The organism is Mesorhizobium sp. M0018, assembly GCF_040323955.1.
GTDB lineage: Bacteria > Pseudomonadota > Alphaproteobacteria > Rhizobiales > Rhizobiaceae > Mesorhizobium.
This window is the reverse complement of sequence record NZ_JAMYVL010000008.1, coordinates 1-57,671: the sequence shown is the minus strand read 5'-3', so window position 1 is coordinate 57,671 and position 57,671 is coordinate 1. Positions and strand designations below refer to the sequence as shown.

45 protein-coding genes and 3 pseudogenes (1 of these 48 running past the window's edge) are annotated in these 57,671 nt (G+C 61.0%); 18 read left to right on the top strand and 30 right to left on the bottom strand.

What is annotated here, in order from left to right:
- The 4 genes from NKJ81_RS13280 to NKJ81_RS13265 all read right to left on the bottom strand — a co-directional run.
- Positions 1 to 56, bottom strand: the start of a protein-coding gene (locus NKJ81_RS13280) for an ABC transporter permease (RefSeq protein ID WP_352540707.1). The gene continues 991 nt to the left of window position 1, outside the view; only the first 56 of its 1,047 coding nucleotides appear in the window; the start codon lies at positions 54 to 56; its stop codon lies off the left edge, out of view.
- A gap of 94 nt (positions 57 to 150) precedes the next feature.
- Complete coding sequence (locus tag NKJ81_RS13275) at positions 151 to 1,758, bottom strand: ABC transporter substrate-binding protein (RefSeq protein ID WP_352540706.1); 1,608 nt, start codon at positions 1,756 to 1,758, stop codon at positions 151 to 153.
- A gap of 112 nt (positions 1,759 to 1,870) precedes the next feature.
- Positions 1,871 to 2,224, bottom strand: coding sequence for a Rieske (2Fe-2S) protein (locus NKJ81_RS13270; protein ID WP_352503722.1), 354 nt, complete (start codon positions 2,222 to 2,224; stop codon positions 1,871 to 1,873).
- A gap of 11 nt (positions 2,225 to 2,235) precedes the next feature.
- Positions 2,236 to 3,318, bottom strand: a complete 1,083-nt coding sequence (locus tag NKJ81_RS13265; protein WP_352503721.1) for an amidohydrolase family protein — start codon at positions 3,316 to 3,318, stop codon at positions 2,236 to 2,238.
- 132 nt (positions 3,319 to 3,450) lie between these two features.
- Between NKJ81_RS13265 and NKJ81_RS13260 the strand changes: the two genes are divergently transcribed.
- Together NKJ81_RS13260 and NKJ81_RS13255 are read left to right on the top strand one after the other, a co-directional pair.
- Positions 3,451 to 4,308, top strand: coding sequence for a LysR family transcriptional regulator (locus tag NKJ81_RS13260; protein ID WP_352540705.1), 858 nt, complete (start codon positions 3,451 to 3,453; stop codon positions 4,306 to 4,308).
- Between the two features lie 88 nt (positions 4,309 to 4,396).
- Positions 4,397 to 5,476, top strand: a complete 1,080-nt coding sequence (locus tag NKJ81_RS13255; RefSeq protein WP_352540704.1) for an FAD-binding oxidoreductase — start codon at positions 4,397 to 4,399, stop codon at positions 5,474 to 5,476.
- A gap of 234 nt (positions 5,477 to 5,710) precedes the next feature.
- On the opposite strand, the gene NKJ81_RS13250 is transcribed toward NKJ81_RS13255, so the two are convergent.
- The 4 genes from NKJ81_RS13250 to NKJ81_RS13235 all read right to left on the bottom strand — a co-directional run bounded on the left by NKJ81_RS13250 (position 5,711) and on the right by NKJ81_RS13235 (position 10,403).
- On the bottom strand, positions 5,711 to 6,856 hold the full coding sequence (locus NKJ81_RS13250) for a LacI family DNA-binding transcriptional regulator (protein WP_352540703.1): 1,146 nt from the start codon (positions 6,854 to 6,856) through the stop codon (positions 5,711 to 5,713).
- A gap of 88 nt (positions 6,857 to 6,944) precedes the next feature.
- Positions 6,945 to 8,474: an amino acid ABC transporter permease/ATP-binding protein gene (locus NKJ81_RS13245; protein WP_352540799.1), complete on the bottom strand. Its 1,530-nt coding sequence runs from the start codon at positions 8,472 to 8,474 to the stop codon at positions 6,945 to 6,947.
- Between the two features lie 76 nt (positions 8,475 to 8,550).
- Positions 8,551 to 9,387 carry an ABC transporter substrate-binding protein gene (locus NKJ81_RS13240; RefSeq protein WP_352474451.1) on the bottom strand — a complete coding sequence of 279 codons (837 nt, stop codon included), beginning with the start codon at positions 9,385 to 9,387 and terminating at the stop codon, positions 8,551 to 8,553.
- A gap of 179 nt (positions 9,388 to 9,566) precedes the next feature.
- Positions 9,567 to 10,403 carry a PfkB family carbohydrate kinase gene (locus NKJ81_RS13235; protein WP_352540702.1) on the bottom strand — a complete coding sequence of 279 codons (837 nt, stop codon included), beginning with the start codon at positions 10,401 to 10,403 and terminating at the stop codon, positions 9,567 to 9,569.
- A 103-nt stretch (positions 10,404 to 10,506) separates the two neighbouring features.
- On the opposite strand from NKJ81_RS13235, the gene NKJ81_RS13230 reads away from it, so the two are divergent.
- The 4 genes from NKJ81_RS13230 to NKJ81_RS13215 all read left to right on the top strand — a co-directional run bounded on the left by NKJ81_RS13230 (position 10,507) and on the right by NKJ81_RS13215 (position 13,836).
- Positions 10,507 to 11,508 (top strand): SIS domain-containing protein, encoded by a 1,002-nt coding sequence (locus NKJ81_RS13230; RefSeq protein ID WP_352540701.1) that lies wholly within the window; start codon positions 10,507 to 10,509, stop codon positions 11,506 to 11,508.
- A 64-nt stretch (positions 11,509 to 11,572) separates the two neighbouring features.
- Positions 11,573 to 12,700 (top strand): NAD(P)/FAD-dependent oxidoreductase, encoded by a 1,128-nt coding sequence (locus NKJ81_RS13225; protein ID WP_352540700.1) that lies wholly within the window; start codon positions 11,573 to 11,575, stop codon positions 12,698 to 12,700.
- A 457-nt stretch (positions 12,701 to 13,157) separates the two neighbouring features.
- The gene (locus tag NKJ81_RS13220) at positions 13,158 to 13,400 is read left to right on the top strand and encodes a type II toxin-antitoxin system Phd/YefM family antitoxin (RefSeq protein ID WP_352467423.1); all 243 of its coding nucleotides are present in this window, start codon (positions 13,158 to 13,160) and stop codon (positions 13,398 to 13,400) included.
- On the top strand, positions 13,381 to 13,836 hold the full coding sequence (locus NKJ81_RS13215) for a type II toxin-antitoxin system VapC family toxin (protein WP_352540699.1): 456 nt from the start codon (positions 13,381 to 13,383) through the stop codon (positions 13,834 to 13,836). The genes NKJ81_RS13220 and NKJ81_RS13215 overlap by 20 nt, the downstream gene beginning before the upstream one ends.
- A gap of 141 nt (positions 13,837 to 13,977) precedes the next feature.
- Here the strand turns inward: NKJ81_RS13215 and NKJ81_RS13210 are convergent.
- From NKJ81_RS13210 to NKJ81_RS13180, 7 genes and pseudogenes are all read right to left on the bottom strand, one after another.
- Positions 13,978 to 14,460: pseudogene (locus NKJ81_RS13210) on the bottom strand (TA system VapC family ribonuclease toxin).
- On the bottom strand, positions 14,405 to 14,632 hold the full coding sequence (locus NKJ81_RS13205; RefSeq protein WP_352540698.1) for a CopG family transcriptional regulator: 228 nt from the start codon (positions 14,630 to 14,632) through the stop codon (positions 14,405 to 14,407). Before NKJ81_RS13205 ends, NKJ81_RS13210 begins: the two are co-directional and overlap by 56 nt.
- 131 nt (positions 14,633 to 14,763) lie before the next feature.
- Positions 14,764 to 14,865 (bottom strand): annotated as a pseudogene (locus tag NKJ81_RS13200) (EamA family transporter); the annotation flags it as partial.
- Between the two features lie 101 nt (positions 14,866 to 14,966).
- Positions 14,967 to 15,992, bottom strand: a complete 1,026-nt coding sequence (locus NKJ81_RS13195) for a zinc-binding alcohol dehydrogenase family protein (RefSeq protein ID WP_352540798.1) — start codon at positions 15,990 to 15,992, stop codon at positions 14,967 to 14,969.
- A 94-nt stretch (positions 15,993 to 16,086) separates the two neighbouring features.
- On the bottom strand, positions 16,087 to 17,001 hold the full coding sequence (locus NKJ81_RS13190) for a sugar ABC transporter substrate-binding protein (RefSeq protein WP_352503634.1): 915 nt from the start codon (positions 16,999 to 17,001) through the stop codon (positions 16,087 to 16,089).
- Positions 17,002 to 17,094: 93 nt separating this feature from the next.
- The gene (locus NKJ81_RS13185) at positions 17,095 to 17,880 is read right to left on the bottom strand and encodes an ATP-binding cassette domain-containing protein (RefSeq protein WP_352540697.1); all 786 of its coding nucleotides are present in this window, start codon (positions 17,878 to 17,880) and stop codon (positions 17,095 to 17,097) included.
- Positions 17,877 to 18,833: an ABC transporter permease gene (locus NKJ81_RS13180; protein ID WP_352540696.1), complete on the bottom strand. Its 957-nt coding sequence runs from the start codon at positions 18,831 to 18,833 to the stop codon at positions 17,877 to 17,879. Before NKJ81_RS13180 ends, NKJ81_RS13185 begins: the two co-directional genes overlap by 4 nt.
- Positions 18,834 to 19,095: 262 nt before the next feature.
- Between NKJ81_RS13180 and NKJ81_RS13175 the strand changes: the two genes are divergently transcribed.
- The gene (locus NKJ81_RS13175; RefSeq protein WP_352540797.1) at positions 19,096 to 19,992 is read left to right on the top strand and encodes a GntR family transcriptional regulator; all 897 of its coding nucleotides are present in this window, start codon (positions 19,096 to 19,098) and stop codon (positions 19,990 to 19,992) included.
- Between the two features lie 62 nt (positions 19,993 to 20,054).
- Here the strand turns inward: NKJ81_RS13175 and NKJ81_RS13170 are convergent, their stop codons facing one another.
- Positions 20,055 to 20,648 carry a DJ-1/PfpI family protein gene (locus NKJ81_RS13170; RefSeq protein ID WP_352540695.1) on the bottom strand — a complete coding sequence of 198 codons (594 nt, stop codon included), beginning with the start codon at positions 20,646 to 20,648 and terminating at the stop codon, positions 20,055 to 20,057.
- Between the two features lie 151 nt (positions 20,649 to 20,799).
- On the bottom strand, positions 20,800 to 21,501 hold the full coding sequence (locus NKJ81_RS13165; protein ID WP_352474438.1) for a GntR family transcriptional regulator: 702 nt from the start codon (positions 21,499 to 21,501) through the stop codon (positions 20,800 to 20,802).
- Between the two features lie 323 nt (positions 21,502 to 21,824).
- Between NKJ81_RS13165 and NKJ81_RS13160 the strand changes: the two genes are divergently transcribed.
- The 3 genes from NKJ81_RS13160 to NKJ81_RS13150 are packed head-to-tail and all read left to right on the top strand — an operon-like array spanning position 21,825 to position 25,390.
- Positions 21,825 to 23,051, top strand: coding sequence for an iron-containing alcohol dehydrogenase (locus tag NKJ81_RS13160; RefSeq protein ID WP_352503629.1), 1,227 nt, complete (start codon positions 21,825 to 21,827; stop codon positions 23,049 to 23,051).
- An 18-nt stretch (positions 23,052 to 23,069) separates the two neighbouring features.
- Complete coding sequence (locus tag NKJ81_RS13155) at positions 23,070 to 24,557, top strand: NAD-dependent succinate-semialdehyde dehydrogenase (protein ID WP_352474435.1); 1,488 nt, start codon at positions 23,070 to 23,072, stop codon at positions 24,555 to 24,557.
- 11 nt (positions 24,558 to 24,568) lie between these two features.
- Positions 24,569 to 25,390 carry an alpha/beta hydrolase gene (locus NKJ81_RS13150; RefSeq protein WP_502904285.1) on the top strand — a complete coding sequence of 274 codons (822 nt, stop codon included), beginning with the start codon at positions 24,569 to 24,571 and terminating at the stop codon, positions 25,388 to 25,390.
- On the opposite strand, the gene NKJ81_RS13145 is transcribed toward NKJ81_RS13150, so the two are convergent.
- From NKJ81_RS13145 to NKJ81_RS13120, 6 genes are all read right to left on the bottom strand, one after another.
- Entirely contained in the window at positions 25,391 to 26,140 is a 750-nt protein-coding gene (locus NKJ81_RS13145; RefSeq protein WP_352503627.1) for a ribonuclease activity regulator RraA, read from the bottom strand.
- 22 nt (positions 26,141 to 26,162) lie between these two features.
- On the bottom strand, positions 26,163 to 27,326 hold the full coding sequence (locus NKJ81_RS13140; protein ID WP_352540693.1) for a mandelate racemase/muconate lactonizing enzyme family protein: 1,164 nt from the start codon (positions 27,324 to 27,326) through the stop codon (positions 26,163 to 26,165).
- Positions 27,327 to 27,359: 33 nt separating this feature from the next.
- Entirely contained in the window at positions 27,360 to 28,457 is a 1,098-nt protein-coding gene (locus NKJ81_RS13135) for an ABC transporter ATP-binding protein (protein WP_352540692.1), read from the bottom strand.
- Positions 28,458 to 28,467: 10 nt separating this feature from the next.
- Entirely contained in the window at positions 28,468 to 29,358 is an 891-nt protein-coding gene (locus NKJ81_RS13130; RefSeq protein WP_023679256.1) for a carbohydrate ABC transporter permease, read from the bottom strand.
- Positions 29,358 to 30,314 (bottom strand): carbohydrate ABC transporter permease, encoded by a 957-nt coding sequence (locus tag NKJ81_RS13125; protein WP_352540691.1) that lies wholly within the window; start codon positions 30,312 to 30,314, stop codon positions 29,358 to 29,360. The genes NKJ81_RS13130 and NKJ81_RS13125 overlap by 1 nt, the downstream gene beginning before the upstream one ends.
- A 79-nt stretch (positions 30,315 to 30,393) precedes the next feature.
- Positions 30,394 to 31,872 (bottom strand): ABC transporter substrate-binding protein, encoded by a 1,479-nt coding sequence (locus tag NKJ81_RS13120; protein ID WP_352540690.1) that lies wholly within the window; start codon positions 31,870 to 31,872, stop codon positions 30,394 to 30,396.
- A 209-nt stretch (positions 31,873 to 32,081) separates the two neighbouring features.
- On the opposite strand from NKJ81_RS13120, the gene NKJ81_RS13115 reads away from it, so the two are divergent.
- The 6 genes from NKJ81_RS13115 to NKJ81_RS13090 all read left to right on the top strand — a co-directional run bounded on the left by NKJ81_RS13115 (position 32,082) and on the right by NKJ81_RS13090 (position 38,474).
- Positions 32,082 to 32,792 carry a GntR family transcriptional regulator gene (locus NKJ81_RS13115; RefSeq protein ID WP_352540689.1) on the top strand — a complete coding sequence of 237 codons (711 nt, stop codon included), beginning with the start codon at positions 32,082 to 32,084 and terminating at the stop codon, positions 32,790 to 32,792.
- Positions 32,793 to 32,846: 54 nt separating this feature from the next.
- Positions 32,847 to 34,013 carry a mandelate racemase/muconate lactonizing enzyme family protein gene (locus NKJ81_RS13110; RefSeq protein WP_352540688.1) on the top strand — a complete coding sequence of 389 codons (1,167 nt, stop codon included), beginning with the start codon at positions 32,847 to 32,849 and terminating at the stop codon, positions 34,011 to 34,013.
- A 56-nt stretch (positions 34,014 to 34,069) separates the two neighbouring features.
- The gene (locus tag NKJ81_RS13105) at positions 34,070 to 35,431 is read left to right on the top strand and encodes a mandelate racemase/muconate lactonizing enzyme family protein (protein WP_352540687.1); all 1,362 of its coding nucleotides are present in this window, start codon (positions 34,070 to 34,072) and stop codon (positions 35,429 to 35,431) included.
- A gap of 17 nt (positions 35,432 to 35,448) precedes the next feature.
- Positions 35,449 to 36,648, top strand: coding sequence for a mandelate racemase/muconate lactonizing enzyme family protein (locus NKJ81_RS13100; RefSeq protein ID WP_352540686.1), 1,200 nt, complete (start codon positions 35,449 to 35,451; stop codon positions 36,646 to 36,648).
- Positions 36,649 to 37,265: 617 nt separating this feature from the next.
- Entirely contained in the window at positions 37,266 to 37,934 is a 669-nt protein-coding gene (locus NKJ81_RS13095; RefSeq protein ID WP_352540685.1) for an ankyrin repeat domain-containing protein, read from the top strand.
- A gap of 27 nt (positions 37,935 to 37,961) precedes the next feature.
- Positions 37,962 to 38,474, top strand: a complete 513-nt coding sequence (locus NKJ81_RS13090; protein WP_352540684.1) for a YHS domain-containing (seleno)protein — start codon at positions 37,962 to 37,964, stop codon at positions 38,472 to 38,474.
- A 42-nt stretch (positions 38,475 to 38,516) separates the two neighbouring features.
- Here NKJ81_RS13090 and NKJ81_RS13085 read toward each other — a convergent pair whose 3' ends face one another.
- Positions 38,517 to 40,736, bottom strand: coding sequence for an adenylate/guanylate cyclase domain-containing protein (locus tag NKJ81_RS13085; RefSeq protein ID WP_352540683.1), 2,220 nt, complete (start codon positions 40,734 to 40,736; stop codon positions 38,517 to 38,519).
- Positions 40,737 to 41,029: 293 nt separating this feature from the next.
- Here NKJ81_RS13085 and NKJ81_RS13080 point away from each other — a divergent pair.
- Positions 41,030 to 41,893, top strand: a pseudogene (locus NKJ81_RS13080) (IS110 family RNA-guided transposase); the annotation flags it as partial.
- 111 nt (positions 41,894 to 42,004) lie between these two features.
- Positions 42,005 to 46,519 (top strand): nSTAND1 domain-containing NTPase, encoded by a 4,515-nt coding sequence (locus NKJ81_RS13075; protein ID WP_352540682.1) that lies wholly within the window; start codon positions 42,005 to 42,007, stop codon positions 46,517 to 46,519.
- 674 nt (positions 46,520 to 47,193) lie between these two features.
- On the opposite strand, the gene NKJ81_RS13070 is transcribed toward NKJ81_RS13075, so the two are convergent.
- From NKJ81_RS13070 to NKJ81_RS13045, 6 genes are all read right to left on the bottom strand, one after another.
- Positions 47,194 to 48,327, bottom strand: coding sequence for a substrate-binding protein (locus tag NKJ81_RS13070; RefSeq protein ID WP_352540681.1), 1,134 nt, complete (start codon positions 48,325 to 48,327; stop codon positions 47,194 to 47,196).
- Positions 48,328 to 48,400: 73 nt separating this feature from the next.
- Positions 48,401 to 48,673: a hypothetical protein gene (locus NKJ81_RS13065; protein WP_091581466.1), complete on the bottom strand. Its 273-nt coding sequence runs from the start codon at positions 48,671 to 48,673 to the stop codon at positions 48,401 to 48,403.
- A gap of 90 nt (positions 48,674 to 48,763) precedes the next feature.
- Complete coding sequence (locus NKJ81_RS13060; protein WP_352540680.1) at positions 48,764 to 50,341, bottom strand: HD domain-containing phosphohydrolase; 1,578 nt, start codon at positions 50,339 to 50,341, stop codon at positions 48,764 to 48,766.
- Between the two features lie 311 nt (positions 50,342 to 50,652).
- Complete coding sequence (locus NKJ81_RS13055) at positions 50,653 to 52,239, bottom strand: serine hydrolase (protein WP_352540679.1); 1,587 nt, start codon at positions 52,237 to 52,239, stop codon at positions 50,653 to 50,655.
- 371 nt (positions 52,240 to 52,610) lie between these two features.
- Entirely contained in the window at positions 52,611 to 53,876 is a 1,266-nt protein-coding gene (locus tag NKJ81_RS13050; RefSeq protein WP_502893831.1) for an ABC transporter substrate-binding protein, read from the bottom strand.
- Between the two features lie 97 nt (positions 53,877 to 53,973).
- Positions 53,974 to 57,393, bottom strand: a complete 3,420-nt coding sequence (locus tag NKJ81_RS13045; protein WP_352540677.1) for an adenylate/guanylate cyclase domain-containing protein — start codon at positions 57,391 to 57,393, stop codon at positions 53,974 to 53,976.
- Positions 57,394 to 57,671: the final 278 nt, after the last annotated feature.

The following is a 57,671-nucleotide window of genomic DNA, read 5'->3' as shown; positions in this document are numbered from 1 at the left end:
AGCGTGACCAGGCCGAGGCCAAGGCGCTGCAGAACCGTTCTTGCGACCGGGTTCATTTGCTCGCGTTTCCCGTTGCCGTCGCTGCCCTGCCGGCAGGGCACGCGGCTGCAAGCCGAAGCCCAGTAGCCATCGCGGGTCCGGCCCGCTCTCTCACGCAGTGGCGATCCACCAGCGTTCGGCCATCTTCAGTCCGTCGTTCTCCCAGTTCGGCGCCACTTCGCCATGTGCGAGCTTATTGGATTTGGCGCTGACGAAGTTGTTGAAGACCAGCACGATGCTGCCGCCATCATCATGCGTCAGTTGCTGCATCTCGGCATACATTGCCGCCCGCTTGGCCTCATCCGTCTCGGCGCGCGCCTGGACAAGCAACTCGTTGAAGCGGGGATTTTTCCAGAACGACTCGTTCCAGCTGGAGTCCGCGGCGAAGGCTTGCGTGAACATCCAGTCGGCCGTCGCGCGACCGCTCCAATAAGAAGCGCACCACGGTTTCTTGAGCCAGACATTGTCCCAATAGGCGTCCTCGGCCTCGCGCACGACGTTTACGTCGATACCGCACTGGGCTGCCGTCTCGCGGATCAGCGCAGCCGCGTCCACCGCGCCTGCAAAAGCGGCATCGGCGACCGAGAGGTCCACCTTCAGTTTCTCCATTCCAGCCTTTTTCAGATAGTGCTTGGCTTTCTCCGGATCGAAACTGTGCTGCGGCTGCGGATTCGTGGCGAATTTAATCGCCGGCGCGATCGGGTTGTCATTGGCCACAGTGGCGTGACCGAGAAAGATCTTGTCGACGATCTCCTGACGGTTGATCGCCCACTTTAAGGCCATCCGGACATCCGGATTATCGAACGGCGCCATCGTGACATTCATCGGCAAGGTGTAATGGCCATAGCCGGTGACCTCGACGATCTCCACCTTGGGGTTGCGTTTCAACATGCCGAGGGTCTTAAGGTCGGCGCGGCCAATATAGTCCACCTCCCCCGTCGATAGCGCGGCCATGCGAGCGGCGAGATCGGTGATGGCGATGAACTCCACCTCGTCGAGATAGGGTTTGCCGTTCTTGAAGTAGTTCGGATTGCGCTTGAGTTTGGCCGAAACGCCGGGCTGGAAATTCTCAAGCACGAAAGCGCCGGTGCGAACGCCCGATCCCCAATCCGCCTTGCCGTCCTTGGCCGGCATGATGACCAGATGGTAGTCACTCATGATGTAGGGGAAGTCGGCGTTGCCGCTTTTCAGCGTGAAGACAACCGTTTCGGGGCCATCCGCCTTAATGCTGGCGACGGGCTCAAGCAGCGGCTTCGCCGCCGACTTAGTTTCGTCGCCCATATGATAGCGAAGCGAAGTCACGACATCGTCCGCCGTCACATTCTTGCCGTTGTGGAAGGTTGCGCCCTTGCGAAGCTTGAAGACCCAGGTTTTGGCGCCATCGGACGATTCAAAGCTCTCGGCAAGGTCCGGTTGGACGTTGCCTTTGGCGTCGACCTCGGTGAGGCTGTTGGACATCGAGCCCGAGAACGCTGTCTGTGTGAAGGTGTCCGGGTAGCCGGCCGGATCGATCGAATCCGTCGTCGCGCCATGTGCCATTCCGAGCTTGGCGAAGCCGCCCTGCAGCGGTTCGGCCCGGGCCGTGCTGACGAAGAGCTTATCCGCAGCGGTGACCGTCAGCCCAGCGGCCAGCCCAAGATGAATGAAGTCGCGACGGGAAATCTTGCCGCGACCGATCAGGCTTTGAGCGATAGCAAGCTTGTATCCAGATTCTGACATTTGACTCTCCCATTGCGGATTTTCCGCGTTATTGTTCGTCACGCACCCTGTTAAGAAATCTACCCGTTAGCCGCGATAATCATTTCTGCTACTTTTCAAATCCGTACCTCAATCAGGCCGTCACATAGATGCTGCCCGCCTCGACCGTTACTGGAAATGTGCGCGCGCGAACGGACGGATCGACCAGGGCCGCGCCCGATTTGATATCAAATTCCCAGCCATGCCAGGCGCAGCGCACGATCTCGTTTTGGCGGTGATAGATGAACTGCGCCTCTTCGACCGGTGCAGTTGTTCCACATTGCGGCCCCTCGCAAAGGGGAGCGCCGCGGTGCGGACAAACATTCAGCAGCGCGTGGAATGAATCTCCGATGCGAAAAACGCCGACCGAAAGGCTGCGGATCTTGGCGATGAAGGGAGATCCGGTTTCGATCTCGTCGACTCTACAGATGTATGTCTTCTCGGGCATCGTCTGCTTCCTCAGGCAGCATTCGCCGCTTGCGCGCGCGGGATGCGCTTGTAAACCTCCAGCGCATTCAGCCCCATGATCTTGCTCTTCCAGGCAGGAGGGATTTGCAGCGTGTTGGCATCGTCATAGTCCCAATGCGGATAGTCGGAGGCAAACATCAGCGTATTTTCGCCGTCCATCGCCTCGAGAGTGGACCAGAGATGCTGAATATTTGCGGGCTGCTCCAGCGGCTGCGTGGAAAAGCGGATATTTCGCCGGCAATATTCGGACGGCAGCATTTTCAGCCATGGCGTCTCTTTGCGTAGGGCTTTGTAGTCGGCGTCCAGGCGCCACAATACCGATGGCACCCAGGCGACGCCGCATTCGATGACCACGAAGTAGAGGTCCGGCCATTTTTCGAAGACGCCATGCGCAATCATGCTTGCGACATGCGAAATGGCCGACATGTGCAGGATGGCATGGGTCTCCCAGAAGAATGTCGTCGGGGCCGGAGCAATCGCGGTCGAATTCACGCCACCATGGCCGCCCAGATGAATGGCAAAGGGCAGCCCCACCTCGGCGCAAGCCTCATAAATTGGATGGTAAAACGGATCGCCATAGGGCTTGACGGAGCCTTGCGAAGCGAGAACCTGAACCATGCGCGGGTGATTGCCCAGACGGCGTATCTCGGCGGCCGCGAGCTTCGGATCCTGTGGCGCGACGATGATCGAGCCCATGAAGCGATCGTCCTTCGGCAGCCATTGGTCGATCTGATAGTCATTGTAGGCGCTGACGAGGGCGCTGGCATAATAGGGATTGGCGAGGGTGGAAGCCTCGATCGGCTCATCGCCGGTCAGGATCGCCACATCGACCTTGTACTTGTCGAGGTGTTTTTCCTTCATGATGAGATAGTTGTCGGCTTCTGTTTTCGGACGGACGTCCTTGCGTGAGAAGTCCTGCGGATGAAACCAGGGACGATGGCCATGCGGGAAGGCGCCAACGGGACCTGTCTTCTCGCCTTCAACGAACATGTCCTTCCATAGGCCGGAAAGGTAAGGCTCCAATACAGTCGCGCTCGACCAGTAATTGTGACAATCGCAGTCGACTATGAACACGTTGCTCAGCTCCGTAGCTTCAGCCTGGACGATCTGCGGCCGATTTCACCGCGTGCAGCTTCCGCCTTGAGTATTGTTTGATCAAGCTTATGATCCTGCGCAATATGATCGACTTTTTCGATCGGAGGTCATGTGCAGCTAGATCACATCGAAACTTTTCTCGACATCATCGAGTCGCGAAATTTCAATCGTACCGCCGACCGGCTGGGGTTGACCCAGTCGACGATCAGCACCCGCATCAAGAATCTGGAGAGCGCGATCGGGTCCGAGCTCTTTCTGCGCGGGCGCGCCGGCGCTGAGCCGACAGCCGCCGGGCGGCGGTTCGAAGCCTATGCCAGATCCTTGCTGTCGACGTGGTCGCAAGCTCGACACGATGTGCGAGCGTTCAACCGTTTCGAGGGCACGTTGCGCATCGCCGCACAGGTGGGGATGACCCGTTCGGTCCTGCCGGGATGGGTCGAGACACTGTGCCAGGCGCTTCCAAAATCCTCGATCCATGTCGAGTCGGACTATTCGAACCAGATGGTCAGCGACCTAAGCATGGGAAATCTCGATATTGCCGTGCTTTATGCGCCTCGTTACCTGCCTGAGATCGCCTACGAGCATCTGATGGTCGAGGAATATGTGATGGTTTCGACGGCTGCCAGAACGCTGTCCGATGTCGACCCTGAAACCTACATTCGCCCAGGCTACACCGCGGTGCTGGAAAAGACGCACGCAGAGCTGCTGGCCGAGCTGGCGATCTGTCGGCTTTCGACGGGATCGGAAACTCTGGCGGAGATCATGCTGCGGCGAACGGGCGGCACCTGCTACATGCGCAGCGACGATGCGCGCCGGTTCACGGCCGAGCTCCCATCGTTCCTCGTCGAGGGAGCGCCGACGCTGCACCAGCCAGTCCACACCGCGATCCTTGCGCGCCGCAAACACGAACCCATTATTCGCAAGGGCATCCGAGCTCTCCAGGTGGCTGTAATGTCCCTGGAAGGGTAATCGAAATTACCGATCATAACGGCAGGATTGCGCGGCTGTTCAGCGGGGTTTGAAGTGGCATCTTGGCTCCACTTCAAACCCGAGTTGAATGATGAATGCTTACGCGGCCTTTGCAGCCTCCGGCTTCGCCCCAACAAAGCTTCACCGGCAGTGGGCACAGACCACGCCGCAGCTTGTGCTCTGCCGGCGCGTGATCGACGAGACGCACGATGTGAAAACGTTCGTTCTCACACCCGCTTCAGATCGGATGTTCTGCTTCAGCGCTGGCCAATATGTTGTGGTGCACCTGAGGATCGAGGGGGCCGCGGTGACGCGCTCCTACTCTGTTTCGTCACCACCGACGCGACCGCTCGACCTGCAGATCACCGTGAAACGGACGCCGGGCGGGCTCGTTTCGAATTGGCTCCATGACAATTTGAAGCCGGGCGATGGGATCGAGATCGAAGGGCCGCTCGGCTCGTTCAATCTCGACGATCTGCCGCATGCAAAGTCCCTCTTCCTTTCAGGTGGCAGCGGGATAACTCCCGTCATGTCAATGCTGCGGGCATTTACCGACCGCGCAACAAACCAGGATATCCACTTCATTCATAGTGCGAGAACGCCGGACGACATCATTTTTCGGCTCGAACTGGACGCACTTGCCGCTCGCTTTCCCAATGTTCATGTGACTTGCATTTGCAGTCATGGAGACCCGGCCTGGACGGGTCCAACCGGGCGAATTAACAGTGAGATGCTCCTGACCTTGGTTCCCGATCTCCATAGCCGCACGATTTTTGCCTGTGGGCCGGAGTCCTACATGAAGGCTGCACGCAGCTGCCTCGATGCAATCGGGCTCGCCCTTTCACAGTATCATGAGGAGAGCTTCGGGGGCGGCAACATTTCGCGTTCGCTATCGGATTCAAAGGTTTCGTCTTCGGTCCGCTTCGCCCGCTCCGGCCTTGCATATCACTGCGCGCCCGGAGAGACCCTGCTGGAAGCGGCGCGCCAATGTGGCGTCTATGTCCCAACCGCTTGCCAGCAGGGAGTTTGCGGTACGTGCCGGATCGCCAAGCTGTCTGGCGAAGTCGTCATGGATGACCTAGGCGGACTGACGTTGGAGGACAAATCGGCAGGCTACATCCTGGCGTGCTGCAGCCGCCCACAAGGCGACATTTTGCTTGATCTATAATTGTACCCATCGCGGAACGAAATCGGGCAGCCTTTGCGTTCAACGACCAAGCCATACTACTGCGACCGCAAGTGATTAGGTTTCGGAACCCGGATGGGCTCGCCCGATTTCTGGCGCAGCTCACGCTGGGCATCGCAAGCGACAAAAGTCCTACCCAGCAATACGCTTGAGCTATTATTCAGCCGCTGCATGGGATCGACCTCGACACAAAGAGGCGCGGCAATTCGGCTCCAGCTACACCGTCGCGGCCGGATCAGGGGCGTTGCGGTTGAGATGAACCGCAATCGAATTACGGTTCACCAGGCGAGCCGCGAGGACACGGTGTTCAATCGGTGCGGTGTCGCCAGCCAGCCTCTTCAAGAGAAGCTCGGCTGCCGTCGCCCCGATCAGATGCGCCGGCTGCGCGATGGCTGTGATACCTTGGGCCACGAACTGCATCCAGTCGAGATCGTCGAAGCAAAGCAGCGAAACCTCTCCCGGGATCGCAAGCTTCAGTGCGGATGTCGCCTCCAGAACGCCTGTCGACATCACACCGTCGGCGGTAAACAGGGCGGACGGCGCATTGCGCATTGTCAGCAGATCGAGTGCCTCCTTTCGGGCTGCCTCGCTGGAATAGACCGCCACGCGGCGGATCAACTGTGGATCCGGCGAAATGCCCGCAGCGCGATGGGCTTCGAGATAACCCAACAACCGTTGCCAGCTTGGATGATGGTAGCGAACGTCGGAGCTGGAGAGATCAGCGTTTGTCACAAAGGAACCAACATCATCGCGTTGGTCCGGCCCGAGTTCCGCCAATATTCCGATGCGGCTGTGTCCGGCGGCGATGATCGCCGCTATGCTGCTACGCGTTACAGAAACGTTATCGACCACGACCGAATCGGTTTCCATGCCCGCCACGATGCGGTCGAACTGCACGACGGGACAGCCGGCCGCGACGGCGTCACGAAGATGATCCGGCTTGTCCAAGAAGGTCGATGAGACGACTAAACCATCGACCTGCTTTTCCAACAGCAGCTGCACCGCCTCTCGCTCGAGTTCGGCATTTTCGTCACTATTCGTAACGATAACCCCGAAGCCGCCACGGCGCGCGACGTCCCCTATTCCGCGCAGCACGCTTGCATAGAATGGGCTTTCGATGTCGCCTACGACAACGCCGATAGTCTGGGTCTTACCGGTGATCAGACCTTTGGCCAGGCGATTGGGCCGATAACCCAGCGCAGATGCCGCGGCGCGCACCTTCTCCTGGACCTCAGGGCTGCTGTACCCGTAGTCACCAAGCACACGCCCAGCCGTGGCAGAGCTCACTCCAGCCCGGCGAGCGACTTCGATGATAGTTGCGTTTTTGGATCTTTGAGTCACCCAGCAAGTCCCGCCGACCATGCAACGTCGTGGCGACGAACTAGCGGCAGTTAGGCACGCCCCGCAAGGCCGAACACCGCAGAACCCGCCGCTGCGCACACCATTTGAATCACAGCACCTCCGACAGAAAGCGTCGAAGACGCGGGCTCTGCGGATTGTCGAATAGGTCTTCTGGCCGGCCTGCCTCGACGATCCGCCCCTCGTCCATGAACACGACCTGGTTCGCGACCTTGCGAGCGAAATTCATCTCGTGTGTAACGACCACCATCGTCATCCCGCCCCGCCCGAGGTCGGCCATCAAGTTCAGGACACCTTTGACCAATTCTGGATCGAGGGCGCTGGTGACTTCGTCGAACAGCATAATTTCGGGTTCGAGCGCGAGCGCACGCGCGATGGCCACCCGCTGCTGTTGCCCGCCCGAGAGATTGGCCGGCCGATGGTCCTTGCGCTCCAGCAGTCCGACTTCATTTAGCCTCGCCAAGGCCGCGTCATTAGCCTCCTCGCGCGACATGCGTCTAACTTTGCGCAGCGCCAAGGTGATGTTGGCGAGCGCGCTACGGTCGGGGAACAGATTGAACTGCTGGAAAACCATGCCCACGCGCCGCCGGAGTTGGTCAGGGGTCTGCTTGTAGATGCTTTCGCCGTCGAGCAGAATGTCACCGGCTCGACATTCTACGAGACGGTTGAGGCAGCGCAGCAAGGTCGACTTGCCCGATCCGGACGGACCGATAAGGCAGGTGACGGTCCCGGGCTCCACTTTCAGACTGACGTCATGCAGCACCTGGACGGCGCCGTAGGCCATGTCGATATTCTTGACCTCGATGCCGCCACCCTTGAAGCGTGTGGGCGCTGCTGCAGGCAACGTCGCTGTTCCCGGCACAACGGTTTCGGCAAGCTCGGCGACCTCCTTGAGGCCACTCTGCACGGCGGTTATTCGTTTGCCGACGCGCATGCGCGCGTCGATGTAGTTGACGAGATGGGTCAGCGGCACCGTGATCACGAGATAGAACACTCCGGCCAGCAATAGCGGCGACAAGTTGCCGGTCAGCACAGCCTGGTCCTGGCCGACGCGGAACAGTTCGCGTTCGGAGGCGAGCAGACCAAGGAAATAGACCAGGCTGGAGTCTTTGACATTGCCGATGAACTGGTTGACCAGTGCAGGCAGGACGCGACGGATGCCTTGCGGGATCACCACCAGGCGCATGCCTTGGCCATACGTCATACCGAGAGTGCGCGTGGCGTCGATCTGACCCCGCTCGACGCTCTGAATGCCGGCGCGGAAAATCTCCCCGATGTAGGCTCCGGCGATCAGGCTGAGCGCCAGAATGCCCAGCGGATAAGGCGATGGACCGAACAGATCTCGGCCCAACCGCGCGAAGCCTTGGCCAATGATCAGGATTGTGACAATGGCAGGAAGCCCACGGAAGATATCGGTATAGACTCGGGCAAGGAGTTTCAGCGGCCGGTTCTCTGAAATCCCCATGACTGCGAGGACGATACCGATCAGCGTTCCGAAAAACGTCGAGGCAAGGGCCAGGATCAAAGTGTTCTTGAGGCCGACCATCACCATGTTTGGCAGAACTTCTGCCATCGCCTGGAAATCAAGGAAGCTGCGGGCGAAGGTATCGAACCAGCTCATATCAAGTCCATCTATAACTCGGCCGGGCACCGTTGCTGACGGGCCCGGCCGGAAACGAAAATGAATACGCGCGAATTCACTTCTTGGGCAGATATTGATCCGGCATCGGAGTGCCCGGGAACCATTTCTCATGCAGCCGTTTCCAGGTGCCATCGTCCATGGCCTCGCGCAGCGCCTTGTTGAGCGCCTCGCGGAAGGCATCGTTGCCTTTCTTGACCACGAACCCGGCCGGCGCATCGAAGGACGGCACGTTCATTGTTATCTTCAGGTTCTTATAGCGCTCCACATACTGCTTGGCGGACTCATAGTCAGTGAAATGGCCATCAATCGTCCCGTTATTCAGCGCCGCCACCGCAGTGTTGTTGTCGGGAAATTTGACAATGTCGCCCTTGAGGTTCTTCTCGGCATAGATTTCCTGCAGCGTTCCCTGGATCACGCCGATGCGCTTTCCGGCGGTGCTCTCATTGCTCGTCAGTGCCGGATCCGCCGAAATGATCGACAGATAGCCGGCGAGATAGCCGTCGCCAAAATCCACGGTCTTCTTGCGCTGCGCCGTTGTGCCGATGGCGGCGACAGCGACGTCGAAGCGGCCATTGGCAACGGACGGCAGCAGCGCCGAGAATTCCTGGCCGGTGAAAACGATCTGCTCCTCCTTGAACCCGAGCCGGCGCGCCACATCACGGAAGAGTTCGGCGTCGAAGCCAGTGAAGTTACCGTTGGCGTCGGTGAAGACATAGGGTTTCGCATCGCCCATGGTTCCGACGCTGATCACCGTCGGGTCGATGAGGTTGTAGGGGTTGTCGGCCGCGTTTGCCTGAGTTGACGAGGCCAACGTGCCAAGTCCTGTCAACAGCGCGATCGTCAGCGCCAGACCGGATTTCACAAGTTGGCGCCTGCTCGAATTCGTGTGCATGTCTTCTCCTCTTACGATTGGCCGAACTCGGCCTTGCGATCCCACTCGACGTCTCATCTATCAAAACGCTCTTAGATGGCGTTCGGCCAGGTAGGTGAGAACGTTATCATTTGATCTAGCATTGTCCATTTCTCGCGTCAATTGTTTCGGAGAATTTCTCAGCTAGATGGTTTCCAGTGTTAAGCGCGGGGGATCTCCGGCGTCATCTTTCCTAAGTCGATTGCTGTCGCATGGCCGATCGCCCCGTAGTACTGGCAGGTAGCAGCCGCCGCGTCCGCGGCATGGCCGAGGATGTCTTGAGGCGCCTCCTTCTTAAGCAGGCCGAATAGCGTTCTGGCGATGAAGGTGTCGCCTGCGCCCAGGGTGTCGACGGGTTTGACCAACCGCGCCGGGGTTCGGTAAGAGACGGTGTCGCCGTGAAGCACCGCGCCGGCTCGGCCACGAGTCACAAGAACCCACTTTGAACCACATGCAAGCAATTCGGCCGCGATTGCGGCCAATTCCTTGTCGTCGAGACCGTCACCCGAGACACAAGCCAGATAGCAATAGGGTCCAATCTCGCGTCGATGTCCCGGGTCCCGTCGCGTGGAAAAATCATAAGACAACAGTGACTTGCTTGATACAGCGGCAACCCACGGGTCCAAACCGCTGGACTGGCCGATGTGGACGGCCTGAAAGCCCGAGAGAAAATCCAGATCTTCTTGCGTCGGCGTAAACACCGAAACTCCGAGATCGAAGTCCAGGAAAATCCGATCGGCGTTGCGGTGACCTATGAGGCAGTAAGCGGTCGGTCCCTCGAGACGCCGCAATCGGGTGATGTCCACGCGCTCCGACGCCAGTGCAGTGCAGATAAGGTCCCCTGCCCGGTCTTTGCCGATCGCTCCGACATAGGCCGATCGCCCGCCGAAGCGGCTGACATAAACCGAGACATTGAGGCAATTTCCACCAGGATACATCTCGCCGCGAGCAAGATAACAATCGACCACGTTATCGCCCATCGCGGCAATCTTGACCATTGCAGGACTTTCAGTTTAAAGGGTGTGATAACGTTCGCACAATGGCTGCCCACCTGTCAATTGTGGGCCGGCCCCTAGCTCTGCCAACGAGACGAGGAAGCTCATGATTTCCGCCCTGCCCTCCGACGTGGAACGCGCCCTGACCGCTACGGCGGGCACGCAGTTTTCGCACCTATTCCTCGTGGCGTGCGGCGGTTCGCTCTCGATCATGATGGCAGGCAAATACTTCGTCGACCGTCACAGCGGCACATTCGCCTGCGACATCTACAACGCGGATGAGTTCGTCTGCCGAGACCCGCGACGGTTGGGACCTGACGCGCTCGTTGTCCTTTGCTCGCAGACCGGCACCACCCGCGAAACTGTGCGAGCGGCCAATCATGCAAAGGATCGAGGCGCAACGACAATCGGCATGACGCTCGACCAGATATCGCCCCTCGCGCTGGCGGTCGACCACGCAGTCGCCTACCAGGCCTCCTACACGACGGGCAAAGCAATCGATTCAGCCTGCAGCAACTACGGCGTGCTCTATATGTTGCTCGCCGGCCTGATCGATGCTCGGGAGGATGCCGGGCTAACTGCCGATCTGCTGACGAGCCTGAGCCATCTTCAGCCGGCGATCGAGCGTGCGCACCGGACCTATGCCGACCGGTTTCAGGCCTTCGCCCCCCGTTTCGCGCCGCGCAATGCGATCTACACACTGGCCAGCGGTGCCAGCTATGGTGCGGCCTATTCGTACGCCATCTGCGTGTTGATGGAGATGCAGTGGTACGATTCGCAGGCCATACACGCCAACGAGTTCTTTCACGGCCCATTTGAGGTGGTCGACCGGGACGCTTGCTTCGTGGTCTTAGTGGGTTTGGACGAAACGCGGAGCCTTCCCGAACGTGCCCGAGACTTCCTTTTCAAGTACGGCAGCCGGGAAAACGTCCTGGTGCTCGATGGAGCTGAACTCGACCTCAGTGGTATGTCCGAACACATCAAACCCTATCTCGTGCCCTTGGTCTTCTTCGACACGCTTTGGCGTTTTGCCTACGAGCTGGCCGCCCTGCGCGGCCGGCCAATGCTTGAGGGCCGGCGCTACATGAAGAAGCTCACCGACTATTAGTTCCGCCGCGCTCTGCAGCCATCCAACAACTCCCAGCCCGGCTTCTGCGAAGAAGGATTTCTCCATGACTGCATCACCAAAGCCGCGCCATGTCGTTGTTATCGGCGCGGGCATCTTCGGCATCTCTTCCGCGTTGCACCTTGCTCGTCTTGGCCTTGATGTAACGCTTGTCAACGACGGCGCGCCAGCCAACGGTGCATCCGGCCGTTCACTTTCCTGGCTGAACTCAGCGCGACGTGCGGACACTGCCTACCACCGCTTGAGGCTTGCAGGCATCGACCGTTATCGGACCCTGGCCGCCACAAGGCCGGAAACGGGATCGTGGCTTCGCTTTGACGGCGGCCTCACCTGGGATGCGGATGACGAGACGAACCAGATCGCGTCCGTCTGCCAGTTGGAGCAGGATATTGGTTATGACGCGCTTCTGCTCGGCCCTGCCGAAGTCGGTGCAGTGGTGCCCGGCGTCAACGCGAGCGCAATTACCCCCCGGGGCGCCATCTTCAATCCCGGCGAAGGATGGGTTGACCTGCCGTCTTTGATCAGTCTGCTGCTCAATGAGTTCCGCTCCCGTGGCGGCAAGTTTGTTCGGGACGCTGGACGCGTCCGGATAGATGCCACAGGTGGTCGCGCGCGTGGCGTCGTCACTGCCGACGGTGTGCCGGTAAAGGCGGATGCAGTGGTCCTTGCGGTCGGGCCAGCGACGCCTATCATGCTCGCAGAGATCGGAGTTCGTGTCCCCGACGCCACGCCAATTTCACTTCTCTTGAAGACCAAGCCGATCAAGACCGAGCTCCGTGCCGTGCTGAATACGCCCCGCGTGGCGGTTCGCCCGACGCCGGACGGCGCACTTGTTTTGGATTCGGCGTGGTCGGAGGAAGAAGTCGTGGTCAACTCTGACGGAACCTACACCGTGCACGACAAGACCGTCAAAGGACTGCTCGAGGAGGCTAGTGCGGTGCTCGAGGGCAATCCGCGGCTCCAACTCGCTGCCTATGCAGTTGGCCCGAAGCCCATCCCCGGCGACGGCGAGCCAGTGCTTGGCTGCGTCGACACCGTTGCCGGACTTCACGTCGCCTTCAGCCACAGCGGCGCCACGCTTGGATTGATCGTCGGCGAATTGCTTGCCAAAGAAATCGCCTCTGGCAATCCGCATCCCATGCTTGCAACGTTCCGCCCTAATCGTTTCAGCTGAAAGGGCAATTTGGGGCAAGGCCGAACTCTCCAGATGGGTCGCGGGCCTGGGGAAGAGCCGCGTGATCGGGTTGTCGTGCTACGGCAACAGAGACGTCGAGAGGTCGGCGCTGCGCGTCCAAGCGCGAACGCCCGAAGAAGAATGCCCCGCAAACTATGGTCAGATAGCCACTCGCGATCCACTGGAGTGCGCTAACCGCGACAAGTTGCGCAAGCTTCCGCCCGCAAAATCAGACACTGCGCATAATCAGAAGCCGTTGCTCCAGAACGATTTCACCTTGTCAAGAGACGGCCCGCCTTGCGGCGTGCGAGGGGTCGGCAATGACTTGACCAAGCCTTGACCAAGGGTCAGGATTGCGCCTATCGTCGCGTGCAAGCGCGATTGTCGAGCAATCCACACTCAGCTCGGCAATGAACACGGCTCGCCACGTTGACCCGACGCGCGCAAGGACAGGAAAATGACCATCACGGTGAAAGTTGGCGAGGCCAAAACGCATCTCTCGGAACTGCTTTCAAGGGTAGAAGCCGGCGAGGAGGTGATTATTTCGCGCGGCAACGATCCCATCGCTAAACTGTCGCGGATTCAACGGCGCAACGATGTCGAAGCCGTGATCGAAGAGATCAGCGCTGCCCGCGCCCGCGCCAAGCCCGTGACGCAGGACGAAATTCGGGCCTGGCGCGATGAAGGGCGCCGCGCTTGATGGCGATCATCGTCTGATGCCTTTCGTTGTCGACCTTTCCGTGGCGGCTGCCTGGATTCTTCCTGATGAAGACAGCGAGGCGGCGGCCGCCCTGATGCGACGATTGCCGGGAGCAACGGCGCCTGTCCCTTCCCTGTTCTGGCACGAGGCGCGTAACGTCGTATTGATGGCCGAGCGGCGTGGCCGCATCGCGGCGGGCGAAGCTGCCACCACCATGGCACGGCTGCGCCGATTGCCGCTGGAGGACGCCGGCGGCGGGTCGGACGGCGCAGTGCTGACATTAGCGGCTTCGCACGGGCTCAGCGCCTATGACGCCGCCTATCTGGCGCTGGCAATCGAAACCGAGTTGCCGCTGGCCACCCTCGATCGGAAGCTCGCACTTGCCGCACGCCGCCAGGGAGTCCAAATTCTCGGGCCGCTCGCGAATGGCAATTGACCTCTTCGCTCGACCACCTGCCTATGTTGTTCGACGTGCAGAAGTCTTTGACGCTCTCGATTCCGTGCTGACTCTGGACCTCCGCGACTTTCTCGCCGAAGAAACCCGAGAAGATCGGAGGTAGACCGCACCGAAGAGTCTCTACCTTGTTGGAATCAGATGCAGTGCAGACTTCCCGCCCTTCACGGCCGCCGCTGACAGCTTGCGGTCAAAGCTGGCAAGTTGGCCGCCGCGCGCCTTGGCGAGCGCGAGAAGGTACGTAGCCGTCACCTGCGCCGAGGTCAGGATTTTGGCTGCATCAATGTCGCCGGAGCCAACCAGGCTCACATCGTCGGGCCAGAAGCTGTGCCCGTGCAGGGTCCGCAACTTGGTAACGATTCGCGCAACAACAGCTGGTGAGCCGGGAGAATTGGGATATCTTTGGTTGCCGACGATGCGCAGGACGCCGTTTTCGGTGACGGGACACGTAGCCATGCCGAGTTACCGGTCTCTTCGAACTCCATGCGCGTCGTCATGGGCGACGTGGCCAGGATCTATCAGTGCGATCAGCACATTGACATCGAGCACGTCACGGCAGTTCGTCTCGCAAGGCGTTGACCGTCTCAGGCGTGACGGGAGGTGCATCCGGCCGAGGCGACAGAAGAGGGATCCCGTTGCGCTCGCCGCCGGCTTGAGGCCGGCGCAGCGAGCGCCGGGCGAGATCGGTGATGACCTCGCCGAGGCTGCGATCCTGCTGCCGGGCCATGGCCTTGGCCGCGACCAGGACATCGTCATCGATCGCCAGTGTGGTTCTCATGTTGCCCTGCTTGGTGCGCATCAACATCACGCATCATATAAAATAGCGACGTCGGATACTCAAGCGATGCGAATACCCGGCGGACTTGGCGTGAACGCATTTTGTGCCGGAAGGATCGTCGCTTCACGGCTTCAACCTTTGTATGCGACGAGAACTGCGCCCGCTGCAATCAGTGAAACGCCAAGCCAGTTCGGCAGGGACAATTGTTCACGGAGGAAACCCACTCCGAATACTGTGTCAAGCGCGCCGCTTAGCCTGGCGTCACCGAGCAACTCCCCCTCCCATAATGCAGCATCAGGGCTGCGGTCACATATCTTGATTGTGTTTGCCGACGTCAGCCAGCTCCAGCCACGTCGACAACAGCCTTGATCAGACCGGACTTCTGCTGCGCCCAGATCGCAATATCGCGTGGGCTGTCTCGCAGGGTAGTGCGATGGGTGACGAGTCGGTCGATTGGTATTTTTCCAGCGCGGATCGAGGCAATGACGTGCTGGAAATCGCTACGCGTCGCGTTGCGACTGCCGATCAGCATCATTTCCCGCTTATGGAACTCGGGATCTGAGAAGGTTATGTCGTCCGGCACGACGCTGACCATCACCATGACGCCGCCATGGGCAACATAGGCAAAGGCAGCCTGCATCGAACGGCTGTTTCCCGTGGCGTCGAAGACGACGTCGAAACCTGCTCCCGCAGTTCGCTCCGCTATCGTTTCGACGATCGATCCCTTCGACCTGTCGATCACCAGGAAGCCCAATTGTCTTGCGGCAAAGGCCAGCCGCTCGGCATCGACGTCCATGATGGTCACGTTGAGTTGCGCTATGCGCGCAAAAAGCGCGGTGCCGAGGCCAATCGGCCCGGCGCCGATAACCAAGGCGCGAATGCCGGGCCCCGCCATGGATCTGCGCACCGCGTGAGCACCGATGGCCAGAAACTCGACCGTGGCAGCCTCGACCGGTGACAGGCCGGCCGCTGGTATCAAGTTCTGCGCCGGCACGAGAATCTGCTCGCTCATGGCACCGTCACGGTGCACGCCAAGCACCTCGATCGACATGCAGCAGTTCGGCTTTCCCTGGCGGCAGGCGGCACAATTTCCGCAGGCAAGATAGGGATTGACGAGGATTTGCTCTCCAACCGACAGGTCCACGGGCGCGTTGATTGCCGCGATTGTTCCCGAAACCTCATGGCCCATGACGCGCGGATAGGCGAGATAAGGATGCCTGCCCTCGAAGATGTGGTAGTCGGTTCCACATATCCCGACATAGGCGACATTGATCAGTGCCCAGCCTTCGGGCGGAGTGCCTGGTGCCTGCTGCTCCTCAAACACCAGCCTGCCCGGCTCAGCGCATCGCACGACTTTGATGGTGGGGCCCATGACTATAATTCACCCCCTTGCTAAGCTGGAGTCCGGCAACAGGAAGTGGTCCGGCGGTGCAATCCGCAGGACCGCTGGTGGATCACTCGAAGTCCTTGACGTTCTGCAGCGTCACCAGTCCGGCGCCGGTATCCACATTGGCCTCGACGGGTTCCCCGCGGATGGCCTTGACGACGGTGTCGATGCCAAGCTCACCCATTTTCGCTGGAAATTGAGCTACGCTGGCGTCCTCCGCTCCCGACTTGATCGCTTCGATCTCACCGCAGCACGCGTCGAAGCCGACCACTATGAGGTTGTCGTTGGCAATGCCGGAATTGCTGATCGACTTGACGGCGCCAGGGATCGGCGGACCGCAGGCCGAGTAGATCGCCTTGAGATCGGGATTGGCGGTGAGGATGTCTTCGGTCACTGACGTGCCAAGTTCCAGCGTGCAGTTGGTTGCGCCCTTGCCGACGACATCGACCTTGACGTCGCCCAATCCCTCCATCATGCCCGTGACCCGGTCATCCAGAGCCGGCACCCCGGGAACGCCTTGCAGGATACCGATCTTGTCACCGCTCTTGAGCACCGTTTTAAGATACTCTCCGGCGATCTTGCCGCCGTTGAGGTTGTTGGTCGAGACCAATGCCGTCTGGCCTTTCCAGTTGGGAATGCTGTTGTCGACGAGAACCACCTTGATGCCGGCGGCCACCGCCTTGTCGAGCGCCGGCGCGACCGTCGGGTCGACCGGAGTGATTGCCAGCCCGTTGACGCCCTGCGTGATCATGGATTCGATCAGAGCGATCTGGCCTTCGATGTCGGTAGCTGCCTGGCCCTGGCCGGTGACCAGTTCGATCTCCGGATGAGCGGCCGCGTATTTCTTGGCGGCGTCCTCCATGGTCGAGTAGAACGGCACCGGGAATTTCGTAATCAGGCCAACCTTGATCTTGTCTGCGGCCGAAGCCGGCACGGAAAACGCAACAGCGATCACCAGCCCTGCGAACAGTTTTCGGTTCATTGGCATTGTATTCCTCCCTTGGATTGAGACGCCTCCCGGCGGGAGACGCTTCAGGCATTTGCGGACCTGAAAGGTCCCCAAATTTCGAACGGGTCAGGCTCCAACGATCATGGAAACCAGTTCCTGTTTGTTGCCCTTGGTCGGCACAAGTTCGCCGACCCTGCGGCCCTGGCGAAGCACCACCGCGCGATCGGCGAGCTCGACGACGTGTTCCATGTTATGAGTGATCAGGATGACGGCATTGCCCTGGTCGCGCAGCGCAGCGATCAGATTGAGCACCTGGCGTGATTCACGCAGGCCGAGTGCGGCGGTCGGCTCATCCAGAATGACAACCTTGCGGGCGAACACGGTCGAGCGAGCCACGGCGATCGCTTGCCTTTGACCGCCAGACATCATGGCGACGACGGCATCCAGCCGCGGCAGCGTAACTTTCAGGTTTGCCAGCAGAGCGCGGGTCTCGGCGTCCATCCGGCGCTGCTGCAGAAATCGCAGGCCGCGCGGAAGCCATTGCGGGCCAGCCAGCTCGCGACCGGCAAAGAAGTTCTGTCCCGGCGTCAGATTGTCGAACAGCGCCAGATCCTGATAGACGGTCTCGATGCCGGCGAAGCGCGCATCCGCAGGGGAGCGTATCTGCGTTGGCGCACCGTCCAAAAGGATCGCGCCGGCATCGAGTTGGTGCACCCCGCTGATGCATTTGGTCAGCGTCGATTTACCCGCGCCATTGTCGCCGAGCAGGCCGACGATCTCGCCGCGCCGCACCTCGATGCTGACATCGTCGAGGGCCAGAACCGAACCGAAACGCTTGGTAGCACCGCGTACCGCCAGCACGGGATTGTCCGCCGTGACCGCGTGATCGGCGTTATCCGCAGCGGCGCTCATGACTGCTTTCCGGCTTGCAGGACACGCACACGCCCTTCGAGGTAATTGCGCAGCACGTCGGACTCGACCGCGATCACGATGACCACGCCGATGACGATGAGCTGGAAAAAGACATTGACGTTGAGCAGGTTGAGCGCGTTGCGGATAACGCCGATCATGATGGCGCCGATCAAGGCATGGCCGAGGTGGCCGCGACCGCCAAGAAAGCTGGCGCCGCCAATGATCACCGCCGCGATCGTGTCCAGTTCCAGCAGATTGCCGAACAGCGGCGAACCGGCGTCGGTGCGGCCGGCAAGGATGACGGAACCGATGCCGGCGCACAGCCCTGAGATGACATAGACCGAAACCAGCACCCAGGACACGGGAATGCCCATGCGCAGCGCGGCGTCGGGCCGGCCGCCGACGGCATAAATCCAGCGCCCCCAGACCATGGTTTTAGCCATGACGGAAAGAACCGCGGCAACGCCCGCAACGACGAAAACCGATCCAGGCAGGCCCCAAACCGCCTCGCGGCCAAGCGCATCGATCGAATCCGGCATGCCAGGAATGGCGCGGCCATCGGCCAGTTGCAGGGCCAGCCCCTTGGCGATGCTCAATGTCGCCAGCGTGATGATGAAAGGATGCGGCAGCCGGCCGAAGACGTAGAAGAGCCCGTTGATGGCGCCGACCGCGGCACCGCAGCCAACCATCACGGCGATCACGATGATGGCGGGAGCGCCGGCATGAAAGCTCAGCGCGCCGAAGACGGAGGCCAGTGCAAGGTTCGAGCCGACGGAGAGATCGATGCCGCGTGTCAGGATGACCAGATGCTGGCCCATCGCAACAACCGAGATGACGGCCGTCTGGGCAAGGATGTTGCTGAGATTGCGTCCCGTCAGGAAATAGGGCGACAGAAAGCTGAGGACGGCGATCAGCAGCACCAGGATGACCACCGGACCAGCGCTCAGCAGCATCAGGCCGAGCGCAAGGCCGGGAACGGCTTCTGACTTCCTCGATGCCGGCAACGCTGCCTCGCCGACAGTCGTGCCGGTGTTTCCCGTTTCAGGCAAATTTCCCCTCCCCGCCGCGGCTTGTACGAGCCGCGTCGTCAAAAACTCAATTCGTGTTCAGGTCCTCTTCTTATCGATAAAAAACAACCGGCCAGGCCGGGTCAAGTTGTTTTTTATGGATAAAGTTCATGCTAAAAGGACAAGCTATAGTTCCCAAGGAAATCCGATGAGAACCGACACCGTCTACAAGAAGGCCTTCAATCGAGCTGCGAATATGCTGCGCGACGGGCAACTGGCCGGTGAACTTCCTTCCGAAAATGAGCTTAGACGGCGAATTTGCGTCAGCCGCACAACCGTCAGAAAGGTTTTGCGGGAACTGGTTCACCGCGAACTTATCACCGAACGCCACGGCCTCAGGTCGACGGGCCGCCCGGTCAGCGACAACGATTACTATCCGGACGCCGAAACCACACCTCGCGCCAAGCATGTCGAACAGCAATTCATGGAGTGGATGCTGCGGGGTGACACCAGGCCCGGCACCAGCATCAATGAGCTCGAGCTTGCGCGCCAATTCAGCGTTGCGACCAACGGAATTCGCGAATTCCTGATCCGCTTCAGCCGGTTTGGACTGATCGAGAAACGGCCGAATTCAGGCTGGCTTTTCAAGGGTTTCACCGAAGACTTTGCACTTGAGCTCTTCGAGATCCGGGTGATGTTCGAACTGCGTTCGGCACAACTATTTTCACTACAGCCGCACAGTTCTCCCCTATGGTCGAAACTCGCTGCGCTCAAGATGGCGCATGCCGACCTGCTGGAGCGAATTGAGGGCCGTTTTCATGACTTCTCCGGCCTGGACAACCGGTTTCACCGGCTCATAAACGAGGCATCACCGAACCGCTTCATCGATGATTTCTACGACATCATCACGTTCATTTTTCACTACCACTATCAGTGGAACAAGCAGGACGAAAAGCAGCGCAACCAGGCGGCAATCCTCGAGCATCTCGCCTATATCGATGCGCTCGAAAGCCGCGAATCTGACCGGATTGAGCGGGCCTGCCGAGCGCACCTGGCGTCGGCAAGAGCAACGTTGACGCGTTCGCTTATCGGACTTGTTGAATGATGTAGTCGACCCGCCCTTCAAGGGAACCGACGCATCCTCTGGAACGCGTCGGAAGCAAACGCTTACGCGTGACGGATTTCCGTTCCCAGCACCTTCAAACATTCGCGGATGAACGCTGCAAGGGCCGTCCAGCCCTTTGCCGAAACCATCGTGCCATCCACATATGCCTCCGTTGGAGACAGGTCGATATAGGTGCCGCCCGCAAGCGTCACTTCGGGCTCGCAAGCCGCCAGTGCGCCGACCTTCTTGCCACGCACGACGCCGTCCACCGCAATCAGGATCTGCACGCCGTGGCAGATCGTGAAGATCGGCTTCTTGGTTTCGTGGAAGTGGCGCACCATCGCCTGAACGCGCTTGTCGGTGCGGATGTATTCGGGCCCGCGACCGCCGGCGCAGTAAACAGCGTGGTATTGCTCCATCTGCTTCTCAGCGTCGGAAAAGGTCTTGTTGATCAGCGCATAGTGGCCGAGCTTTTCGGTGTAGGTCTGATCGCCCTCGAAATCGTGCAGCGATGTTTTGATCAGGTCTCCGGCGCTTTTGTCTGGGCACACGACGTGCACGGTGTGGCCCACCGCTTCCATCGCCTGCTGGTAGACGAAGATTTCGTATTCCTCGGTGAATTCACCGGTCAGCATCAGGATCTTTTTGCCTGGCATGGTACTTCCTTTCCTGTGACAACGGCCGGGCGAGACCTGTACTCGCCTGGTAGGTTTGAGTTTCTAGAAGGGTGAATCGGGGAAGTAGTCTTCGTTGGCACTGGCCTGCGTGATGACCGTCAACGGCGGGTATGGGGACATCGGGACAGTCTCAGTCGAACGCCAACAACAAACGGTCGCGGGAATGCTCGATATGGCGACGCATCGCCTGCTCGGCAGCGGCAGGATCGGCCGCAGCGAAAGCGGCCAGGATGGCCTCATGCTCGTCAAGCGCCTCCTCGGTGACGCGCGAATGGAACATCAGGCGGAATATGTGGAAGTGGGTGTGCTGGTGCGCCAATGTCTCGCGCACGAGTTCGTTGTTGGCGAATTCCATGACCTTGTCATGGAAAATGGCATCCTGGCGGGCGAAGTTGGAATACCGCAGGCGCTCGTCCTTGCCCTCACGGCGCGCCATGACGCCGGCCGACTTCTGAAGCTGCGCGAGCTTTACCTCGTCCATGAGCGCGGCTGCCTTGGCTGCGCCATGAGGTTCGAGCAGCAGGCGAAGCTCATAAAGTTCGTCAAACCGCCGTTTCGTGATCTGCGGCGCAGCGCGGTAACCGATCAGATGCGTCTTCAGCACCAGGCCTTCGCCTTCGAGCCGGCCGAGCGCCTCGCGGATCGGCGTGTGGGATACGTTGAATTCCTTGACCAGGCTGTCGACGGTGATGCGCGAGCCCGGCGCAATCTTCAGGGACATGAGTTGCGCAAAGATCGCTTCGTAGACGTCCTCAACCAGGCTGCTGGAGCGCTGGATACGCCCGCCGGCGAGGTTCGCTTCGTCTAGACTGGGTAAGTTCATGGCCTGCATGTTTTGCCTCTTGACACATTGAGTTGCTAACACGATGCTCCGGCCAATGCAATCCTATATCCTATACGATTTTATCGAGGATATCATTTGCGGCAGCTAGGAGACAAAGCAATCGAATTTGCAGTGGCCTTGCTGGAACAGCGTGCCGCCCTGGCAGCCCGTGCTTCCTCACCTGCTGAACGGACCGCCAGCGTTGCGGACGATGGTTCGGCACGTCGATACGCAACCGCGTTGCGAGACGGGTTTTACATCGAACCCGGCCTTGGGGCCGAGTTGAACGCCATCTCGCATTCCAATCCAGACATCATCACAGGATGCAGGTCATGAGCCTTTTCGCTGCCCTAAGGCTGCCACGCGAAATCCTCTTCGGGAAGGGCCAACGCCACGTCATCCCGGTTGTCGCGGCCAGGCTCGGGCGTCGCGCGCTTGTCTGCACCGATGAACGTTTTGCCGCAACGGGCCCGTTCGCAGAGATTGTCGCGGCGCTGCGAGCCGCCTCGATAGACGTACTGGTGCATGACCGTGTGCTGCCCGACGTTCCTCGGGACACCGTTGCCGTCTGCGTCGAGGAAGCACGGAAGTTCGCGCCCGACATGGTGATCGGCATTGGCGGCGGCAGCTGTCTCGACATGGCCAAATGCGCCGCGCTGCTCATCAGTCACGGCGGTCAGCTCCAGGATTACTACGGCGAGTTCAAGGTGCCCGGCCCGACGCTGCCGCTGATCGCGGTGCCGACGACAGCCGGCACCGGCTCTGAGGTCACCCCGGTTGCCGTGATCTCGGATCCGGATCGCACGCTGAAGGTCGGCATCTCAAGCCCGTATCTGATCGCGGCCGCGGCTATCTGCGACCCTGAGTTGACGATGACATGCCCGCCGGGATTGACGGCAATCGCAGGCGCCGATGCGCTGACGCATGCAATCGAGGCCTTCACCGCCGCCAGGCGTGGGACCGATCCCGGCCTTCCGCAGAACCATGTCTTTATCGGCAAAACCGCCTTGACCGATCACTTCGCCCTGCTGGCGATCAAGCTGCTTGGCCGAAGCCTTGAAACGGCATACCGCCGGCCCTCTGACGAGGACGCCCGGGCCGACGTGATGATGGGCGCACTGGCCGCCGGCTGCGCGTTCGGAACGGCCGGCACAGCGGCAGCGCACGCCGTGCAATACCCGGTCGGCGCGATAACCCACACCGCTCACGGATTGGGTGTCGCCACCATGTTGCCGTACGTCATGAAGTACAACAAAACAGCCGCAGCGACCGAGATGGCCGAGATCGCCAACGCGCTCTGCCTCGATGGTAAAGGCCGGACGCCCGACGAGTTGGCCGACGCGACCATTGCCGAAGTCAGCCGGCTGTTTGGGGCAATCGGGATCACCCCCACGTTGGCCGAGCTGGGGCTGCCCGCCGATAAGCTCGATTGGACGGCGGAACAGGCGATCGCTATCGAGCGCCTCATCAAGAACAATCCGCGGCCATTCGATTTGCGGACCATGCGACGTCTGGTCCAGGCCGCCTTTGATGGCGACCTCGCCAGCTGCGTCATGTAAACAATCGGGAATATCGAGATGAACACGTTTTCACAGGTTCTGACTGACGATCAGGGCGTCAGCGACTTCCACACAATCTCGCACCGGCTGTATATTGGCGGCCAATGGCGCCAGTCCGCGGATGGCAGGGTGATTCCGGTCATTGATCCGTCGACCGAGGCTGTCATCGCCGCTGTGCCGGATGCGACCGTGAACGACGCCGCCACTGCCGTTGAAGCCGCTGCCAAGGCAGCCGATGGCTGGCGGACAACGCCGCCGCGAAAGCGTTCCGAGATCCTCAGACGCTGCTTTGAACTGATGACCGAACGATCGGAGGCACTGGCTACTCTCATCGCACTGGAAAACGGCAAGGCCCTGCGGGATGCCCGAGGCGAGATCGCTTACGCGGCGGAATTTTTCCGTTGGAATGCCGAGGAGGCCGTTCGCATTACCGGTGAATTCGGTACTGCGCCTTCCGGCACCAATCGCATTGTGGTCGACTACGAACCCGTCGGCATCTGCATCCTGATCACGCCCTGGAATTTTCCTGCCGCGATGGCGACGCGCAAGATCGCGCCGGCACTTGCCGCGGGATGCACGGTGATCCTGAAGCCAGCCAGTGAGACACCCCTCACCGCCTATGCGCTCGCCGCGCTCTACCAGGACGCGGGCGTTCCACCAGGGGTGGTCAACGTCCTGACAACCTCCAGTCCCGGGCCTTTGACAGCCGCCATGCTGGCCGATCCGCGGGTGCGCAAACTCTCCTTCACCGGTTCGACGGGTGTGGGTCGCGCTCTGCTGGCAGAGGCTGCCAGGCATGTGGTTTCGTGTTCCATGGAGCTGGGCGGCAACGCACCGTTCATTGTGTTCGACGACGCCGATCTCGAAGCGGCGCTCGATGGTGCAATGGTGGCCAAGATGCGCAACGCCGGCGAGGCCTGCACGGCCGCAAACCGCCTCTATGTGCAATCTGGCATCTACGAAGCCTTCTGCGATGGCCTCGAGAAGCGGATGTCGTCGCTCAAGGTCGGCCCTGGCACTGATCCGGACACGGAATGCGGGCCCATGATCACGAAAAAGGCGGTCGAGAAGATAGACCGCCTTGTCGTCGACGCGGTCACACGCGGCGCGCGGGTCATGTGCGGCGGCTCAGTCCTGTCCGGGCGCGGTTTCTTCTATCCTCCGACGGTGCTTCGCGACGTGCCGGGCGACGCAAAGATGGCGCATGAGGAGATATTCGGGCCGGTGGCGCCAATCTCGAGCTTCGAAACGGAGGCCGAGGTCATCGCACGCGCCAATGACACCGAATATGGGCTTGCTGCCTACATTTACACGCGCGATCTGGCGCGCGGCATGCGGGTGGCTTCCCGCATCGAGGCCGGGATGATTGCTCTCAACCGCGGGCTGATGTCTGATCCGGCAGCTCCCTTCGGCGGCGTCAAGCAAAGTGGGCTCGGCCGCGAGGGAGGGCAGCATCACGGCATTGCCGAGTTCATGGAGGCGAAATACCTCGCCGTCAGCATGTGAGCTGAAGAAGAATGCAAGGCGATCCCTTTCGCATCCGCGACCACGTTGCTGATTTTGACCAAATCGTGCAGGACATTGTTGACCGCAGCGAGGTCGCCCGCGCCGCCATTCCGATGGCCGCCGACGTGGCCTACGGACCGGATCCGACCGAGACCATGGACCTGTTCTTTCCCGCGGGCAAAAGAACGGCGCTACCGGTGCACATCTTTGTCCATGGCGGCTACTGGAGAATGTTCTCCAAGCGCGACTATTCATATATGGCGACGACGATTACCCAAGCCGGGGCCATCGCCGTCATCCTCGATTATGCTCTGATGCCCAAGGTCCGAATGGCGAGGATCGTCGACCAGGTGCGCCGCGCCAAGCAGTGGGTCCTGGCCAACATCGCCGATCATGGCGGAAGCCCGGCGGCCCTGACTGTCAGTGGTCATTCGGCAGGAGCCCATCTTGCAACGTTTCTGTTCGAGGGCGAGCATACCCCCTCGAATGTGAGGGCAGCCCTTCTCCTGAGCGGACTCTATGATTTGAAGCCGCTCCAGGATTCCTTTCTCGCCAACGAGATTGGAATAACCGACGAGGAAGTCGCCATGTTCACACCTCTCGCCTGTCGGCATGATGCTCAAACCAAGGCGGCGGTTCTGGTCGGAGCCAACGAGACGCCACCCTTCCATCAGCAAGCCGATCGATTGAAAGCAAGCTTGCTGCGGCAGGGATCGTTGGTAACGTCGCATGCGCTCCCGAACCGCAACCACATGGACAGTGTCAGAGATCTTGGCGTGCCGGGGACCGAGGCTGGCGATTGCCTGGCAAAACTGATCGCCAAGGCCTGCTGACTAACTCGGGTTCTCCAGGCGATTTGTTTTGCGCCACTCCTCGTACTCTCCGCGGGCATCGTCATGCAGCGGATAGTAGCGTTGCAACGGCCCGCCCTCCATGAGCTTCGCTCGCGAAAACTCCTCCCAATCATGATGCTTCTGTGATTCTTCGATCACCTTCGGGGCCATCACGACGGGAAGCACCACCACCCCGTCGTCGTCGGCGACGATGATGTCGCCCGGGATCACCGTGACACCGCCGCAGGCAATCGGAACGTTGACGGCATTGGGATAGATGCTGGTCTGCACATGATAGTTTGGCGTCCAGCCGCGCAGCCATAGGGGCAGGTCGAGCTTTTCGACATTGGGCCGGTCGCGCATGCACCCATCGATGACGATACCGGCCCCGCCCCTGCCCTTGAAATACGTCGACATCATATCGCCGAAGACGCCCGAGCTCATGTCGCCGCGCGCGTCGACCACGACCACATCGCCCTCCTGCGCGTGATAGAGCACGTGCCGGTGCAGCTGTGTCTCCGGATCGGCATATTCTCCTTCGGTGAAGAGGTCCGGCCGCTGCGGCAGGAACTGCAGCGTCAGCGCCGGCCCGACGATCGACTTCCCGTGGTTTTGCGCCACCGGACCGACCATGTGCGGATTGCGGAAACCCATATGGCCAAGCGTGCCGGCAACCGTCGCGGCGCCGATCTCCCTGAGTGCGTCGATCAGGTCCTTAGGCGGCCGCATGATGTCGGAAGTATGTGTCATTGTGGACTCCGATTGAATGGAACTACCAGTTCGCAACAGAACCGTCGCGGCGCTTAAGGTGAGGCGCTTCCCAGAAACGCAAACTCTGCGCCTGGACCGCAACTTCGTTGACCTCGACGCCGAGCCCCGGCAGATCGCCGACCGGGTAATCGGTCCCGTCGAGCCGTGGTTGCACGGGGAAGAAGTCGGAATTGTCGAAGCCCAGCTTTGTTTCGGGCGCCCTGGTCTCGAGCCATGCGAAGTTGGGTACCGCGGCGGCGAGATGCACGGTCGCGGCCGTGCACACTGGGCCAAGCGGATTGTGCGGCATCAGGTCCACATAATGCGCCTCGCTCCAGCCAGCGATTTTCATCGCCTCGGTGAGCCCGCCGACATTGCAAACATCGATCCGGTTGAACTGGTGGATGCCGCGCTCGATGTAGGGCAGGAACTGCCACTTGCTGGCAAATTCCTCGCCTATGGCAAAGGGGATTTCGGTCATCGTGCGCAGCGATTCATAGGCCTCCGGCGTTTCGGCCCGTATCGGCTCCTCGAGGAAATCAAGCACGCCGCGACCGAGCTTGTTGCAGAAGCTCGCGGCCTCTGCCACCGACAGCCGATGATGATAGTCGAGGCCGAGGACCACGTCGCTGCCCAGCGCCTCGCGCGCCTTGTTCAGCATACTTGCGGTAGCGCCGATGGACTCGCGCGGCTCGAAGATGTCCTTGCTGTTTTGCCCGAAGGGGAAGAAGCGGATCGCCTGCCACCCCTGCGCGCGAAGTTCGCGGGCCCGTTCGATGGCAACGTCGCCCTCGGCCTCGTCGCCGGTCGAGGCAAAGGTGGGAATGCGGTCGCGCTGCTTGCCGCCCAGCAGCTCGTAGACCGGCACGCCCAGCGCCTTGCCCTTGATGTCGTGAAGGGCGATGTCGATGGCGGAAATCGCCGCCTGAAGGACTCGCCCGCCTTCGAAGTACTGGCTGCGGTAAATCTCCTGCCAAATCCGCCCGATCTGCATCGGGTCACGGCCGATGAGAAACTCGCGATAGTGCTCGACCGCGCCGGCCACGGCCCTCTCGCGACCGCTCAAGCCGCTCTCGCCCCAGCCGAAGATGCCCAGGTCGGTCTCGACCTTGACGAGCATCTGGTTGCGCGTTCCTACCCACACCGGATAGGGCTTGATCGCGGTGATCTTAAGCTTCTCAGTCATCCACGCCCACGTTTCACGCGCATTCGCCCTATCTCAGTTTGCCTTGAGGGCCATTTCAGTTTCGCCATCGAACAGATGCATCCGCTCCTGGTCGAACTCGAGCCAGATCTGCTCGTCGGGCGCGACGGCAATGTTCGGCGGCACGCTGACGTTGACGATGGCGCCGGACAGGAACGCCTGGACGAAGGTGACGTCGCCGGTCGGTTCCACCGTGTAGGCCTTGGCCGGAATGGAACCAGGGACCGCACTCTTGTGGAGCTTGATCGTCGAGTGACGTGCGCCGAGCACGACTTTCGTGGTCGTCGCTTTCGCCACCTTCTGGGCATTGCGCGGTGAGAGCTCAAGGCGCCAGCCCTCGGCGCCGGTCAACACCGTGTTGCCGTTTGCCATCGAGGCCTCTAACGGAATAAGGCTCATCGCCGGGCTGCCGATGAAGCTGGCCACGAACATGTTCACCGGATGGGCAAAGACCTGCGCCGGTGAATCGTATTGCTGCAGGTAGCCGCCATTCATCACCGCCATCTTGTCAGCCATGGTCACGGCTTCGAGCTGGTCGTGCGTCACATAGATGATCGTCGCCTTGAGGTCCTGGTGGAAACGCTTGATCTCCGACCGCATCTGCACGCGCAGTTTGGCATCGAGGTTAGACAGTGGCTCGTCCATGAGGAACACGGCGGGGTCGCGAACGAGGGCACGGCCAAGGGCCACACGCTGCTGCTGCCCGCCCGACAGTTCGCGCGGCTTGCGCTCGAGCAGGTGCGTCATGTCGAGCACTCGCGCCGCTTCCTTGACCTTCTTGTCGATCTCGTCCCTGGGGAGTTTGCGCATCTGAAGCGGGAACGCCAGGTTCTTGTAGACCGATTTCTGCGGGTAGAGCGCGTAGTTCTGGAACACCATTGCGATGTCCCGGTCCTTGGGGTCGAGGTCGTTGACCACGCGCTCGCCGATGATGATGTCGCCCGCTGTGATCGGGGTCAGCCCAGCGACGAGATTGAGCGTGGTTGTCTTGCCGCAGCCTGAAGGCCCGACGAGCGCAACGAACTCCCCGTCATTGACCGTCAGCGAGACGTGGTTGACAGCTTTGAAGCTGCCATAGCTCTTGACGAGATCTTGGAGGACCACGTGGGCCATCGGCAACTCCCTAGTGCTTGACCGCGCCTTCTGTAAGGGCGCGTACGAAGTATCGTTGCAGGACCAGGAACAGCACCACGACGGGCACGCTCATCATGAAGCTGGCCGCCATCAGGCCCGGAAAGTCCGTCGTATTTTCCGAGAAGAAGCGTTGGATGCCGACCGGCAGGGTCAACTGCTCGTTCTTGGAGAGGAAGGTGTAGGCGTAGATGTACTCGTTCCACGCACCGATGAAGGAATAGATTGCGGTGGCGATGATCCCCGGCGTCGAGAGCGGCATCACGATCATGATGAAGGCCTGGAACCGTGTTGCGCCATCGATGCGCGCCGCCTGCTCAAGCTGCACCGGGATATTGTCGTAAAAGCCCTTGAGCAGCCAGATCGCCAGCGGCAGGCCAAAGGTGAGATAGGTGAGTATCAGTGAGCCATGCGTGTTTATCAGACCGATGGCGCGCATCAGGATGAAGAGTGGCACGAGAAAGATCACCGCCGGGAACATGTTGCGCAGCAGCACGGCAAAGAACAGGAAATTCCGGCCGGGGAAACTGAAGCGCGAAAACGCGTAGGCCGCTGGGACAGCCACGATCACCGAAAGGATTGTCGTGACGGTCGACACGAAAAGGCTGTTCCAGAAGAACCGGAGGAAGTCCTGGCCGACGCTGTTCTGCGGATCGAGCAGTTTCTGGTAGCTGGCGAGGGTAGGTTCGTCCGGCCACCATTGCGGCGGGAATTGCGTCGCCGCGAATCCGGACTTGATCGAGGTGATCAGCATCCAGATCATCGGCAACGCGGTATAAAGCAGCATGAACACGAGGAATATGCGCCCGGCCCACCGCCATCCGTCGACGCGCATACGGCGACGGGTCTGGGCTCGAGGTGCTGTCTCGGCAATCGTGCTCATCAGCTCCCCTCTTTCCGCTCGTTGCCGCTTAACGCACGGACGTAGAAGTAGCCCAGCGTCATCAGGGTGAAGAACAGGAGCACCGAATAGGCCGATGCCACGCCCCAGCGCTGCCGTCCGAAGGCGAGCTCATAAATGTGGGTTATCCAGATATGCGATGCGTTCGACGGCCCGCCGCCGGTCATGATCCAGGGGATGATGAAGGAATTGAAGTTGGCCACCGCGAGCAGCAGCATCGTCACCACCGAGACGTTGCGCAAGTGCGGGAAGGTGACGTGCCAAAAGCGCTGCCATGCATTGGCACCATCAACTTTTGCGGCGCGCAGCAATTGGTCGGGGACTGTCTGCAGGCCGGCCATCATCATGATCATGGCAAACGGAAACTCGCGCCAGATATTGACGACGATCAGGGAGGGCAGCACCGTGCTGACATTGTCGATGAAATTCGGCGGATGGGCGGCCAATCCGAGGCCGACCAGCACCGCGCCGATGATCCCGAAGTCCGAATGGTAGATCCACTTCCAGATGTAGGAGGCGGCGACGGCGCTGATGACCCAAGGGATGATCAGGACGGCGCGCAGGACACCACGGCCGATGAAGTCGCGGTGGAGCGCCAGCGCTGTGGCAAACCCCAGGACAAAGGAGATGAAAGTTGACCCCAGAGTCCAGATCAGTGTGTTCCAGGTGACTTTCCAGAACACCTGACTGGTGAGGATGGTCGTGTAGTTGTCGAAGCCGATGAAGGTCTTGTCGCGGAGTTGCAGGCCAGGCGGTGTCTTAAAGAACGACAGCTCGACCGTGTAGTAGATCGGATAGGCGATGACGATGAGCATCACGGCGATCGCTGGGAGCACGTACGCGTAGTCCGCGCGATGCTCCCAGACCTTCCGCAGCGCGCCGGACCAACCGGGTTGCAATCTTCGGCGAGCCTCGGCCTTGCCGGTCACGATCGTCACTTGTGGCGTGCCCTTTTTCTTCGGAACGCTGCGGCTGCGCCAGCGGCGCAGCCGGTCCAGGTCGTAGGTGTGGCTTGGACTAGAGTCCGCCCATCAGGTCTTTTACCTTCTTGGCCGCGTCGTCCGCTGCCTCGTCGACGGTCATCGCTCCGGTCAGGGCATTCTGCAGCATGTCCGGGATGATGATGTTCATGATCTCGGGGGCCTGCGGCAGAGCTGGGAACGGGATGCCGTATGGCAGCATCGAGGTGGTGACGTCGAGGAACTTGATGTTGTCCAGACGTTCCTTCATCCATTTGGTCTTGAAGCCGTTGAGGTTGCCAGGGTTTGATCCGGCGTAGGCCATCTTCAGCGACCATTCAGGGCTCGTCCACATGCAGATGATAGCTTTCGCGGCCGGCTCGTCTACCTTGCCGCCCTCGACATATTCGGGTTTCAGGATGTGAATGTTCGAGCCGCCGAACACGACGGCGCGCTTGCCGTCGGGACCAGTCGGGATCAGGCCGTAGCGCATGTTGTCGATGACCGTCTGCGCCTTGTCCTTGTCGGTGCCCGTCGCCTTTTTCTGCAGGTCGAGCATGACGTTGTAATCCGACGGGTGCGAGATCATCATGCCGAGCTGGCCAGCGACGAACAGGGGCTGATTATCGGCCTGCTGATTGGTGAGTGCCGAAACCGGAACCGACTTGTCGCGAACATACATGTCGTAGGAGGCTTGCAGCGCTGCCTTGCTTTGCGGGCTATCGAGCTGGACCTGCTCATAGGTCGGGTTCGGCGTCGCTTCGTCGAAGACGCCTCCGCCATATGCCCACAGCTGTGGCATGAAGCGGTACGGCGTATTGCCGGCATTCTTGCGAGCCACGAGACCATATCCGGCAATGCCGAGCTTGTCGTGGATCTGCTTGGAATACTTGACCACGTCGTCCCACGTTGCCGGCGGCTTGTCCGGATCGAGGCCGGCACGCTTGAAGATGTCGGCGTTCCAGATGAACGCCATCGTCTCGTTGTTGGTCGGAATGCCGTAGGTCACGCCCTCCCAGGTCACTGCCTTCATGGCGCCGGGCCAGAAATCCTCGGTCGAATACCCCACATCCTCTGGCTTGAGCGGCTGCAGATAGCCCTTTGAGGCGAACTCGGTACCGCCCAGGATTTGCAGGCGGACCGCCATAGGCGCGGCATTGCCCAGGAGCGCGGTGCGGAACTTGTCGAGAAGGTCGTTATAGGTGAGGGCTTGTTCCTCGAGCTGGATGTTCGGATAGGTTTTGCGGAAGGTCTCGAAGAAATCCTTGTAGTACTGGCGCAGGAGGTCCGGGTCGCCCTCGAACACGCCCTGATACCAGAAAGTCAGTCGCCCCTTGTAGTCGAGCGGGGTGACCTTGGCGCAATCGGCCGCCGTGTCAAAATCCTGTGTGCCCGCAATCGAGCGCACATATTCCGGCGACCACTTGCTCAGGTCGACCGGCGGTGCACCCAGCGCCGATGTAGACGTCAGGGATGCCATCAAAGCAGTGGCGACAGTGCCGCGCAGGATGGCACTGCCGAGCGCAATTCTCGTCATAGGTATCCTCCCTGGTTCTCCCATGCCGCCCTAAAGCGGTCCTTGCTCGTTTCGATCGCGAGGATGCTTCTGCCAGCTCAGTGTATCCTCTCGATCGCTTGGTACGTTTTCAGATCGTGAATTGCCTGTCAACGCGCTGGATCGTACATTGTTTGCGAAAGCCGTGTGTGATATCGGGCAAGGTATGTATTAAATTGGGGAGCCCGGCCTTGGCCGAAACAAGCGATTTCAAAGCGATGCCACCGGTGGGGACCGATCCCATCGGGGCCTCCAGCGAGGGCGCCTCGCTTTATGAATTGATCAGGGAAGATATCATCGAGGGACGGCTCGCTGCCAACGAACGGCTTGTCGTCACCGATCTCGCCCGGCGTCACGGCACTTCGACCAATCCTGTGCGCGAGGCCCTACAGTTGTTGCGCGGCGAAGGGTTTGTCACCTTTATCGCCAACCGCGGGGCGCGCGTGCGACCCATTGATCAGGATTTTGTCCGGGATATCTACGAGATCGGTGTTCTGATCGAGCCAGCCCTGACACGATGGTTTGTGAATATGGCTACCGGCGAGGACATCGCCGAACTCGAACGTCTCCAAGGCCTGATCGAAGAGAACAATTTCGCCGACACATTCAGGCATAGTGAGCTGGATACCGCTTTCCACACCGTGATGTACCAGCGGCACTACAACCGCCACGCAGCCGAGCTTTGGTGGAAGCATCGCGAAGTGCTGCGAGCCGTGAGCCGTCGTTTCAATTTCACGCTGGCGCGACGTGCCGCGATCATGCGCGAGCACCGCGAACTCATCGCGCTTGTGAAGGCGGGAGAGGCCGACAAGGCGGCCGAACTCGTTTCCCGCCATGTCGAGGGTTCGGGCCGGCATATTCTCGAACAGATGCGAGCGCGCAACGCCGCTCGGGCCGGATAGAATGTCCAGTCCAGAACATCGTTAGCTGACCATTTCCAGGCAAAGGTAGTTAAGATGAAAATCACGAGCATTCGGCCGTGGCTGATCAAGTCCGATGCTTCCTACTGGGGAGAGTTCCTGTTCGTCGAAGTGACGACCGACGAGGGAGTGAGTGGATGGGGAGAGATCACCACCACGACAAGGCTCGCCAACCGCGCTCTCTGCACGATCCTGCGGCAGATCGGCGTCGCCGTGACAGGCGAGGATCCCGCGCGTATCGAGCATCTCTGGCACAAGATCTTCCGCAGCTTCACCTACATGGGAAGCCGCGGCGCCGCCGTCGAATGCGTGAGCGCCATCGATATTGCCCTCTGGGACATCCGGGGCAAAGTCCTCGGCAAGCCGATTTACGAGCTGCTTGGCGGGCCGGTACGCGATGAAATCGCGCTCTACACCCATCCCAACCAGGCCAAATTCACCAGCAAGGAGGCTGTGGTCCGCGAAATTCTTGACATTGTCGAGTCCGGACACACTGCGCTCAAGTTCGATCCCTACCCCCACCAGGGCCGCAGCGCCGATGGCCTGCCCCGCGAACAGCGAGACGGCTACCTCGATGGCGGCATGACCCGCAAGGACGAGCGCGAGGCCGCCGAACTCACGGCTCTGATCCGCGAAACGGCAGGACCCGATGTCGACATTCTCATCGATGCGCACGGCCGCTTCGATGTCCCCACCGCCATTCGCCTCTGTCGGAGCCTCGAGGAGTCCGGCCAGATCGACTGGTTTGAGGAGCCCTGCCCGCCCGAGAGCCTTAACGCCCTCAAGCAGATACGTGAGAAGGTCAATACCGCCATCTCGTGGGGCGAGCGCGGCCACACGAAGTGGGATTTCGTGCCGGTACTCGAGAACAGGCTCGCCGACTACATCATGCCCGACGTTACCTGGACCGGCGGCATTACCGAACTCAAGAAGATTTCTGCGCTGTGCGAAGCCTACTACGTGCCGGTCTCGCCACATGACGCCGCGGGACCGATCAACGTGGTTGCGGGAGCGCAGGTGATGATGACCGTTCCCAACTTCTACAAACTCGAAACATCGGAATGGAAACTGGGCAAATACGATCACCTGATCGACAGACCACTCGACATTTCGAACGGCAGCCTCAAGCTGTCGTCGAAGCCTGGTCTCGGTATTGAGATGGACCGCGACTACCTGCAGGCCCACGAGATTGAGCTGGGCTAGCAACACTCTATGCCGGCCCCGGGTGCGAGACGACAAGCCGAAAACGAGGATAAGTCATGGCAAAGACAGGTGGCGCCGACGAAGCGCTCAATCGGGTAAACGCGAACTCCAAGCCATCCCAGCTTCGCATCACCGACATGCGGGTAGCCGAAATCGTCGGCGCGCCGTTCACCTCGACCCTGCTCAAGATTTACACCAACCAGGGCATCGTCGGGCTTGGCGAGGTGCGCGACGGCGCCAGTGCCACCTACGCGCTGATGCTGAAGAGCCGGCTGCTTGGCGAGAACCCTTGCGACATCGACCGCCTGTTTCGCCGGATCAAGCAGTTCGGTGGCCACGGCCGGCAAGGCGGCGGCGTCTCGGCGGTCGAGATCGCGTTGTGGGATCTCGCCGGCAAGGCCTATGGCGTTCCCATCTACCAGATGCTCGGCGGCCGGTTTCGGGAGAAGGTGCGCGTCTATTGCGACACCGACGCTACCGTGCCGAGCGGCACCGAGACCGGCAAGCGCCTCAAGCAGCGCATGGCGCTCGGCTTCACCTTCCTCAAGATGGATCTGGGGCTGATGCAGATCGCGGATGTACCCGGTGCGGTCGTCTCCCCTGCCGGCTCACTTGAAGGGTACCGCATCCATCCCGGCCGCGGCCCGGTCAAGACCATGGAGGAGCGCCGCGCCCGCAATGCCGCTTACGATTTGCATAACGTTCCCCATCCGTTTACCGGCCTCCACTTTTCCGACAAGGGCCTCGACCTGCTTGAACAGTACATTGCCGAGGTTCGCGATGTTATCGGTATGGATATTCCGCTCGCCATTGACCATGTCGGCCACATCTCGCTGCAGAACGGCATTCGGCTCGCCAGGCGGATTGAAAAATACGTGCCGGCCTGGCTCGAGGATGTGATCCCATGGCAGTACACCGAGCAGTTCCGGCAACTGCAGGCCGCCACTACGGTGCCGATCTGCACCGGCGAGGACATCTACCTTAAGGAAGGCTTCGAGCCTCTGCTCAAGAGCGGCGGCCTCTCCATTATCCACCCGGACCTGCTCACCAGCGGGGGCATCCTCGAGACCAAGAAGATCGGCAACATGGCCCAGGACCACGGCGTCGCAATGGCCATCCATATGGCCGAAAGTCCAATCGCCGCAATGGCCGCGGCACATGTCGCGACCGCGACCGAAAACTTCATGGCGCTCGAATACCACTCTGCCGATGTCGACTGGTGGGACGATATCGTCACCGGCGTTCCCAAGCCGCTCGTGAAGGACGGCTTTATCACTGTTCCGGACAAACCTGGCCTGGGGATTGACAACGTCGTCGACGAGGTGATCTCGCAGCATCTGCAGCCGGGTGTCACCGGCATCTGGCAGCCCACGGATCACTGGGATAACGAGTATTCCTGGGACCGTATCTGGAGCTGAGGCGAAAAGAACCGAAGATGAAGATCACTGATCTCCGCTGCGCCGTCATCGGCAGACACCCAATAGTCCGCATCGTTACCGACGAGGGCCTCTATGGCCTTGGCGAAGTCGAGTTCACCAAGACCTATCTCAAGCCTTGGGTGCTGCATTTCCGTGAGGCGCTGATCGGCGAGGACCCTACCGACGTCGAGCGGGTGATGCTGAAGATCCGCCAACGCGGCTCTTTCAAGCCCTATGGCGCGGCGGTAAGCGCTATCGAGCATGCGCTGTGGGACATAGCCGGCAAGGCCGCAGGCGTGCCGGCCTACAAACTGCTCGGCGGCAAGGTGCGCGACAAGGTGCGCGTCTATAACGGCTCGATCCGCCAGAAGCGAACGGGGGACCGGCCGGAGGATTACGCCGCTGACGTGAAATGGATGATGGAGCAGCCGCAGAATTTCTTCATGATCAAGCAGGGGATCTCGTTCCACTCCAACATGAAGGACACCGTCGAGGGCTTCCATTACGGCGTGACGCAGAAGAAGGCTGGCTATCACGGTGCCATGGATCAGGGCGTCATCAGCGAGCGCGGTTTCAACCACATGCTCGACTGCGTGATCGCGATGAAGGAAGTGCTGGGCGACAAGGTCAGCCTGGCGCTCGACTGCGGCCCGGGCTGGATGCTGCCCGATGCGATCAAGTTCGCTCGCGCGGTCGAGAAGTACAATTTGATGTGGCTCGAGGATATGCTGACCGGCGACTATGTGCCGTGGGTCAATCCGCAGGCGTATCGGGAGTTGACCACCTCCACCTCGACGCCAATCCATACCGGCGAGCAGATCTACCTGCGGCACAATTTCAAGGAGCTGATCGAAACGCAGGCGGTGCGCGTCATCGGCCCCGATCCGGCCGATATTGGCGGCATTGCCGAGCTCAAATGGGTCGCCGAGCACGCCTGTATGCACTCGATCCTGATGGCACCGCACGGCACCGCGAACGGCCTTCTCGGCCTCGGCGCGCTGATCAATGTCTGCGCCACCCTGCCCGCCAACTACATCGCGTTCGAATACCCGAGCGCCTCCGACCCCTGGTGGGAGGACCTCGTAATCGGCCTGCCGTCGCAGATCGTGAAGGACAGCATGGTGGACTTGCTGGAAGCGCCGGGGCTGGGCCTCGATATCGACGCCGAAGCAGCCAGGAAGTATCTCCGGGACGAGGATGCAGGCTTCTTCGACTGAACCATCCTTCTTGCGCCACCCTGCACTGCGCGGACTGCTTCACGCAACCTGTCATCCGGAATGACCGTTTCGGGGCCGAAAGCCGTCGGTCCACTTTGGGTAACTACAGGCGCATAAGCGGACATTGCCTGGGTGGCGGCCCCCGGGTTTGACCCATTCCAGACATTCGGCCCCCTTTTCGCGAAGGACGGTCAATTCGACATCGCCTTTTTCTACGGAAACACAGGGTTCTCCCCAAGCGACACTGCCAGCGCGCCCATCAAGAAGCTGACACTAAACTTCGCGCCTACGCACAAGCGCAAGGCTGGTGGGCTGCCCTTTTAAAGGATGAACCTCGTTCCACTCTAAATCGCCGTGATCGGCGTCCTAATGCTCGCCACGCCGTCTGGCGCTTCCGGCAGCACGATATGATCGGCATGGCCGCCTGCCTGCTGATGGCCATTCTAGCGGTCGTGGTGCTGGTGCCCGGATAGCCCGCTGCCGGGGGTGACACAGGGCGCCTCGCGCGACTTCGACTCGCGTATAAGCCGGACACCCTATGGCTCCGCTGCGCCAAATGTATTAGACTGATCTCATATACGTCCATCCGCGGGCGAGCGCGCCCGGAGGGTTAGACGATGACGGTCTACAGGCGATTGTTGCTGGCGAGGGCCTTCCCGATCCGGGTCAGGCTTTTCGAAACCGGTTGGCTTCGGCTTGTCAGTCGGGCTGTGGTCGTTGCTTTCATTTCTTGGTTTGCCGTCGGTGCGGTGACGGCCGGGCCGCTCAACGACGCTGCTCGGGAGGGCGACGCCGGAAAGGTTGCCGAACTCCTGGCACAAGGCGCCAATGTGAACGATCGCGACGAGAGCCGTCAGACCCCGCTGATCGATGCGGCGCTTGCCGGCAAGACCGAGGTCGCCATTGCGTTGATCGGGGCCAAGGCGGACATCGAAGCCCGCAACGATCGCGGCTTCACCGCGCTACATGCGGCAGCCTACTCAGGAAGCCTGGACATCGCAAAATTGCTGCTCGACCACGGGGCCGAGGTCGACGCGTTGAGCACGCACAAGATCACGCCGCTGCATGTGGCAGCAGAAGAGAACCAGACGGCCATCGCGGAGCTGTTGATCTCGCACGGCGCACAGGTCGAGGCAATCCAGGAATACGGGTACACGCCTCTCAGCCGCGCGACATTCTATCAGAGCACCGACGTGATGGTTTTGCTCAAGAAGCACGGCGCAAAATGCCAACCCAAGGAAACGATGGGGTCGTCGTACAAGGTGTGCATCGCCCTCGGCAACTGACATCGAGAAAGGCTACTGGAGGAGAACATGACAGAGAACCGTTCCAGAACGTTTGACAGTTTGCTTTGCGCGGGAGTAGCCGCCGCCTCCCTCCTCCTCTTCGGCACCGGTGGATCCCACGCCGGCGACGGAGTGAACACCGGATACTTCGGCAATGTCGCCATCCTGGGTTATGATCCGGTAGCATATTTCACCGACGGTCGCGCGACGATGGGTTCGCCCAAGATCTCGAGGAAGTGGCTCGGAGCAACGTGGTACTTCGCCAGCGTCCAACACCGGGATGCCTTTGTTTCCGAGCCGGTGCGCTATGCCCCTCAGTTCGGCGGCTTCTGCACCGGGGGAATGTCAGTTAAGGAGGCATCCGCGAACCTTGACCCGGAAGCCTTCCGCATCGTCAATGGCAAGCTCTTCCTGTTCTCCGGAAAGGAGGGCCTGGAGGAAGACTTCGATGCCAACCCGGCGCCTGTCATTGCGAAAGGGGAAGCCGAATGGCCCGCAGTGGAGGCGAAGGAATTCGAGGCTAGAGCGGCGGCCAACTAGCTCCGGCGCGATGTCGTGAGCCCGCAAGTTGAATGGCGCCCGTCACGGAGACACCGAGAAATACCAGACTGTGACGGAGTCCGGCCAAGCGTACTCGTCCTGCGTATCGCTGCTCCCTTGGGGATTGCGATAGACCGGGGCGCAGAACTTGCGGCCGAGCAAGGTCGCGGTGGATTGCGTGCAGAAGAGGTCGCCATCCACGCTGGACGTGCCGGTGATGATGCTGCTTTGCGAGCTCAGTGCGACATCTCCATTTGCGCTCAGCTCCATGACGAAGGCTGCGCCATTGTGTTGATGTCCTACCCATGTCCGATCGCCCGTTAGGGCTCGGATCGCGGCGGCGCCCAGGCGGTCCTCCTCCCGCCCGCGAAAATCGAAGCTCCGCTCGGGAATCCCCGCGGCGCGAAGGGCGCCCAGCCGGTGATCGAGGTCCTCTTGCCGCCGATGGTGGGCGTAAACGACACGATAACCAGCCAGGTTCTGTTCGGGTATCTCTTTCAGGATTGATGCAGCCGCATCGTGCGCCTCGGCCATGCGGCCAAGCCGCGCATTTGCCATGGCCAGCGTTTCGAGACCAAGGTCGCTGCGCTCTCCCGGCTGGACCTTGCTCAGCGCCTGCAAAGCCTTCTCGTACTGATGGTTCATGTAGAGCACGAAGCCGTAATAGTCGAAGACCTGAGCGCGCGGCTTGGGATCGAGCCGCAACACGCGTTCCATCGCTGCCAGCGCCTCCAGGTTCTGTCCTGCGTAGGTCAGCACGATCGCCCGATTGAGCTCCGCCTCCGCGCCGTTCGGGTCCAGCGCGACGGCTTTCTGGACCGACGCGATCGCCTGGTCCCATTCGCCGTCCAGCATCTGCAGGATGCCGAGCACGGCATAGGCGCGCGCAGATTGCGGATTGAGCTCCAGCGCCCGCCCTGCCGCTTCGTAGGAGCGCTGGCGAGCGACGGCGCTGAGCATGAGCACCTGGTAGTCGAAGCCGAGCACGTCCACCGTGGCGCGGGCATAGCCCGAGTAAGCATCTGCAAACGTAGGATCGAGCTTGATCGCCTTTTGATACAGGGACAGGGTCTCTCCGAGAGACCTGTTGTCGACCACATAAACCTTCTGCTCGGCTCGGGTGTAGAAATCGTATGCCTCCAGGCTTCGCGTGGGGAGGCGAGCAATCTGCGCGCGTTCGCCTTCCGTCAGACGCACCGAAAGTGCCTCAACGATACGCCCGATCACTTCGTCTTGAAGTGCAAATATCCTGGAGTAGTCGCGGTCGTATCGCTCGGCCCAGATGTTGCTCCCCGTTTGGGCATCGATGAGCTGGACATTGATGCGGACTAGATCTTCCTCCCGCCGGACGCTGCCCTCGACCACGTAACGGACGTTCAACTGCGCCGCGATCTCGTCGACGTCGAGGGATCGATCCTTGAAGGAGAACGCGGAGTTGCGTGCGATGACGAGGAGCCCCGAGATCTTCGAGAGATCGGTGATGAGATCGTCTGCGAGCCCTTCCGCAAAATAATCCTGGCCTGCCTTCTCGCTAAGATCGGTAAACGGTAGCACGGCGATGGAGGGCTTGCCGACCGACGAACCGACCGGGGTGGAACCGTGACCGGGCAGCAGGGCAATCGCTTGCGGCCAGAGAATCACCGCAATCCCCGCTATCAGAGCCAGAACGAGCACCGTGGCGCCGATCACAGGCCATCGCCGAGAGCGCGACTTATTGGCTCCTGCGGTCTGTTCCAGCAGAACCCGATAGGCGCGGACCCGCTCTGGAATGTTCTTGAGACGCTGTTCGCCGAGTGACTTGAAGGTCAGGCCGAGCTTGTTGTGAGCCTGATCGTAGGCCGTTCCCGAGATGACGATGCCGCCAGGATCGCTCAGCCCTTCCAGCCGGGCCGCGATGTTGACGCCGTCGCCGTAGAAGTCGTCCTTGTCGGGGATCACGTCACCAAGGTTGATCCCGATGCGGAACACGATCCGGGTATCTTCGGGAAGACCGAGGTTCTGCTGCGCGGTGACCCGTTGGATCTCAACGGCGCATGCTACGGCATCGACGACGCTCTCGAACGCGACCAAAGCGCCGTCGCCCATGAGCTTGACGATGCGGCCATGGTAGCCCTCGATCGCGGGTTCGATGAATTCGCGCCGGAGCGCCTTGAGCCGCGAGAGTGTGCCCGTCTCGTCCAGCCCCATCAGCCGGCTGTACCCCACCACGTCGGCGGCGAGGATAGCGACCAGCTTCCGTTCGAGATGTTGAACCTGTTCCACTGGGCAGAATTATAAGGAAAGCCCAATGGCAAGACCATACACACTTAGCAGCCAACACCCGTTTCTCCGATGAGGTACGTTACAAAATCGGCTACGGGCGTTCGCCTTGAATTCCGAAAAGGTGATGTTCGACGGAATGTCGGCTCATGGTGCAACCGCGACCTACAGCGTATTCGCCGACGTCAGACTTTCGGGCGACGGCAAAGCTTGCCCCTACGGCCGACAATTGCTGAAGATCCTATGGGGATGGAAGGCGACAGAGTGAAGTCGCCAAACATCACCTGGAGGTCAGCATGCAAGCCAACACCACCAAAGCCCCGGCCGCTATCCGCGTCGATCTTGCCGCAATATTTGTCTCGTTAGAACTGTCTCGTTCAAAATGGCTCGTGACTTCGCTTTCGCCAGGTGGGGGCGAGAGAATGTCGAGACACCTCGTGCCGGGGGGCGACATTCCGGGTTTGCTCGATCATTTCGCAGAGCTGCAACGAAAGGCGGAAGTGCGGACAGGGCGGCGTTTCCGGGTCATATCAATCCAGGAAGCTGGTCTGGATCGATTCTGGATACATCGGGTCCTCGAACGCGAAGGCATCGAGAGTTATGTCGTGGACCCGGCATCCATTGCCACATCGCGTCGCCGCCGGCGGGCCAAGACCGACAGGATTGATGGGGAAGCACTGGTTCGAGCGTTGTTGGCCTACAACCGCGGCGAGCCTCGGGTTTGCGCGATGTTGCGAGTGCCAACGCCGGAGGAGGAAGACCGTCGCCGGTTGGTGCGGGAGCGGAAGGCGCTGACGAACGAGCGGATCAGGCACGTCAACAGGATAAAGGGCCTTTTGTTCAGCCAAGGTGTGTCCGGATACGAACCGTTGAAAGGCGATCGACGCAGATGCCTCGACGCGCTCATTACCGGAGATGGGCGTCCACTGCCGCCAGCGCTCATGGCGCAGATCAGCCGCGAGCTTGATCGCATCGAGTTGCTGATCCAGCAGATCAAGGATGTTGAAGAGGCACGCGACGCCTTGCTCGCGGCAGATGAGCCAACACCGGCCCTGCTGCTCAGCCTCAAGGGAATAGGTCCGGAGTTCGCGGCCGTCCTGTGGTCTGAGGGATTGTCGCGCAAGTTTGACAATCGACGACAGGTTGCCGCCTACGCTGGGTAAGCCAGAGCTCGCTTGAGGCCAATTCGGTGCCTCTCCCCACAGGGCGCCATTTCCGTTAGGATGCTCCGAGATGGCGGGAGGTATGACCTGGATCGCGTTCACCGTAGAATGGCTACCATCCTTGCTGCCGACGCAGTTGGCTACAGCCGGCTGATTGGCAGAGACGAGGAAGGGACACTTGCCACCCTGCGGACGCATCGTCAGATCATTGACCGACTGATAGAGGAACATCAGGGACGGGTGTTCGGGAGCGCTGGGGACAGCGTCATCGCCGAGTTCGCAAGCCCCGTCGAGGCGCTTCGATGCGCCACTGAAATCCAGTTCCAAGTCGGCAGACAAAATGCTGAGCTGCCCGAGTCGAGCCGCCTGCGCTTTCGCATCGGCATCAATCTCGGCGATGTTGTCGTAGAGGGCGACAATCTCATGGGCGACGGTGTGAACGTCGCCGCCCGTCTGGAGGCGCTGTCACCTCCAGGTGGAATATGCATTTCGGAAGCGGTCTACACGCAGGCCCGCGATCGGCTCTCGCTCGAATTCGTCGATCTTGGCGAACAAAGGTTGAAGAACATCGCCCGGCCTGTGCACGCGTACCGCGTGCCTCTCGCTTCAGAGGAGCAGGTCACGTCGCCTTTTCGAGGTCTCAACCCCTTCGAGTTCGAAAACGCCGACCTCTTCTTTGGCCGAGCTCGGGCGACTGCTGCCTGCATCGAACGCCTGGAGCAGCAGGCCGCCAACGGCAAGGCATTCCTGCTCATCTATGGTATGAGCGGTTCCGGCAAGTCTTCTCTCCTTCGAGCAGGGCTGCTGCCTTCCATCACTCGAACCGGTGCAGCGGCTGGCATCAAGTTTTGGCGCCGCTGCCTAATCCGCCCTTCCGACGCCCCTGATGCGGTCGCCTCGCTGGCCGCTGGGCTGCTTCGCGAAGGCGCCCTGCCGGAGCTGGCTTGCGAACCGGCAGCGCTGGCTCAACTCTGTCGGAGTTCGCCTGATCGAGCTCTGGCGCTCGTCCGCCAGGCTCACGCCAAAGCGGCGGCCGCCGCAGGTTCAGCCTCCTCACAAGTGCGATTGGTAGTGGCGATCGATCAGATGGAGGAGCTGTTCACGACGGAGCCGGCATCGCGCGAAGTGCTAGTACGGCTCCTCGCGGCACTCGCCAGCAGCGGACTGGTCTGGGTGATCGCGACGATCCGATCGGATTTCTTTCATCGTTGCGGCGAGGTCCCCGGTTTCTGGGCACTCAAGGATGGCCTCGGCAGCTATGAACTCCTGCCGCCGACCGGCGCTGAGATCGCCCAGATCATCCGCGAGCCGGCACGCACCGCCAGGCTGCGCTACGAGGAGACAGCCGAACGGGGCCGGCTGGATGATGTCCTGCAGGAGGCAGCAGCTGCTGATCCTAGATCTTTGCCGCTTCTCGAATTTGTGCTCGACGCTCTGTACGATGCGGGGCGAGAGCGCCGGATCCTCACCTTTGCTGCGTATCAGGCACTTGGCGGCTTGGAAGGGGCGATCGCGCGCCGCGCTGACGAAGTCGTAGACGCTCTCCCGCCGGACATCCAGGAGGAGCTACCAGTCGTATTGCGTGCCCTCACCACGGTGCGCCCAAGCGATGAGGCAGTTGCGGCGCGTCCGGCCTTGCGCGCGGAAGTCACGGGCACGCCTCAACGATTGGCTCTCGTTGAGGCCTTGGTCGCCGCTCGCCTTCTCGTCAGTGATGAGGATGCCGCAGGCCACGTCTACGTGCGCGTGGCACACGAAGCTTTGTTGAGCCGCTGGCCGCGCGCTAGCGACATTGTCAATGCGAACCGGAGCTTCCTCGAGACCCGCGCTCGGGTCGCGGCTGACGCCAACCGCTGGCATGCCGACAACCGGAACCGGGAGCTTCTCCTGCCGTCCGGCAAGCGGCTCGCCGAGGGCGAGGAATTGCTGCAGTCGAGACGGGTAGAAGTCGACGATCAGATCGTCGACTACATTGAGACGTCTTCGCGTGCTGAGGCGGATAGAGACGAGAAGGACAGGCAGGCAGAGCGGGCACTCATCGAGGCGGCTGAAGCAGCAAAGCGCGAGCGCCTGGAGCGCGAGGCCGAGCGCCGCAGCCTTGCGGCCGCGGCTGCGAGCCGGCTCGCGCGACGCACGCGCTATGCGGCCATCGTCGCCACGGCGCTGGCCCTTATGGCCAGCGCAGGCGCGTTCTTCGGGTTCAGAGCACAACAGGCAGCAACACGGCAAGCCGAGTTGGCGATGGCCGCCAAAAAGGGGGCCCTTGAGGCGCGCGATCAGGCGCTGCGCAATCAGTCTCTTTCGCTTTCGTTTCTTTCGCAGCAGATCGCGGCGAGCGGCGATACGGAGGCCGCGATCCTGTTGGCGCTGGAGGCGCTGCCGAAGAGCGGATCGGGAGCCGCGCGGCCAAATCTCTTTGAAGCAGAGGCCGCACTTTTCAACGCTCTGTTGGCACACCGCCAAACGGCGGTGTTCAAACACGACGCCGGAGTGACGCAGGCAGCCTTCAATCGAACCGGCGATCGCATCGTCACTGCATCCTACGATAAGACCGCGCGCATTTGGGATGTCGCGAATGGTAAAGAGATTGCAATCCTGAAGGGCCACGAGGGACCTGTGGAGAGAGCCGGATTCAGTCCGGACGGACGCCGGGTCATTACAGCGGCAAGGGACGGGACCGCGCGCATCTGGGATGCCGACTCTGGAGCGCAGCTTTTTGTTCTTCAGCCGGTAGGCGGCTCCTTTCCTACAGCAGCCTTTGGCCCTAGCGGCGAGCGCGTGCTGACCGCGGCCGGAAACAATCAGGCTTCGCTTTGGGACCCGCGAACTGGAACGAAGATCCTGAGCGTAGACAGCCGTGGAGACGGATTGGCTGGCTTCAGCCCGGATGGTCGCAGCTTTGCGACCTCAGAAGGACAGACCGTTTTCATCTGGAATGCGAAAGATGGCGCGCTGATCCATCAATGTTTTATTGGCAGCTTTGCATCCAAGCTCACATTCAGCCCGGATGGAAGTCGGCTGTTGGTAGGCACGTGGTACACAGTTTCATTTGACAGTGTCCCCGCGCTTTGGGACCCATCGAACGGAACCGAAATCGCAAGGCTCCTTGGCCACAAGAGCGACACCCAATTACAAGGCGCAACGTTCAGTCACGACGGCCGCCGAATTGCAACGGTATCACTCGATGGTAGCGCGCGTCTCTGGGACGGAAACTCTGGAGGGCTAATTGACGTGCTCGGCCAAGAGTCCCCGAACTTGAAACAGAGTGACGCCGGGGACGACCGTGATCAGGAAATGAACAGCGCTTTCAGCCCCGACGATCGCCTCCTGGCCACCGCTTCCATAAACGGTCCGTTACGCATTTGGGACGTCGGTCGAGCGTCGCTGTTCGCCACCATCGCTGGCCATCGTGCCTTGATCGAGCACCTTGAGTTCGACCCAGTCGGTAGCAATATTCTTCTCACGGCTTCACATGATGGCACCGCTCGCCTCTGGGACGTCGACGGAATTCTGACGACTACCCTGTCCAACGCAAATCGTCCCACCTTCGCGGTGTTCAGTCCCGACAATATGCATCTTCTGACTGGAGGCGGGGACAGCGCTGTGCACCTTTGGGATGTGGTAACCGGTCGCAAGCTGGCCGACCTCGATACGCACGAAATCGTCCAGAACGCAATGTTCAGCCCCGATGGAAGTCGCATTGCAACTGCATCCCTCGCGGGCCGAGTCCTCATCTTGGACGTCGCGAGCAGGAGCGAGATCGCACGGCTCAAATTTCCAGGCGGGCTGTTTCAAATTCAGTTCAGTCCGAAAGGAGACCTCCTGGAGGCGAGTTCGACCGACGGCACCGCGCGGTTGTGGAATGCGGCGACTGGCGCCGAGGTCTCCACTATCCAAACAAGTGCGCAGGTTGTTTTCGACCCGGACGGCGATCTCGTCCTCGCCGCGACCAGCGACAACGCCGCGCATCTGTTGAAAACGGACGGGACCGAACTGAAGAAACTGGTCGGGCATGAGGGTCGAATAACCGGGGCAACGTTCAGTCCGGACGGGCAACTGGTCGCCACGGCCTCGCTCGACCACAGCGCGCGGATCTGGACAGTCAAGGACGGGAGCACCCTCGCCATCCTGAGTGGTCACCGCGATGAGCTCACCGAAGTCGAGTTCAGCTCGGATGGTCAGTCGCTTCTGACTGCCTCACGCGACGGCACCGCACGAATCTGGAGCGTCCTGGACAGAAAGGAAAGGGTCGTTCTCAGGGGGCACACCGGCGCAGCGACCAGTGCGCAATTCAGTCCTAACGGGCACTATGTCCTGACAGCCTCAACTCAGGACGGCACGGCCCGGCTCTGGGACGCGCGGACAGGACGCGAGATGGCAGTGCTTGCCAGTTCGAAGGATGAGCACAAGCGGCCGGCACCGATACGCGCGGCCTTCAATTCAGATGGAACGAGGGTCGTGATCGTGCCCTATGATGAAGACGTTCGCCTCATACGGGTTTTTCAGACACCCGAAGATCTCATCGATTTCGCGAAGCAAACTGTTCCACGCGAACTGACCGCGTGCGAACGGCGTCGCTTCTTCCTTCCCGTGGAAAGCGACCTTGGTGATTGTCCAAGCTGATGTCGCCCAAAGTCCATGGCCGGTGACGCTATCTCGACTGCTACGCCGTAGCCGCCGCAATCGCACTGCTTCCATAGTTTTGCGGGGGGAGCAGTACGCGAGTGGCCGCGCTACTTCCCTCGCTTTTCGATCTTTAGGTTTGGGAGGTCGGGTCGCTTGGATTCCACCCCGGTCTCCTTCAAGGCCGTGTATTCCACTTTTTGAGTTTTGAGTAGCTTCTCTGTTTTGGCGCGCTCCTTGTTGAGAGCGTTCTGACCTTTGACCTTGGGCATCCGTCCTCCATTTGGTTCACTGTCGTTCGCCAGAAAATATTATTGCCAGCGATATCGCGCGAGATGTCAGCTCTGAGGCCGCGGCAGAGGCCTCCGAGGGCGTTATGGGGGGAAAGAAATGCGCCCTTCCCTGCCCCACAATGCGACGCCGATTTCACGCCCCTGCCTGCGATCGCGACGACTGAAATGGGGCCGTTTGCGGACTGTCCGTTTTCGGGATGGCGAGATTAGAAAGCGGATCGACGCGTATCGCGGACCGCAACGCGCCAGCGCCGGAGATAGCGCCTGATGATCTTCAGTTGCTCTGTATGTGCGACTGGAATGCACTATCGCCCGGTTGGGTGGCAGGGCAACTTGCTAGCCGCCCTGCCACCTGGAAGAACAGTCATCGACGCGGCCGGCTCAGCCCGCTTTGCTGAGTTGGAGTTCGTCGCTAAGCGCGCGCTCGTTGGGATCGATCGGACCCAGGTTCTTGACGACCCGGAATCGACCGCCCTGCGCCTGCGCGATGTACATGTTCATGCGAACATGGTGCTGGCCGGGGACCATTTCGGCCGGGCCACCTGGTCCCTCGCTGATCCGCGAGTGATCGAGCGCCCGGATGACCGTATCACGCTCGACCGTGCCGGCCTCATTGACAGCCGCTTCCCACATCTTGATCGCCCGGTAGTGGCCGGTGCAGCCGCTGCCCGCGGTCAACATGGCGCTGCCGGGGAAACGGTCCTGGTAGCGACGCAAGAGCGCGCGGCCAAACGGATCCTCGAGTTCCCGATAGTAGTCGAGGCAGCTGTAGAGGCCCTCGATCTGCTCGGACGGCACGAGATTGAAGAAGTTCTCGTCGAAGTAGGTGCAGATGATCTTGCCGCCCCGCTTGCCGAAACCGGCCTTGTGCAGTTCTTCGAGGAACGGAGTCAAGCCCGGCGGGACGAGGGTGTTGAAAACCACGTCGGTGCCGCTCGCCATGATCTGCTCGACCGTCCGCCGGAAATCGACTGTATCGAGCGGGAAATACTCCTCGCCGACGACCTCGCCGCCATTGGCGCGCACCACCCGGCTCGCGGCCTTGTTCAGCAGATGGGGCCAGATGTAGTCGGCAGAAGGCAGGTAGAACTTCTTCGCCCCGGTGCTCTTCATGAACCAAGGGATCAGCGGCTCGACCTGCTGCGCGGGCACTGGACCCGTACAGAAGATCAGGGGATCGTTTTCCTGTCCCTCGTACTGCTCGGTGTAGATGTAGAGCGTCCTGCCGCGTGCGACCGCTTCGCTCTTGATGGCCTGGCGGGTCGAGCTGTAGATGCCGCCGACGACCAGATCGACCTTGTCGACGTCTATCAGTTTCGCAGTCCTTGCCTTGGCGGCGCTGTCGTTGGTCTCGCCATCCTCGATGACAAGCTCCAGCGGCCGGCCGAGCAAACCGCCTTTGGCATTGATGTCGTCGACGAGCATGGTGGTGAGGTTTGCGTTGGCGATGCCCATGAAGGACAAGGGGCCGGTGAGTTCGGCGACAAGGCCGATCTTGATGGGTTTCGGATCCATTTGATTTCTCCAAATCTGGGGGTTCGTCGGGGGGCGCCGCCGACGGACGGCAGGCGGCGCGCAGTGCGGGATCTCAGGCCTCGTAGTGGCCGAGCAGCAGTGCCGCCTGCGGCTTGCCGACGTGGCCGGCTTCCTGCAGGATCGCGGGCACCTCCGGATCCGACACGAAATTCTTCCAGCCCTCGGCGTCCCAGTCGAAGATCGCCCAGACGCGGTCGGGCTCGCTGGGGTCGCGGAAGACGGTTGCGCCGTTCGAGCCGTGCAGCCGGCGCTTGTCGGCGCCCTTGGTCGAAAAGATGCGGATGAAGCGGTCGACGTCCGCCACCTTGGTCGTTGCGAGAAGCATCTGATTTCCTCCTGTCGGTCGCGGCCACCATCGGTCCGTCGACAGGATCACGATGCGCGCCCCGGAGCGGGCGCACATGGGGTGTATTCCCTATGCCTGCGTCTCGCCCGGCCGGACAAGGCCATGCTCGACCGCGTAGAGTGCCGCGGCGGCGCGGGTGGTCACGCCGATCTTGGCATAGACGCTCTGGATATGGTGGTCCGCCGTCTTGGGCGAGATATCCAGCTTGCGCGCCGCTTCCTTCGCGGTAAGGCCGGCGGCGATCAGGCGCAGCACCTCGATCTCACGCGGCGTCATTCCGGCCAGCGGCCGGGGCGGCGCCCGGCGCGACGGCTGTCCGGCGAAGGACAGCACGGCCTCGGCGGCATCGGGGCAGATACAGCCCTCGCGAACGGCGGCGCGCAACTGCGTGGCCGCCGCCTCGCTGGACAACGCCTTGCGGTGCGGACGTTCCTCTCGCGACGTCTGGAAGGCTTCGGCGGCGGCCAGGATTCTTGCCGCCGGGGACAGGTCGGAGCCGTGGACCTTACGGTGATAGCCCGAACCGTCCAGGCGTTCGTGATGGCGAAGCACGAGGGCGGCCATCGCCTCGCCCTCGCGGCCGAACGAGGCCAGCGCCCGCTCGCCATAATAGGCGTGCAACTGCGCCGCGTCGCGCTCGCGCACCGACAGCGGACCGTTGCGCATCCAGGTCGCCACCGGCACCACGAGTTCGCCTATGTCATGGATGCAGCCCGACCAGCGCAGCGCGCGGACGTCAGGGTCGGGCAGCCCGATCCGTTTCCCCGCACCCGTGGCCAGTTCCGACACCATCCTCGAATGGCCCTGCGTAAACGGCATGCGCATGTCGATCATGTCGGCGATGGCGAGGAACGCCTCATCGCAAGCCTCCTCATCCAGCGTCACCGGCGGATCGGGCTCAAGCGCCAAAATGGTCGCGCGGTCGACTGTCGCGCCGATGCCCTCCATCAGCGTCGGCGCGTTGGCCGAGACGAGCCGGGCCAGTTCCGCTTCATATGGGCCATCGCCGCGACTGGCGATGGTTTCGGCCATCCCTTCGATACCGACGGCATCGCAGAGCGCAATGGCATCCTGTGCCAATGTGATCAGGCGCACGGCTGGCAGGACATCCTCGCCGCTCAGCCCGCGCGGCAGGCCCTTGCCGTCCCAGCGTTCGTAGATTTGTCCAAGATTGCGTCGCATCTCCTCCGACAGGCCCAGCCGCTCGCCGATCCGTTGCGCGACCTCGCAATGCGCGGTCAGGACCGGGCGGGCCACGGCGATCGCCTGCGATAGCCCAGCCTCGATCGCCTTGGCCTGCGCGTCGGGCTCAAGATCGTAGTAGAGCCGCTTGAAAGCCTGGACGAAGACCCTGCCCAGCTCCGCCCGGTTGCCCATATCGAGACCGACAAGATCCTGGCGGAGCGCAATTTCGTCGCCGAAGGTGGCCGACAGGAGGTCCGTGTCCGCGTTGCAACCGACATAGCGGAGCATAGACTGGTGGTAGGCATTGCGCCGATCCTGCTCGGAAACGCCCGCAAGATCGGCAATCCGCATCGCAAGCACGCAGGATTTCAGTGCGAAGTCGCGAGAATGGCCCGTGGCAAGGTCCGAAGCATAAGCGAGGACCATCATGAAATCCGCCCGGCGGATCGAGACGTCTGTCATCGCCCACCTCCCAGTCGCTCTACGCTAGCCCCGCCAGCCGTTAATGCCTAGGGAAAAATCCCAACCCTGGTTGTGCTATCCGGCGAGAAATAGAATGTTCCGTTTGGGGCCGGGAGCCGTCGGTCTGCTTCGGATCAGCGGCTGGCCAAAGCCGACATGGCTTGTCGGAAGCTCCCGAGCAAATGCCGGCTTCCTGATTTCCACGCCCGGAAGCGAACCGTCACAAATCCGCCATCTCAGGCATCACCTTGCAGACGGCCGGTTCGCCTTTTCGACGGCATAGGGTGTATGGAGCACCCGACGCCCCACCCCTACCTCTGAAAATGCCCCAACCCGTTCTCATTGAGATAGTCCACCGTCATCACCCGCGCGCGAATGCCGCCGGGGGAACCAACGAACTTCACCGATGACAGCGAGCCGGTCGGCGCGTTTTCTCCGCGGGGCATGAGGGCGTAGGTGTCGCCGTCCCAGTGCTCGAGCATGAACTGCATGGGCTTGGGGCCGAGTTCGAGCATCAGCTTGTCGCCATCGGCCCGCACGGTGGCGGTGTCGAAATAGTTGCTCGTATACTGGCCCTCGTAGAAGGATGGACTGCGCGCCTTGGCGGGGTTCGTCGGCTTGACCTTGCCGGCGAGGTCGCCCACCGGCTTGTAGTAGCCCATGAACCGCGGCTTGATGTAGGGATACCAGTCGCGGGTGACCTGGCCATATTGCACGATGTCCATGAAGCTGGCGGCGACCGCCTCGGCGGCGCCGACGGGGGAGCCGTTGGTGAGCACGACGATGCCGACATCGGCCGAGGGCAAGATCTGGAAGGTGGTGCCGGCGCCGAGCAGGAAGGCGCCGGAATGGCCCATGGTGGTGCGCCCATTGGCGTTCACCCCCACATTGAAGCCATAGCCATAGGAGCTGGCCCGCGTATCGGGCGTCTCGCCGCGGTAGGTCACGCTCTGCGGTGTGATGGCGGGCTGCAGGATCTTCGGGTCGATCATGGGCTGGCCGCCATAGGTGCCGTCGCCAAGCAGCAGGATCATCCACTTGGCAAGATCCTGGGCGCTGGAGGAGACGCCGCCCGCCGGCGCCTGCTGGTCGGGGTCGCGGTCATAGAGCGGCTCGAACACATTCTCCGCCACGCGCGCATGCAGCAGGGCGCGGTTCTTGCCGGCGGCAATGAAGTCCTCGTGCCGATAGCTGCTCGAGCGCATGCCGAGCGGATCGAACAACAGGCTCTTGGCCAGCAGCTCCCAAGGCTGTTTCTCGGCGTGGGCCACTGCCTCAGCGCCGATCGTCGTGCCGAAATTGGCGTAGTGATAGGAGATGCGGAAGGGGTCGAGCGGCACCATCCACAGGCTCCCGACGATCTGCTTGCGCTGGAAGCCGAGATCCTCGAGTTCGTCGCCCGCCGCCATCGGCAGGCCCGAGCGATGGGCGAAGAAATCGCCGATGGTGGCGTTGCCCGAGACATAGTCGAGATTGAGGCGAAAGCCGTCCCAGACCTTGCCGACCGGGGTATCCCAGTCGAAGCTGTGGTCCTTCGTCATGGCGATCGCGGCCACCGTGGCCGAGATCGATTTCGACACCGAGGCGACCTGGAAAATGGTGGTGCTGCTGACCTTAGAAGTGTCGTCCCGATTGTCGCGAAGGCCATAGCCCTCGTCAAAGATCATTTTGCCGCCATGCACCACCGCCACGGCGAAGCCGGGAACGTCGGATGCTTCCTTGACTTTCTTGACGATGTCCGGCAGCGCGGCCAGCGCCTTCTCGACACCGCCGGGATACAGCTGCACAGCATCCTGCGGCGGCGATGGCCCAAGCTCCGGCACGTAAGACTGCGCGGCTGCCACGGCGGGCAGCATGGCTACGAGGGAAAGCACGACGAGAGCAGCGGCCTTCTTCATTGCATGTCCTCAAACTTGCACGGCAGATGATCGGATCATACGCGGCAAGATGAAAGATGGTTACAGCTATTTTCTACTGATATGTTCCAAAGATCAGGCAGAGACGGCGGCTGCGCGCATGTGATTTCGGGACCTGGTGAAGTAGCCGCGTTACACACGCGGGCGGCAATTGGATGGGACTGCGCGGGAGAACGTCAAGTTCCAAGCCCGGGCGGCAAATGGCGTCTACTCAGGAGTTGTTCGCCAACGGGCGGGCGGCCAACCAGAAAGTCATCGAAGCCAATTATATGGCCCATCGCGAGGCCCTATGGCCTGCTGCACGGGGTCCGATGGCCGAGAGGCCCGGACGCTTCCTTCCAAGGCCAGACGGCCTACTGGCGGCCGTATTTCTTGAACGTCGCGTTCCAGTCGGCTGCCAGCGCGTCAAGCGTTTCCTTGGCCGTGCCGGATTCACCGGTCACATAAGGATAGACGCGCTGGTTGAATTGTAGCAGCAGTTCGGCATTCTCGGGAACCGCCCAGAAATCCTTCACCTTGAACATGGTCTCGTGGAAGGCCTTGTTGTAGGGCGTGGCGTTCTGGAACTCATCCGATTTCAGTACGGCTGCGCTGCAGGTGTAGCCGCCGAGCGCTGCCCATTTCTTCTGGGTCTCATCCTTGATGAACCATTCCAGGAACTTCAGGGATTCTGCCTGCTTCGCTGAGTAGGAGACGATCGAGATGCCCTGCCCGCCAAGCGCGGCGAACTGGTCGCCGTTCGGCCCTGCCGGGTTGGCGAAAAAGCCGGTGTTCTTGGCGTTGGGATTGCTCGCTTCGTTGATCAGTGATGGGAAGAACGCGAAAAAGTTCATGCTCATCGCGGCCAGGTTTTCGGTGATCGCCTGGTTGTCGTCGATGAAATTGGCGTTGGCCCAGCCCGGAGGCGTGAACTTGTAGAGTTCCTTGTAGGCTTCGAGCGCGGCGATCGCCTTATCGGAGTTGATGATGCCGTCGACCTTGTACGTCGAATAGTCGCCAAGCTCGCCGCCATAGGAGAAGAGCAAGCTTTCGAAGCCGCCTGCCAGCCCGTCGTGGACATTGTCGGTGTAGATGGCGACGCCGTATTTCTTCTGATCGGGACGGTAGAAGAACTCGGCGATGTCGCGCAGCGCCTTGAAATCCTTCGGCACGCCGAGGTCGTAGCCGTACTTGGCCTTGAACGCTTCCATTTCCTTCGGGTCTTCGAACCAGTCTTTGCGGTAGGACCAGCCCATGGCGTCGCCTTCGAGCGGGATCGCCCAATACTTGCCGCTGTTGCCGGGATATTCCGCGTAGACTTTCACCGTCGCGGGGGCCATCAGTTTGGCTATATCGTGCTTGGCGAAGAAGTCGGTGAGGTCGACATAGTGGCCGCCGGTCGAGCCGGCGCCGAGCCACTGCGAGTCGCCGACGACCATGTCATAGGCGTCGCCCCTGGCGTTGAACTCGGCAAAGGCCTTGGTTTCGAATCCCGGCCAGGCCGTCGTTTCAATAGTTACCTTGACGCCGGTTTCCTTCTCATACTCGTTGACGAGTTCCTGAAGGTAATTCGCCGGGTCCCATTCCGCCCAAAAGATAGTGAGCTCTTCTGCCGAAACCGATCCACTCGCAAATGTCATGGCGGCGCCCACCAACAGACCAGCCCACGTTTGCATATCGCTTCTCCTTCCACGGCGACGTCGTCCAACTAGGAATTTGCGTATCGGATGCAATGCTTCACCCGCGTTCCGTCGAATGCGAAAGCATTCGGAGCAGGCCTTTGGACTCTACGAGATCAGGCGTGTCAAACCCCTCGGTGAAGCTGGCGTGGACTGGCGCAAGAATATGCCGCGCCTTGTCATTGCGGCCTTGGCCGGCATAGAGGCGGGTGAGCCGAAGCGCGGCACTCAGTTCAGAGGATTTCGCGCCTTGATCGCGGGCCGCCGTGAGAGATTGCTGGAACCAGCTTTCGGCGGCTTCATCGGTTGGGTCCAGCACTGAAACCAACTCACCCCTTGTGCGCAATAACTCTGGTAGCTGATACTTCGAGGTCGATTTGCCCAGAGTGTCGAAGGCCTGCGCCAGGAGGGCAAGGCCTTCGCTTGCATCGCCGCGCTCGCCGCAGTTACGCGCAAGAATGCAAAGGTAGTAGGCCATGCCCATATCCGCGCCAGTCGCGGCGATACCCGCAATTCCCAGGCGCATTTGGCGAATGCCTTCCTCCAACTGCCCCAGACCGGCGAGCGCCCAGCCGAAATACACACGAGCCTGGCCAAGCAGCAATGGCATGACGAATTCATCACACAGAGTGATAGCTTTCTTCGCCCATTGAAGGGCTTCGGCGGGCTCGCGCCGCATCAGGTGGACCAAGCAGAAACTTAGCTGCGCTTGTGCTGTGGTGACCGGATGCGAGTCTCGCTCGGCTAGCGCCATTGCATCGCGTGAGCGTAGGATCGCCTGGACCGAATGGCCGCGCATGAAGAGCATCTGTGCGGAAAACGCCCTACAGCATACGCCGGGGTCGTGTCCGGCGTAGCCCCAGGCAAGGTGACGATGTCGCTCGTAATCATAAGTGGCCAGGCCATGGCTTGCATGACGTTCGCTCGCGTCGTAGTCACCGAGGTAATAGTAGATTCCCCAGAGTTGGTGATGTGCTTCGAGGATGTACCCCGAATCATCGGACACTTGCGCGAGTTCCAATCCGAGCGATTGGCATTGGTGGCCCAGCATCTCGGCAGCGCGCAGGTTGCCTGAAATGGTCTGGTAGGAGCTCTCGCCGCGCATCGCAGCGAATATTTGCGGCTTGTCGCGTAGCGTATCGGCAAGCCTCCGCGCGCTCGAAAAGGCCTGAAGGACCTCTGGTGCTCCCCAGCCCTTGGCTGCAATCATTGCCGTTCCCGTTGCGCTTTCAAGCGAAAGCTCCAGTCGCAGGCGGTCCTCAGATCCGGGCAATGATCCGACCAGCTCGAGCCCCTTGCGGAGGTGGGAGGCCGCCTCGAGATTGGCAGATCGCTTGAGCGCGAGCTGCCCTGCCTTGAGCCAATAAACGGCAGCCTGATAATTCACGCCGGCGACGGTATAGTGATGCGCAAGCGTTTCAGGTTCTGTCGCGACAACTTCCTGGAATTGCGCCTCCAGCGTCGCGGCGATCTTGGCATGAATCTGTTGCCGACGGCTTTTCAGCAGGCTCTGATAGGCTGCATCCCGTACGAGCGCATGCTTGAACGTATAGGTCGCCTCTGGAGGAACGCCTCGCCGAAAAACGAGCTCGGATTCTTCCAACTGCGGCATGACGTCTTGCAGACGGGTTTCGGCGGGGTCCGTTACGGCAGCCAGCAGCCGGTGATGGAAGCCGCGGCCAATGCAGGCGCCGATTTGAGCGACTTCTTTGACCGCCCCCAGCCGGTCCAGGCGAGACATCAAAGAATCCTGAAGGGTCGACGGAATCGCAAGAGGAGGCAGAGGACCTGAGAGCACGTAGTGGTCGCCCGCGTCGACAAGCAGACCGGAGTCGAGCACGGTCTTGGTCAGCTCCTCAACGAACAACGGAACGCCTTCGGTTTTGGCCAGAATCTCGCTGGCTACCTCCGGCGGCATAGTCTTTCCACCCGCTACGCGATCCATGATCGCTGCTCCTTGACCGAGTCCGAGGCGATCAAGCGAGAGCGCGGTTACATGCGATAACTGAATCCAACGCGGCTGAAACTCAGGTCGAAAGGTTACAATCAGGAGTGCCCGCATGTTCCGCAGGCGATCAATCAGCATATCCAGCCACTCGCCGGTCGTCGGATCGATCCAGTGCGCATCCTCGACAAGGACGATAGTGGGCTCACGCACGGCCAGCGCCTCGATTTGTTGGACGAGGGCGGCCAAAGTACGGGCCTTTTGGGCTAGCGGTGGCAGCCTGGTCGACGAGTATCGACCGGTCGTGTCGATCGACAGCAGTGTCGCCAACAGCGGAATTGCTTCCGCCACGTCCGGAACGATCCCGCGAAGCAGGGCCTCCAGCTTGTCGAGCTTGGTGTCCGTGGTGTCGTTGCGATCCAGTCCAGCCGCCCGTTCGACCTGCGTGGTCACGGGATGGAGCGCGCTGTTGATATGATAGGGCGAGCAAAAATAGCGTAGCCGCGGAGGGGGCTCGGCGCTCAATCGATCGACCATCGCCGCGATAATCCGGGACTTGCCAATACCCGGCTCTCCAGACAGCAGCACCACTCGGCCTTCCCCGGCGCAGGCCCGGTGCCACTGGTCAACCAGAAACTCGAGTTCCTGGTCCCGCCCAACAATCGGCGTCACAATGTTCTGCCTCGCCTCGAAACGACTCTCTGCCGCTGTCTCGCCGACAATGCGCCAGGTGCGGACCGGCTTTGCGAAGCCCTTTAGCTCCCCGCGACCGAGATTGACCATATCGAATAGACCGGCCACCAGTCGTTGCGTGCCGTCAGCTACAACAACGCTGCCCGGCTCGGCGAGCGCTTGCAGCCTCGCAGCCAGGTTAGGCGTGTCGCCCACAACGGCCTCCTCCTTTGCCGATCCTTCGCCAACGAGATCGCCGACAACGACCAGTCCCGTCGCGATGCCAATGCGGGCAGCCAGCGGTTCGCCTCCCGGCGCTGTAAGTCGGGCCGTTGCTGCGGCGGCGGCCATGCCCGAGCGAACCGCTCGTTCGGCATCGTCCTCGTGCGCCTGCGGCCAACCGAAATAGGCCAGCACCCCATCGCCCATGAGCTTGGCTACTCGCCCTTCGTAACGGGAGATCTCTTCCGACACTGCGATCTGATAAGCGCGAATAACCTCCCGCATGTCCTCCGGGTCGAGACGCTGCGACAACTCGGTCGAGCTGACGAGGTCCACGAACATGACTGTTAATTGGCGCCGTTCGGCGTGCGGTGGCCGCGCGTCACCATGCTCGGGCGACCTTGCCGGCGCACTCCCGCGGTCGCGCGAGGATGCTTTGATCAGTAACGGGCCGGATGTGTCTCCGAATGAAGCCACAGCGGCAAGCAGCCGGCGCCGGTGACCGACCGATGTGATCCCGAGTGCTATCAGATCCTCCGCCGTTAGCTGAGGAAGCATCTCGGATTCAATGTCATTGTCGCGGAAGACCGGAGCGTATCGCTCCAGTCCCAGGCTACTCAGCCATGCCGCGATGTCCACGTCCTTCTCCCAACCAAGCACTAAGGGTGCTGTGTGGAACCATATCCCAAATTGGAAGGGGAGTCGTCACACCCTCGGGAACCAGGCGAATGTCAGTTACGGGTCCCCGGACATCATGCCGTCTGAGCTGTCTGTCTGTTTTCGGGAAACGACCCAGGAGGCCTCAATGTCGGATATTGCTGAAGGGTTTCGGGTGCCGTCAGGCGTACGAAAGTCTCTGATGCAGGAACCCGCGGGCCGCAGGCGGTGAGCTATGGGGATTTGTGTTTCGGGGTGTG

Excerpts from the sequence above, each read along its gene's own strand:
- NKJ81_RS13275 (WP_352540706.1), bottom strand. The coding sequence starts at position 1,758 with ATGTCAGAATCTGGATACAAGCTTGCTATCGCTCAAAGCCTGATCGGT.
- NKJ81_RS13270 (WP_352503722.1), bottom strand. The coding sequence starts at position 2,224 with ATGCCCGAGAAGACATACATCTGTAGAGTCGACGAGATCGAAACCGGA.
- NKJ81_RS13255 (WP_352540704.1), top strand. The coding sequence starts at position 4,397 with ATGATGAATGCTTACGCGGCCTTTGCAGCCTCCGGCTTCGCCCCAACA.
- NKJ81_RS13250 (WP_352540703.1), bottom strand. The coding sequence starts at position 6,856 with ATGGTCGGCGGGACTTGCTGGGTGACTCAAAGATCCAAAAACGCAACT.
- NKJ81_RS13245 (WP_352540799.1), bottom strand. The coding sequence starts at position 8,474 with ATGAGCTGGTTCGATACCTTCGCCCGCAGCTTCCTTGATTTCCAGGCG.
- NKJ81_RS13240 (WP_352474451.1), bottom strand. The coding sequence starts at position 9,387 with ATGCACACGAATTCGAGCAGGCGCCAACTTGTGAAATCCGGTCTGGCG.
- NKJ81_RS13235 (WP_352540702.1), bottom strand. The coding sequence starts at position 10,403 with ATGGTCAAGATTGCCGCGATGGGCGATAACGTGGTCGATTGTTATCTT.
- NKJ81_RS13230 (WP_352540701.1), top strand. The coding sequence starts at position 10,507 with ATGATTTCCGCCCTGCCCTCCGACGTGGAACGCGCCCTGACCGCTACG.
- NKJ81_RS13225 (WP_352540700.1), top strand. The coding sequence starts at position 11,573 with ATGACTGCATCACCAAAGCCGCGCCATGTCGTTGTTATCGGCGCGGGC.
- NKJ81_RS13220 (WP_352467423.1), top strand. The coding sequence starts at position 13,158 with ATGACCATCACGGTGAAAGTTGGCGAGGCCAAAACGCATCTCTCGGAA.
- NKJ81_RS13215 (WP_352540699.1), top strand. The coding sequence starts at position 13,381 with ATGAAGGGCGCCGCGCTTGATGGCGATCATCGTCTGATGCCTTTCGTT.
- NKJ81_RS13205 (WP_352540698.1), bottom strand. The coding sequence starts at position 14,632 with ATGAGAACCACACTGGCGATCGATGACGATGTCCTGGTCGCGGCCAAG.
- NKJ81_RS13190 (WP_352503634.1), bottom strand. The coding sequence starts at position 17,001 with ATGAACCGAAAACTGTTCGCAGGGCTGGTGATCGCTGTTGCGTTTTCC.
- NKJ81_RS13185 (WP_352540697.1), bottom strand. The coding sequence starts at position 17,880 with ATGAGCGCCGCTGCGGATAACGCCGATCACGCGGTCACGGCGGACAAT.
- NKJ81_RS13180 (WP_352540696.1), bottom strand. The coding sequence starts at position 18,833 with ATGCTGCTGAGCGCTGGTCCGGTGGTCATCCTGGTGCTGCTGATCGCC.
- NKJ81_RS13175 (WP_352540797.1), top strand. The coding sequence starts at position 19,096 with ATGAGAACCGACACCGTCTACAAGAAGGCCTTCAATCGAGCTGCGAAT.
- NKJ81_RS13170 (WP_352540695.1), bottom strand. The coding sequence starts at position 20,648 with ATGCCAGGCAAAAAGATCCTGATGCTGACCGGTGAATTCACCGAGGAA.
- NKJ81_RS13165 (WP_352474438.1), bottom strand. The coding sequence starts at position 21,501 with ATGCAGGCCATGAACTTACCCAGTCTAGACGAAGCGAACCTCGCCGGC.
- NKJ81_RS13160 (WP_352503629.1), top strand. The coding sequence starts at position 21,825 with ATGAGCCTTTTCGCTGCCCTAAGGCTGCCACGCGAAATCCTCTTCGGG.
- NKJ81_RS13155 (WP_352474435.1), top strand. The coding sequence starts at position 23,070 with ATGAACACGTTTTCACAGGTTCTGACTGACGATCAGGGCGTCAGCGAC.
- NKJ81_RS13150 (WP_502904285.1), top strand. The coding sequence starts at position 24,569 with ATGCAAGGCGATCCCTTTCGCATCCGCGACCACGTTGCTGATTTTGAC.
- NKJ81_RS13145 (WP_352503627.1), bottom strand. The coding sequence starts at position 26,140 with ATGACACATACTTCCGACATCATGCGGCCGCCTAAGGACCTGATCGAC.
- NKJ81_RS13140 (WP_352540693.1), bottom strand. The coding sequence starts at position 27,326 with ATGACTGAGAAGCTTAAGATCACCGCGATCAAGCCCTATCCGGTGTGG.
- NKJ81_RS13135 (WP_352540692.1), bottom strand. The coding sequence starts at position 28,457 with ATGGCCCACGTGGTCCTCCAAGATCTCGTCAAGAGCTATGGCAGCTTC.
- NKJ81_RS13130 (WP_023679256.1), bottom strand. The coding sequence starts at position 29,358 with ATGAGCACGATTGCCGAGACAGCACCTCGAGCCCAGACCCGTCGCCGT.
- NKJ81_RS13120 (WP_352540690.1), bottom strand. The coding sequence starts at position 31,872 with ATGACGAGAATTGCGCTCGGCAGTGCCATCCTGCGCGGCACTGTCGCC.
- NKJ81_RS13110 (WP_352540688.1), top strand. The coding sequence starts at position 32,847 with ATGAAAATCACGAGCATTCGGCCGTGGCTGATCAAGTCCGATGCTTCC.
- NKJ81_RS13105 (WP_352540687.1), top strand. The coding sequence starts at position 34,070 with ATGGCAAAGACAGGTGGCGCCGACGAAGCGCTCAATCGGGTAAACGCG.
- NKJ81_RS13100 (WP_352540686.1), top strand. The coding sequence starts at position 35,449 with ATGAAGATCACTGATCTCCGCTGCGCCGTCATCGGCAGACACCCAATA.
- NKJ81_RS13095 (WP_352540685.1), top strand. The coding sequence starts at position 37,266 with ATGACGGTCTACAGGCGATTGTTGCTGGCGAGGGCCTTCCCGATCCGG.
- NKJ81_RS13090 (WP_352540684.1), top strand. The coding sequence starts at position 37,962 with ATGACAGAGAACCGTTCCAGAACGTTTGACAGTTTGCTTTGCGCGGGA.
- NKJ81_RS13075 (WP_352540682.1), top strand. The coding sequence starts at position 42,005 with ATGGCTACCATCCTTGCTGCCGACGCAGTTGGCTACAGCCGGCTGATT.
- NKJ81_RS13070 (WP_352540681.1), bottom strand. The coding sequence starts at position 48,327 with ATGGATCCGAAACCCATCAAGATCGGCCTTGTCGCCGAACTCACCGGC.
- NKJ81_RS13065 (WP_091581466.1), bottom strand. The coding sequence starts at position 48,673 with ATGCTTCTCGCAACGACCAAGGTGGCGGACGTCGACCGCTTCATCCGC.
- NKJ81_RS13060 (WP_352540680.1), bottom strand. The coding sequence starts at position 50,341 with ATGACAGACGTCTCGATCCGCCGGGCGGATTTCATGATGGTCCTCGCT.
- NKJ81_RS13055 (WP_352540679.1), bottom strand. The coding sequence starts at position 52,239 with ATGAAGAAGGCCGCTGCTCTCGTCGTGCTTTCCCTCGTAGCCATGCTG.
- NKJ81_RS13050 (WP_502893831.1), bottom strand. The coding sequence starts at position 53,876 with ATGACATTTGCGAGTGGATCGGTTTCGGCAGAAGAGCTCACTATCTTT.